The 56795-nt window shown below is 63.5% G+C and carries 54 protein-coding genes and 1 riboswitch; of the genes, 26 read left to right on the top strand and 28 right to left on the bottom strand.

Annotation, left to right across the window (positions count from 1 at the left end):
* The first annotated feature begins 160 nt into the window (after positions 1-160).
* Positions 161-1579 (top strand): FAD-binding oxidoreductase, encoded by a 1419-nt coding sequence (locus tag EOB36_RS02255; protein ID WP_128284194.1) that lies wholly within the window; start codon positions 161-163, stop codon positions 1577-1579.
* Positions 1576-5046 (top strand): indolepyruvate ferredoxin oxidoreductase family protein, encoded by a 3471-nt coding sequence (locus tag EOB36_RS02250; protein WP_128284193.1) that lies wholly within the window; start codon positions 1576-1578, stop codon positions 5044-5046. Before EOB36_RS02255 ends, EOB36_RS02250 begins: the two co-directional genes overlap by 4 nt.
* On the opposite strand, the gene EOB36_RS02245 is transcribed toward EOB36_RS02250, so the two are convergent.
* The 5 genes from EOB36_RS02245 to EOB36_RS35655 all read right to left on the bottom strand — a co-directional run bounded on the left by EOB36_RS02245 (position 5047) and on the right by EOB36_RS35655 (position 10413).
* Positions 5047-7173 (bottom strand): acetate--CoA ligase, encoded by a 2127-nt coding sequence (locus EOB36_RS02245; protein ID WP_128284192.1) that lies wholly within the window; start codon positions 7171-7173, stop codon positions 5047-5049.
* A 3-nt stretch (positions 7174-7176) separates the two neighbouring features.
* Positions 7177-7998 (bottom strand): enoyl-CoA hydratase/isomerase family protein, encoded by an 822-nt coding sequence (locus EOB36_RS02240; RefSeq protein WP_127203660.1) that lies wholly within the window; start codon positions 7996-7998, stop codon positions 7177-7179.
* Between the two features lie 70 nt (positions 7999-8068).
* Positions 8069-8998: a pseudouridine-5'-phosphate glycosidase gene (locus EOB36_RS02235; protein ID WP_128284191.1), complete on the bottom strand. Its 930-nt coding sequence runs from the start codon at positions 8996-8998 to the stop codon at positions 8069-8071.
* A 30-nt stretch (positions 8999-9028) separates the two neighbouring features.
* Positions 9029-10189: a carbohydrate kinase gene (locus EOB36_RS02230; RefSeq protein ID WP_245467567.1), complete on the bottom strand. Its 1161-nt coding sequence runs from the start codon at positions 10187-10189 to the stop codon at positions 9029-9031.
* Positions 10190-10278: 89 nt separating this feature from the next.
* Positions 10279-10413, bottom strand: coding sequence for a hypothetical protein (locus EOB36_RS35655; protein WP_281035466.1), 135 nt, complete (start codon positions 10411-10413; stop codon positions 10279-10281).
* Between EOB36_RS35655 and EOB36_RS02225 the strand changes: the two genes are divergently transcribed.
* The 5 genes from EOB36_RS02225 (at position 10412) to EOB36_RS02205 (ending at position 15353) form a co-directional block, all read left to right on the top strand.
* Positions 10412-11395 (top strand): 2OG-Fe(II) oxygenase family protein, encoded by a 984-nt coding sequence (locus tag EOB36_RS02225; protein ID WP_128284190.1) that lies wholly within the window; start codon positions 10412-10414, stop codon positions 11393-11395. The two genes, EOB36_RS35655 and EOB36_RS02225, sit on opposite strands and share 2 nt — an antisense overlap.
* Before the next feature lie 110 nt (positions 11396-11505).
* The gene (locus EOB36_RS02220; protein ID WP_128284189.1) at positions 11506-12543 is read left to right on the top strand and encodes an ABC transporter substrate-binding protein; all 1038 of its coding nucleotides are present in this window, start codon (positions 11506-11508) and stop codon (positions 12541-12543) included.
* A gap of 106 nt (positions 12544-12649) precedes the next feature.
* Entirely contained in the window at positions 12650-13711 is a 1062-nt protein-coding gene (locus tag EOB36_RS02215; protein ID WP_128284188.1) for an ABC transporter ATP-binding protein, read from the top strand.
* A complete protein-coding gene (locus EOB36_RS02210; protein WP_128284187.1) occupies positions 13708-14574 on the top strand; it encodes an ABC transporter permease in 867 nt (288 codons plus the stop codon). Before EOB36_RS02215 ends, EOB36_RS02210 begins: the two co-directional genes overlap by 4 nt.
* Entirely contained in the window at positions 14571-15353 is a 783-nt protein-coding gene (locus tag EOB36_RS02205; RefSeq protein ID WP_095484012.1) for an ABC transporter permease, read from the top strand. Before EOB36_RS02210 ends, EOB36_RS02205 begins: the two co-directional genes overlap by 4 nt.
* Before the next feature lie 39 nt (positions 15354-15392).
* Here the strand turns inward: EOB36_RS02205 and EOB36_RS02200 are convergent, their stop codons facing one another.
* Positions 15393-16250 carry a MurR/RpiR family transcriptional regulator gene (locus EOB36_RS02200; RefSeq protein WP_128284186.1) on the bottom strand — a complete coding sequence of 286 codons (858 nt, stop codon included), beginning with the start codon at positions 16248-16250 and terminating at the stop codon, positions 15393-15395.
* A 180-nt stretch (positions 16251-16430) separates the two neighbouring features.
* On the opposite strand from EOB36_RS02200, the gene murA reads away from it, so the two are divergent.
* The 9 genes from murA to EOB36_RS02150 all read left to right on the top strand — a co-directional run bounded on the left by murA (position 16431) and on the right by EOB36_RS02150 (position 27301).
* Positions 16431-17687: a UDP-N-acetylglucosamine 1-carboxyvinyltransferase gene (gene murA, locus EOB36_RS02195; RefSeq protein WP_126103421.1), complete on the top strand. Its 1257-nt coding sequence runs from the start codon at positions 16431-16433 to the stop codon at positions 17685-17687.
* The gene (locus tag EOB36_RS02190) at positions 17684-18574 is read left to right on the top strand and encodes an N-acetylglucosamine kinase (protein WP_128284185.1); all 891 of its coding nucleotides are present in this window, start codon (positions 17684-17686) and stop codon (positions 18572-18574) included. The genes murA and EOB36_RS02190 overlap by 4 nt, the downstream gene beginning before the upstream one ends.
* 191 nt (positions 18575-18765) lie before the next feature.
* A complete protein-coding gene (gene murQ / locus EOB36_RS02185; RefSeq protein ID WP_128284184.1) occupies positions 18766-19689 on the top strand; it encodes an N-acetylmuramic acid 6-phosphate etherase in 924 nt (307 codons plus the stop codon).
* Positions 19690-19815: 126 nt separating this feature from the next.
* On the top strand, positions 19816-21354 hold the full coding sequence (locus EOB36_RS02180) for an ABC transporter substrate-binding protein (protein WP_128284183.1): 1539 nt from the start codon (positions 19816-19818) through the stop codon (positions 21352-21354).
* Between the two features lie 43 nt (positions 21355-21397).
* The gene (locus EOB36_RS02175; protein ID WP_128284182.1) at positions 21398-22357 is read left to right on the top strand and encodes an ABC transporter permease; all 960 of its coding nucleotides are present in this window, start codon (positions 21398-21400) and stop codon (positions 22355-22357) included.
* Positions 22357-23196 carry an ABC transporter permease gene (locus tag EOB36_RS02170; RefSeq protein WP_127203650.1) on the top strand — a complete coding sequence of 280 codons (840 nt, stop codon included), beginning with the start codon at positions 22357-22359 and terminating at the stop codon, positions 23194-23196. Before EOB36_RS02175 ends, EOB36_RS02170 begins: the two co-directional genes overlap by 1 nt.
* Positions 23193-24941, top strand: coding sequence for an ABC transporter ATP-binding protein (locus EOB36_RS02165; protein WP_128284181.1), 1749 nt, complete (start codon positions 23193-23195; stop codon positions 24939-24941). The genes EOB36_RS02170 and EOB36_RS02165 overlap by 4 nt, the downstream gene beginning before the upstream one ends.
* A 232-nt stretch (positions 24942-25173) precedes the next feature.
* Positions 25174-26178: a serine hydrolase gene (locus EOB36_RS02155; protein WP_128284180.1), complete on the top strand. Its 1005-nt coding sequence runs from the start codon at positions 25174-25176 to the stop codon at positions 26176-26178.
* A gap of 7 nt (positions 26179-26185) precedes the next feature.
* Positions 26186-27301, top strand: a complete 1116-nt coding sequence (locus tag EOB36_RS02150) for an anhydro-N-acetylmuramic acid kinase (RefSeq protein ID WP_128284179.1) — start codon at positions 26186-26188, stop codon at positions 27299-27301.
* Between the two features lie 161 nt (positions 27302-27462).
* Here EOB36_RS02150 and EOB36_RS02145 read toward each other — a convergent pair whose 3' ends face one another.
* Positions 27463-27888, bottom strand: a complete 426-nt coding sequence (locus EOB36_RS02145; RefSeq protein ID WP_128284178.1) for a GNAT family N-acetyltransferase — start codon at positions 27886-27888, stop codon at positions 27463-27465.
* A gap of 162 nt (positions 27889-28050) precedes the next feature.
* Positions 28051-29223: an MFS transporter gene (locus EOB36_RS02140; protein ID WP_128284177.1), complete on the bottom strand. Its 1173-nt coding sequence runs from the start codon at positions 29221-29223 to the stop codon at positions 28051-28053.
* 48 nt (positions 29224-29271) lie between these two features.
* On the opposite strand from EOB36_RS02140, the gene EOB36_RS02135 reads away from it, so the two are divergent.
* Positions 29272-29811 (top strand): Lrp/AsnC family transcriptional regulator, encoded by a 540-nt coding sequence (locus EOB36_RS02135; RefSeq protein WP_095483808.1) that lies wholly within the window; start codon positions 29272-29274, stop codon positions 29809-29811.
* 64 nt (positions 29812-29875) lie between these two features.
* On the opposite strand, the gene EOB36_RS02130 is transcribed toward EOB36_RS02135, so the two are convergent.
* From EOB36_RS02130 to EOB36_RS02105, 6 genes are read right to left on the bottom strand one after another with little or no spacing between them, the layout of a single operon-like run.
* Positions 29876-31135, bottom strand: coding sequence for an ABC transporter substrate-binding protein (locus EOB36_RS02130; protein WP_128284176.1), 1260 nt, complete (start codon positions 31133-31135; stop codon positions 29876-29878).
* Positions 31136-31188: 53 nt separating this feature from the next.
* Positions 31189-31617 (bottom strand): DUF4440 domain-containing protein, encoded by a 429-nt coding sequence (locus tag EOB36_RS02125; RefSeq protein ID WP_128284175.1) that lies wholly within the window; start codon positions 31615-31617, stop codon positions 31189-31191.
* A gap of 8 nt (positions 31618-31625) precedes the next feature.
* Entirely contained in the window at positions 31626-32681 is a 1056-nt protein-coding gene (locus tag EOB36_RS02120; protein ID WP_095483806.1) for an aldo/keto reductase, read from the bottom strand.
* The gene (locus EOB36_RS02115) at positions 32678-33037 is read right to left on the bottom strand and encodes a TIGR04076 family protein (RefSeq protein ID WP_095483805.1); all 360 of its coding nucleotides are present in this window, start codon (positions 33035-33037) and stop codon (positions 32678-32680) included. The genes EOB36_RS02120 and EOB36_RS02115 overlap by 4 nt, the downstream gene beginning before the upstream one ends.
* Entirely contained in the window at positions 33038-33523 is a 486-nt protein-coding gene (locus EOB36_RS02110) for a DUF3830 family protein (protein WP_095483804.1), read from the bottom strand.
* Complete coding sequence (locus tag EOB36_RS02105) at positions 33520-34257, bottom strand: GntR family transcriptional regulator (protein ID WP_095483803.1); 738 nt, start codon at positions 34255-34257, stop codon at positions 33520-33522. The genes EOB36_RS02110 and EOB36_RS02105 overlap by 4 nt, the downstream gene beginning before the upstream one ends.
* A gap of 127 nt (positions 34258-34384) precedes the next feature.
* Here EOB36_RS02105 and EOB36_RS02100 point away from each other — a divergent pair, with 127 nt between their 5' ends.
* From EOB36_RS02100 to EOB36_RS02070, 7 genes are all read left to right on the top strand, one after another.
* On the top strand, positions 34385-35185 hold the full coding sequence (locus tag EOB36_RS02100; protein WP_095483802.1) for an ABC transporter ATP-binding protein: 801 nt from the start codon (positions 34385-34387) through the stop codon (positions 35183-35185).
* The gene (locus EOB36_RS02095) at positions 35182-35949 is read left to right on the top strand and encodes an ABC transporter ATP-binding protein (RefSeq protein WP_095483801.1); all 768 of its coding nucleotides are present in this window, start codon (positions 35182-35184) and stop codon (positions 35947-35949) included. The genes EOB36_RS02100 and EOB36_RS02095 overlap by 4 nt, the downstream gene beginning before the upstream one ends.
* The gene (locus EOB36_RS02090; protein WP_095483800.1) at positions 35946-36854 is read left to right on the top strand and encodes a branched-chain amino acid ABC transporter permease; all 909 of its coding nucleotides are present in this window, start codon (positions 35946-35948) and stop codon (positions 36852-36854) included. Before EOB36_RS02095 ends, EOB36_RS02090 begins: the two co-directional genes overlap by 4 nt.
* Positions 36851-37828, top strand: coding sequence for a branched-chain amino acid ABC transporter permease (locus EOB36_RS02085; protein WP_164759010.1), 978 nt, complete (start codon positions 36851-36853; stop codon positions 37826-37828). Before EOB36_RS02090 ends, EOB36_RS02085 begins: the two co-directional genes overlap by 4 nt.
* The gene (locus EOB36_RS02080) at positions 37825-39123 is read left to right on the top strand and encodes an FAD-binding oxidoreductase (RefSeq protein ID WP_128244321.1); all 1299 of its coding nucleotides are present in this window, start codon (positions 37825-37827) and stop codon (positions 39121-39123) included. Before EOB36_RS02085 ends, EOB36_RS02080 begins: the two co-directional genes overlap by 4 nt.
* 183 nt (positions 39124-39306) lie before the next feature.
* Positions 39307-39501 (top strand): hypothetical protein, encoded by a 195-nt coding sequence (locus EOB36_RS02075; RefSeq protein WP_127203636.1) that lies wholly within the window; start codon positions 39307-39309, stop codon positions 39499-39501.
* The gene (locus tag EOB36_RS02070; protein WP_127203635.1) at positions 39494-40153 is read left to right on the top strand and encodes a GDSL-type esterase/lipase family protein; all 660 of its coding nucleotides are present in this window, start codon (positions 39494-39496) and stop codon (positions 40151-40153) included. Before EOB36_RS02075 ends, EOB36_RS02070 begins: the two co-directional genes overlap by 8 nt.
* A gap of 154 nt (positions 40154-40307) precedes the next feature.
* On the opposite strand, the gene EOB36_RS02065 is transcribed toward EOB36_RS02070, so the two are convergent.
* The 6 genes from EOB36_RS02065 to EOB36_RS02035 form a co-directional block, all read right to left on the bottom strand.
* Positions 40308-41144, bottom strand: a complete 837-nt coding sequence (locus tag EOB36_RS02065) for a GNAT family N-acetyltransferase (protein WP_095484009.1) — start codon at positions 41142-41144, stop codon at positions 40308-40310.
* Positions 41145-41149: 5 nt separating this feature from the next.
* Positions 41150-41896, bottom strand: coding sequence for an aspartate/glutamate racemase family protein (locus EOB36_RS02060; protein WP_095484008.1), 747 nt, complete (start codon positions 41894-41896; stop codon positions 41150-41152).
* Positions 41897-41904: 8 nt separating this feature from the next.
* A complete protein-coding gene (locus tag EOB36_RS02055; protein WP_095483797.1) occupies positions 41905-42723 on the bottom strand; it encodes an ABC transporter permease in 819 nt (272 codons plus the stop codon).
* Positions 42724-42727: 4 nt separating this feature from the next.
* The gene (locus EOB36_RS02050; protein ID WP_095483796.1) at positions 42728-43642 is read right to left on the bottom strand and encodes an ABC transporter permease; all 915 of its coding nucleotides are present in this window, start codon (positions 43640-43642) and stop codon (positions 42728-42730) included.
* Between the two features lie 245 nt (positions 43643-43887).
* Positions 43888-45177, bottom strand: coding sequence for a PotD/PotF family extracellular solute-binding protein (locus tag EOB36_RS02040; RefSeq protein ID WP_128284174.1), 1290 nt, complete (start codon positions 45175-45177; stop codon positions 43888-43890).
* 33 nt (positions 45178-45210) lie between these two features.
* Entirely contained in the window at positions 45211-46299 is a 1089-nt protein-coding gene (locus EOB36_RS02035) for an ABC transporter ATP-binding protein (protein WP_128284173.1), read from the bottom strand.
* Positions 46300-46558: 259 nt separating this feature from the next.
* On the opposite strand from EOB36_RS02035, the gene EOB36_RS02030 reads away from it, so the two are divergent.
* Positions 46559-47272, top strand: a complete 714-nt coding sequence (locus EOB36_RS02030) for a GntR family transcriptional regulator (RefSeq protein WP_126103451.1) — start codon at positions 46559-46561, stop codon at positions 47270-47272.
* Positions 47273-47452: 180 nt separating this feature from the next.
* Here the strand turns inward: EOB36_RS02030 and EOB36_RS02025 are convergent, their stop codons facing one another.
* The 8 genes from EOB36_RS02025 to EOB36_RS01990 form a co-directional block, all read right to left on the bottom strand.
* Positions 47453-48037, bottom strand: coding sequence for a HupE/UreJ family protein (locus tag EOB36_RS02025; protein ID WP_128284224.1), 585 nt, complete (start codon positions 48035-48037; stop codon positions 47453-47455).
* 55 nt (positions 48038-48092) lie between these two features.
* Positions 48093-48632: a hypothetical protein gene (locus EOB36_RS02020; RefSeq protein ID WP_128284172.1), complete on the bottom strand. Its 540-nt coding sequence runs from the start codon at positions 48630-48632 to the stop codon at positions 48093-48095.
* Positions 48633-48634: 2 nt separating this feature from the next.
* Positions 48635-49843, bottom strand: coding sequence for an agmatinase family protein (locus EOB36_RS02015; RefSeq protein WP_128284171.1), 1209 nt, complete (start codon positions 49841-49843; stop codon positions 48635-48637).
* A gap of 12 nt (positions 49844-49855) precedes the next feature.
* On the bottom strand, positions 49856-50665 hold the full coding sequence (locus tag EOB36_RS02010) for an ATP-binding cassette domain-containing protein (protein ID WP_128284170.1): 810 nt from the start codon (positions 50663-50665) through the stop codon (positions 49856-49858).
* The gene (locus EOB36_RS02005; protein ID WP_245467564.1) at positions 50662-51474 is read right to left on the bottom strand and encodes an ABC transporter permease; all 813 of its coding nucleotides are present in this window, start codon (positions 51472-51474) and stop codon (positions 50662-50664) included. The genes EOB36_RS02010 and EOB36_RS02005 overlap by 4 nt, the downstream gene beginning before the upstream one ends.
* A 105-nt stretch (positions 51475-51579) precedes the next feature.
* The gene (locus EOB36_RS02000) at positions 51580-52644 is read right to left on the bottom strand and encodes a putative urea ABC transporter substrate-binding protein (protein WP_128284168.1); all 1065 of its coding nucleotides are present in this window, start codon (positions 52642-52644) and stop codon (positions 51580-51582) included.
* Positions 52645-52744: 100 nt separating this feature from the next.
* Positions 52745-52859, bottom strand: a riboswitch (guanidine-I (ykkC/yxkD leader).
* A 208-nt stretch (positions 52860-53067) separates the two neighbouring features.
* The gene (locus EOB36_RS01995; protein WP_128284167.1) at positions 53068-54822 is read right to left on the bottom strand and encodes an adenylate/guanylate cyclase domain-containing protein; all 1755 of its coding nucleotides are present in this window, start codon (positions 54820-54822) and stop codon (positions 53068-53070) included.
* A gap of 134 nt (positions 54823-54956) precedes the next feature.
* Positions 54957-55649, bottom strand: a complete 693-nt coding sequence (locus EOB36_RS01990; RefSeq protein ID WP_206637134.1) for a GntR family transcriptional regulator — start codon at positions 55647-55649, stop codon at positions 54957-54959.
* A 300-nt stretch (positions 55650-55949) separates the two neighbouring features.
* Between EOB36_RS01990 and EOB36_RS01985 the strand changes: the two genes are divergently transcribed.
* The coding region (locus tag EOB36_RS01985) for a BMP family ABC transporter substrate-binding protein (protein WP_164897428.1) at positions 55950-56795 on the top strand (846 nt) is incomplete at its 3' end.

Below are 56795 nucleotides of genomic sequence, written 5' to 3'. Positions count from 1 at the left end.
TACAGGAGCGACGCATGGCGAAAACAACCGGCTGTATTTTTGGCGGGTTTTCCGCTCGTTTGCCGGACGACAGAAATCGGCTGCCGTCGCTTTCGCGGCCTTCATCCACAACTCTCCCGGCCGCATCGAAGCGTCCGGGTCATTCGTTTCCTTGAGCCTCATGCCCCAGAGAATTGCCGAGCTTCTGTCGCGGCTGGAAAAGCGGCTGGACAGATCCGCGATTGTCTCGGCCGAAGAGGCCGGACCGCGCTATCAGGAAGACCCGGACGGCAAGGACGGCGCCCCGCCGGCGATCGTCCTGCGTCCGCGCACGGCCGGCGAAGTGTCCGACATTCTGCGCCTGTGCAATGAGGTCGGGCAGCGGCTTGTCGTCCAGGGCGGCCGGACCGGGCTTGCCGGTGCGGCGCGCATTCAGCCCGGCGAAGCGGTGCTGTCGCTGGAGCGCATGACGGCGATCGAGGCGCCCGACCGCGAAGCGGCGACGATCATCGCCGGGGCCGGCGCGCCGCTGCAAATGGTGCAGGAAGCGGCCGACGCGGCCGGCTTGCTGTTCGGCGTCGACATCGGCGCGCGCGGCACGGCCACGGTCGGCGGTAATGTCGCCACCAATGCCGGCGGCATCCGCGTACTGCGCTACGGCATGTACCGCGCGCAGGTGCTGGGCCTCGAGGCCGTGCTTGCCGACGGCAGCATCCTGACCTCGCTCAAGGGCTTGCCCAAGGACAATTCCGGCTATGATCTCAACCAGCTCTTCATCGGCAGCGAAGGCACACTCGGCGTCGTCACGCGCGCCTGCCTGCGGCTGCACCCAAAGCCGGCCACCGAGGTCAATGCCTTCTGCGCGCTCGCCTCGCTGGATGCGGCGATCGCGCTGCTCGGGCTGCTCAGGCAGAAGCTCGGACCGTTGCTCTCGGCCTATGAGGTCAATTTCGCGCCGCTCTACGGCGCCATGGTCGCCGGCATGGATGCGCCGGCGCCACTGCCGGTCGGCTCGCCCGTCTACGTGCTCGCCGAGATACAGGGCCACGAGCCCGACCGCGACGGCGAACGGTTTGCCGCGGTGCTGATGCAGGCGGTTGAAGACGGCGTGATCGACGACGTGGTCGTCTCGCAGTCGCCGCGCGAATTCCGCGCGCTCTGGGCGGTGCGAGAGGACGCCAATCGTTTTCTGTTTTCGATGAAAGGCCTGATCGGCGTCGACATCAGCATTCCGCTGGCGAGGATGGGCACTTTCCTGCAAGCGGCAGAAGCCGCGATCCGCGCAATCGACCCCAGCGCCGACATCTATGTCTTCGGCCATCTCGGTGATGGCAATCTGCACTATCAGGTTGGCACCGTGGATCCGGCCGCCGCATATGACATCGTTTATAGGGGCGTGGCCGCGGCCGGCGGCGGCGTCTCGGCCGAACATGGCATCGGCCTCGACAAGAAGCAATGGCTGCACCTGGCGCGCAGCGATGCCGAGATCGCGGCCATGCGGCGCTTGAAAGCGGCCTTCGACCCGAACAATATCCTCAATGCCGGGCGGGTCTTTGATCTCGCGCCGGCGGATGTTGCGCGTGAAGGAGTGCCCCGATGACGGCTGCCGCTCTCCCGAAAGCCGGACAGGCGAATGCGGTCCCAGTCAGCCTCGACGATCGCTATGCGCTCGAACGCGGCCGCATCCTGGTCTCGGGCACGCAGGCGCTGGTACGGCTGCCGCTTGTCCAGCGCCAGCGTGACCTTGCCGCCGGCCTCAACACGGCCGGCTATGTCTCGGGCTATCGCGGCTCGCCGCTGGCCGGTTTCGACCGCGAGATGCAGCGCGCCGGCAAATATCTCAGGGCAAACCACGTCGTCTTCCATCCCGGCCTCAACGAGGACATGGCCGCGACCGCCGTCTGGGGCACGCAGCAGACCGGCATGTTCGCGGGTTCGCGCTATGATGGCGTCTTTTCCATGTGGTACGGCAAGGGTCCCGGTGTCGACCGGACGATGGACGTCATCCGCCATGCCAATGCCGTCGGCACCAACCGACATGGCGGCGTGCTGCTGCTGGTCGGCGACGATCACGGCGCCGTCTCGTCAACGCTGCCGCACCAGAGCGAGCACAATCTGATCTCGGCCATGGTGCCGCTGCTGTCGCCGGGTGGCGTCGGCGAATATATCGACTACGGCCTGCTCGGCTGGGCGATGAGCCGTTATTCCGGCGCCTGGATCGGCTTCAAGTGCCAGACCGAGATCGTCGAATGCACGGCGACCGTCGACGTCGATCCGGCGCGGCTTGGTATCGTTACACCAGAATTGCCACTCCCCGCCGACGGCCTGTCGCTGCGCTGGCCGGATGGCCCGCATGCGATGGAGCGCCGCATCGAGCACAAGATGGCGGCGGTGCATGCCTTTGCCCGTGCCAACGGCATCGACCGCATCGTGCATGGCAGCGGCAAGGCGCGGCTCGGCATCGTCTCGACCGGCAAGTCATGGCTCGATCTGCTTGGCGCGCTGTCGGCGCTCGGGATCGACGAGCGGCGCGCGGCCGAGCTCGGCATCCGGCTGTACAAGGTCGGCATGGTCTGGCCGCTCGAGCCGGAGGGGCTAAAGGCCTTTTCGCAAGGGCTGGAGGAAATCCTCGTCGTCGAGGAGAAGCGGCCGGTGCTCGAGGACCAGATCAAGGCGCTGCTGTTCAACGCACCGGATCGCCCGCGCGTCTTCGGCAAAATGGACGAGCGCGGCGCGCCGCTGCTGCCTTCCATCGGCGAGATCAGCGCCGTTTCGGTCGCCCGCGCCATCGTCTCGCGGCTCGGCGCGCCGGACGCGGAGCTTGGCCTGCATCTGAAGACAATCGAGGCCGTCGCGGCGTCTGCCCCCGGCGAGGTGATCGCGCTGAAGCGCGACCCCTATTTCTGCTCCGGCTGCCCGCACTCGATCTCGACCGTGGTGCCCGACGGCAGCCGCGCCTCGACCGGCATCGGTTGCCACATGATGGTCATCGGCATGGAGCGTGAGACCTCCACCTTCACCCAGATGGGCGGCGAAGGCGGCGCGTGGATCGGCCTGTCGCCCTTCACCGACGAGAGGCACATTTTCGTCAATATGGGCGACGGCACCTATTTCCATTCCGGACTGCTGGCGATCCGAGCTGCCATCGCCGCCAAGGTCAGCGCCACCTACAAGATCCTCTACAACGATGCCGTCGCCATGACCGGCGGCCAGCGTCATGACGGCGAGGTTTCCGTGCCCTCCATCGTCGAGCAGACGCTGGCGGAGGGCGCGAAACGCGTGGTCGTGGTGTCCGAAAAGCCTGAGGCCTGGGCGGGCGTCCTGCCGCGGTCCGTGACCATCCACCATCGCGACGAGCTCGACGCCGTGCAGCGCGAGCTCAGGGAGATCGAAGGCGTGACGGTGCTGGTTTTCGACCAGGTCTGCGCCGCCGAAAAACGCCGCCGGCGCAAGCGCGGCGCCTATCCGGTCTCGCCAAAACGGGCCTTCATCAACGAGCTGGTCTGCGAAGGCTGCGGCGATTGCTCGGCCGTCTCCAACTGCATTTCGATCGAGCCTGAGGAGACCGAGTTCGGCCGCAAGCGGAGGATCAACCAGTCGAGCTGCAACACCGACCTGTCCTGCATCAAGGGCTTTTGCCCGAGCTTCGTGACCGTGGAAGGCGGCACGATCCGCAAGCCGAAAGCGCGCGCGGTGACGGCTGGTTCCGGTGAATTGCCGATGCCGGCGCTGGCGGCGCTCGACCGCCCCTACAACATGCTGCTGGCCGGCATTGGCGGCACCGGCGTCATCACGGTCAGCGCCATTCTGTCCCAGGCGGCGCATCTCGACGGGCTCGGCCTTCTGACCCTCGACCAGACCGGGCTGGCGCAAAAGAACGGCGCGGTGATCTCGCATATCAGGCTGGCGCGAGACCCCGACTTGCTCAACACGGTCAGGATAGGCCCAGGCGAGGCCGATCTGGTGCTTGGCTTCGACATCGTCGTCTCTGCGTCCGCGACATCGCTCTCGACCTTTGCGCATGGCCGCACAAGAGCCGTGCTCGACGATCATTTCGCGCCGACCGCCTCCTTCGTGCAGAACACCGCGATCGACTTCCGCCAGGAAGCGACGCTGAAGCAATTGCGCCGGGCAGCCGGCGAGGAGGCGGTCACGCTGGTTTCGGCGACGAAGCTTGGCCTCGCGCTGATGGGCGACGCCATCGCCGCGAACATGTTCCTGCTCGGCAATGCCTGGCAGCGCGGACTGGTGCCGATCAGCCTGACATCGATCGACAGAGCGATCGAGATGAACGGCGCGGGCGTCGCCATGAACCATGCTGCCTTCGGCTGGGGCCGCCGCGCGGCGATCGACCTTGCGGCGGTGCTGAATACGGCGCAGATAGGCAGCGCCGAGGCGACGAAGCCAGAGACGCTCGACGCCATGGTTGCGCGCCGGATGGCCTTCCTGACCGATTATCAGAATGCTGCCTACGCAAACCGCTACCGCAAGCTGGTGGAGACCGCCCGCGCGGCCGAAGCCGGGACCTCAGCCGGCTCCGAGGATTTTGCCAAAGCCGTGGCGGTCGGGGCCTTCAAGCTGATGGCCTACAAGGATGAATATGAGGTGGCGCGGCTACATCGCGATCAATCCTTCAGGAAAAAACTGGCCGAGCAGTTCGAGGGCGATTTCAGGATCAGGCATCATCTCGCGCCGCCGATGATTTCGCGCATCGACCCACGCACCGGCCATCCCGGCAAGATCGCTTTCGGCACCTGGATCAACCCGGTCTTCGCCATGCTGGCATGGCTGAAGGGTTTGCGCGGAACGCGCTTCGATCCGTTTGGACGCACGCAGGAGCGGCGGATGGAACGGCGCATGGTTGCCGACTATGAAGGGCTGATCTCAGGCCTTTCGGCGCGGCTGACGCCGAGCAATCATGCCGTGGCGACCGAGCTTGCCCGGCTGCCGGAAGAGGTGCGCGGCTTCGGCCACGTCAAGATGGCGGCGGTCGAACGTTTCGAGACAAAGAAGAAAGCGCTGCTGGCAAAATTGGGCAGGGAAAGCCGGTTGGAGACGGCGGCGTGACTATTCCGCTCTCGGAATCACCAGCGCATCGAGAACGCAGACGCCCTTCTCGAACACCACGACCGGATTGAGGTCGACAGCCTCGATCAGATGGCCGTAGCGGCCGGCGAAATCGGACAGCGCCAGGATCGTCTCGACCAGTGCTTCCCGGTCGGCCGGCGGCGCGCCGCGATAACCCTTCAGCAGAGCGCCCAATCGCGTCCGGTCGATCAGTGCCTCGGCCGACACGCGGTCGACCGGCAAGAGGTCGAAAGCGGCGTCCTTGACCAGTTCGACCAGAACGCCACCGACGCCGACGACAATCCCCAGACCGAACGGCTCGTGCCTGATGAGACCGACCAGCGCTTCAACGCCGCGGCCGGCCATTTCCTGCACCACCACGCCGAGCAGTTCCGCATCCGGTGCGTAGGCCCCGGCATTTTGCATGATCGCCGTGAAGGCTTCGGCAGCTTCTGCTGCATTGCCTATGCCGAGCTGCACGCCGCCGGCTTCGGTCTTGTGGAGAATGTCAGGCGATTCGATTTTCAGCACGACCGGAAAGCCGATCGCCTCTGCAGCCTCGCCTGCCTCTTGCGCCGTTGCCGCCTGACGCTCGCGCGTCACTCTCAGACCGTTCTCGGCCAGCAACTGCTTGGCCTCCCGCTCGGTCAGCTTCTTGCCGGCAGCAAGACGCTTTGCCCACGGATCGTTTTCGCCGGCCGGTTCGATCGCCGGGGCGTTCGGTATCGTGGCGCCGGTCGCGTCCAGCAGCCGCCGCACGGCACGCAGCGCAGCACGTGTGCCGTTGAGCACCGGCACGCCGGCAAGCCTGTCCCGGACCACGGGATGATATCCGGAGGAGAGATTGCTCATGAAGATGACGGGAACGGTCGCATCCTTTGCGTAAGCGGCAACGGCGTCGGCAATGCCGACATATTCGGCAGCGCCGCCGGCATCGAGGCCGACAGGCGCGTCTTGCGCGGCGACGATCAGGCCGACGGCGGGATCCTGCGCCAAGATGTCGAGCACGCGGCGATAGATCGCGCCATCGGCGAAAACCACGCCCGTGGTGTCGACCGGGTTCTGCGGCGTGGCGAAGGGCGGCAGCAAGGCCTTCAGCCGCGCGATGGTGTTTTGCGAAAATTCCGGGAGGTCGATGCCGACCTGGTCGGCGATGTCGGAGACATGGGCGACCCCGCCGCCGCTGACGCCAACGACCGCGACGCCCTTTCGGGCCGGCCTGGCTTTCAGCGTGAGGCAGAGCGCAGCGGTCTCGACGAACTCATCCATTTCGGCGACTTCGATCACGCCGGTCCGCCGGAAGAAGGCTTCATAGGCTTCGTTGGCGGCGGCGAGCGAGCCGGTATGCGCGGCGGCGGCTTCTGCGCCTTTGCTGGACTTGCCGGCGCGCAGGGCAATCACTTGCTTTCCGGCGGCATGCACCGCCTGCATCGCCGAGGTGAAGGCGGCGGGATCGCGGATCGCTTCCACGACAAGTCCGATGACGCGCGTCGCCTCATCGTCGGCGAGATAAGAAAGAAAGTTGGGAAGATCGGTCGCCGCGCTATTACCCGACGATATGATGTGGCTCAAGCCGAAGCGTCCGGTGTTGGCGAGCGCTATGGCGCTGGCACCGGAATGCGACAGGATGGCGAGCTGGCCTTTCCTGAGATTGGGCGACAGCGTCGAGGAGTAAAGGGCCGCACCGCTTTGCAGATTGAACAGGCCGAGGCAGTTCGGCCCGCAAATCGCCATGCCGTATTTTCGCGCGATCCCGACCAGCGCCTGCTGGCGCGCTTTGCCCTCGTCGTCGGTTTCGGCAAAGCCGCTGGCAAGCACGACAGCCGCCTTGACGCCGGCCTTGCCGGCTTCTTCAAGCGAACTCAGAACGTGAGCCGAGCCGATGCCAATCACCGCCACGTCCGCCGGCGCATCGAGCCGGTCGAGCGACGGAATGGCCGGAATGCCGAACACCTTTTCGGCCTTCGGATGCACGGGGATGATGGTGCCGGAGAATCCGAACGCCATCAAATTGCGCATGACGTAGCTCGACGACGCGTCAGCCCGTTCCGTAGCACCGATGACGGCGACCGAACGCGGCGCCATCAGCGCCCGCATCGCCTCATGCGAAGCGGCGAGGCCGGTCACGGCTCAGTCGAGGCCCTTGAACGGACCGTCACGGAAAGCGAGATATTCCTTGAGGCTCATCTTGGCGAGGTTGGCCATCCATTCACGGCCTTGCTTGGTGACATGCAGTGCTGCGATCGCCTCGATATTGTATTGGAAGGACGGCAGCAGCCCGGCCACCATCTGCTGGTTGTTGATCGACGCCTTGGTGAACTTCAGCGCCGGAACCGGCATGCGCGCCAGCTTGCGGGCGAGGTTTTCCGTCTTTTCCTTCAACTGATCGGCCGGCACGATCCGGTTGATCAGATGCATGCGCAGCGCCTCCTCGGCGTCGACAAGGTCGCCCGTATACATCAGCCAACGCACGTCGCGCGTGGCGAGCAGCCAAGGCATCATCAGCGCCGGCGGCCCGGAATTGTGGCGCACCTCAGGCTCGCCGAATTTCGCATTGTCGGCGGCGATCGCCAGGTCGCAGCACATCATCAGTTCCAGCGCACCGGCCAGCGCATAGCCGTTGACCGACGCGATGACCGGGATCGGCGCGCGCCAGATGTTGAGCAGCGCTTCAGCGTTCTCGCCCATGTCCTCGCGCCAGAAATCGATGTCGACATCGAAGTCGCCGCCCTGCAGATCGTAGCCGGAGGAGAAGGCACGGCCGGCGCCGGTGATCACCAGCGCGTTGATATCAGGATCGGCAACGGCGGCGGCGAGTGCCTTGTCGATCTCGCGGATCACCGTCTTGTTCATCGCATTGAGCTTGTCGGGACGATTGATGGTGATCGTCGCGAACTTGTCGGTCGCGTCCTTCTCGTAGAGGATCGTCTCGTAGGTGGCCTGCTCGCTCATGCGGTTCTCCTGGTATTTTCGGCAGTCGGAAATCGGAGGTCGGTGAAGCCGGGCTGAGAGTTGACCTTGTCTACGCGGCCATGCGCTTCAGCCGCGCATGCGCCACGGCGATGCGAGCGGCGAGCTCGGCGTTGTTGCGGACCAGCGCGATATTGGCCTTCAGGCTGCGGCCTTGCGAAAGCTCGTTGATGCGGGCGAGCAAGAACGGCGTCAATTCCTTGCGTCCGATGCCGCGTTGTTCGGCTTCCGCCACAGCCGCAGCGATCGTGCCGTCGATGAAGGCCGGATCGAGCGCATCCACTTCCGGAATTGGATTGGCAACGAGGATGCCGGTGCCCGAGCCGATCTGCTCGTGCAGCAGCATGGCCCCAGCAATCTCCTCCGGCGTGTCGAGGCGATGATCGGCTTTCAGTCCGCTGGAGCGCGTATAGAAGGCCGGAAAATCATCGCTCTGATAGGCGATCACCGGCACGCGCTGGGTCTCCAGATATTCCAGCGTTTTTGCCATATCGAGGATCGATTTCACGCCGGCGCAGACGACCGTGATGCCGGTCTGCCCGAGTTCGGTCAGGTCGGCCGAGATATCGAAAGTGGCCTCGGCGCCGCGATGCACGCCGCCGACGCCGCCCGTCGCGAAAATGCCGATGCCTGCCAATGCAGCGATCCGCATCGTCGCCGAGACCGTGGTGCCGGCCGATCCGCCGCCCACCATGATGGCGGCGAGGTCGCGCCCGGAGGCCTTGACCACGTCTTTTGCCGCTGCCAGCTGCTCCAGCTCTCGGTCGTCAAGCCCGACCTTGATCTTGCCGGCGACTACCGCGATCGTGGCGGGAACAGCGCCGTTCTCGCGCACCACGGTTTCAACACCGCGCGCGGTCTCCAGGTTGGCCGGATAGGGCATGCCGTGGGTGATGATCGTCGATTCCAGCGCCACCACTGCGCGGCCTTCCCGGAGTGCAGCCGCGACTTCGTCGTTCAGGTGAAGGAGGGAAGTTTTCATCGTCGTCTCGCTTTCAGGGTGGTCTCGCTTTCAAGCGGGAATGCGGTACATGCCGGCGGTGAGGAAGCGCGGCGACAGATCGGGATGAACGCTGGATTCACTCTCGGTGGTCAGCGTGGCGAGCAGCGCGCCGGTGCGCGCTGCGTGGGGCACGGGATCGCCCGAAAGCACCTTGTACATGGTGCCGGCAATCATCGCATCGCCGGCGCCGGTGATGTCGACGGCCCGCGCTGGCACGGAGCGCATCGTCGCCACGCCGCTCTCGGTCGCGACAGCAAATCCATGCGCGCCCATGGTCACGATCACTTCGCTGGCACCGGCCGCGCGCAAGGCAGCGGCAGCGTCTTTAGGCTTCAGCCGCTTGTCGGCATCGGTGATGCCAAGCATCGTATTGGCCTCGTCGTGATTGGTGAACAACAGGTCGATGCCGGTCAGGTCCTTCGGCAGACGTGCCGATTTCGGCGACGACACCGTATCGACGGCGAGCTTGAAACGCGCGCCCTGCTTGCGTGACATCAGCGCGGCGATCGTCGCGGCCGGCAGGTTGCAGTCGATGAACACCCATGTCGCCGAAGCCAGATGCGGCCAGAAGCGGTCGAGATAGGATGGTGAAAACAGATCGAAAATCTCCATGTCGGCGATGCCGAGCACGAGATCGTTGTTAAGATCGAGGATGGCCGCGTATTCGGCCGTCGGCCGCTCCGTTGTGGTGATCACCTGGCTGACGTCGGCGCCGAGATCGCGCAGATGCCGCACCAGCGAGCGGCCGGTTTCATCATCGCCGACAATCGAGACGAAGCTTACGTCGACTCCGAGGCGGACAAGGTTCTCGGTGACGTTGCGGGCGACCCCGCCGAAGCTGCGATAGCCGTCGACAGGGTTCGACGTCTCGAAAATCAGATCCTTCTTGGCGTGGTACTTGCGGTCCAGCACCGCGCCACCGATGCAAATCATGCGCTTGGAAGCCGGCAACACGTAGCCGCGGCCGAGAATATAGCCCTTGTTGACGAGCTGCACGATGTGGGCCGCGACGGTCGAACGGGCAATGCCGAGCGCGGTCGCTATGTCCTGTTGGCCGGCGAACGGGTTCGCCGCGATGAGATCCAGAACCGCTTGTTCCTGTGCTCCAAGGTCGTCCATCGTCTCACCCGGCCCGTCCAATTCGTCGCTGAACATTTTCGATATGGACAACAACAGATGATCTTGTCAACATTCGTTTGTAGCTATAACGTCCATCAAACCGGCGTTTCCCCGGCTTCTCTCGAAGCGGGGACAAGGCACTAGAGAAGGCACAGCGATGCGCATGCGAGATCATCCGCCCTGCCCGCTTTCACTGCTTCAACACCCTGAAGCGGCCATGCCTGGTTTTCGCCTTCTGCGTTTGACAATTCCAACAGGAAGGTGATCGCGATCATGCAGCCTGAGCCTCAAGTCGAAGCAACAGATCAGGCCGAAGCAACAGGTCAGGGAATTCCCGTCGTCGATGTCGGGTCCTTTATTCGCGGCGAGTCCGGCGCCGGCGCTGTCGTCAGGGCTATCGAGACCGCCTGCCGGACCACCGGCTTCTTTCTGGTCACCGGCCATGGCGTGTCGCCGGAAAGGACGATGCGGCTCTATAATCTGGCGCGCGCCTTCTTCGATCTTCCAGAGGACTACAAGCGCAACCACGGGCGCGGAACCGGCCTGAACGGCGGCGTCGCCTTCTCTCCGATCGCCGACGAAGCGCTGGCCGCCACCAAGGGCATCAAGACACCCGGCGATTACAAGGAAAGCCTGAATTTCGGTCTGCGCCTCAACGGCGACACCTGGCCGGACCAGCCCGAAGGTATCGAGAGCGCCTTTCGCGATTATTTCTCCGAGATGGAGACGCTGGCCGGGCACCTGCGCCGGATCTTCTGCCAAGCGATCGGCCTCGAGCCCGACTATTTCGAACCGGCCTTCGAGAACCATCTGTCGGCATTGCGGGTCATCAATTATCCCGAGCAGGAATTGGACCCCCTGCCCGGCCAGCTTCGCGCCGGCGTCCACACCGACTACGGCTTCATGACCATCCTGCGTTCGGAAGCATCGTCCGGCGGCTTGCAGGTGCAAACACGCGACGGGCGCTGGCTCGATGCGCCGTCGATCGACGGCGCCTATGTCGTCAACATCGCCGATGCCTTCATGCGCTGGAGCAACGACGAATGGGTCTCGACGCCGCACCGCGTCGCCAATCCGCCGCGCAACAGGAAAGGCAGCTCGCGCCGCCAGTCGATCCCGTTCTTCGTCAACCCCAGCAAGGAAACGATGATCTCCTGCCTGGAGCCGTTCTGCGCGGACGGCAAGCAGGCCAAGTATGAGCCGATCACCTATGGAGACTATATCGAGCTGAAGACGAAACAGGCATTCGGCCGCTGACCGAAGCCGGGGCTCGGGCGCAATCGCCCTCGCCAAGCTCAGCCGGACGGCTCCAAAAACGACCGTCCCAAAGAACGAATTGATTCAAGAAATCAACAAGGGGAATTGTGATGACGAAATTCACCAGAAGACAGACGGTTGCCGGCATGGGCGCGCTCGGCGCCGCCGGGCTCATTGGGATGCCTGCCATCGCCCAGGAGAAGACGCTGATCGTGCCGACGCTCGGCGGCGTCTGGGAGCAGTTCTGGCGCTCGACCATCGCACCGGCCTTCGAGAAGGCCTCGGGCGCCAAGGTGACGCTCGATGTCGGCAATGGCCGCGTCTTCGGCGCCAATTTGCGTGCCGCCGGCGTCGACAAGCCGCCCTACTCCATCATCATGACCAACGAGGTCTTCGCCTCCGGCCTGCGCAAGGAGGGCTTCTTCGAAAAGCTCGATCTGGCCAAGTTGCCAAACTACAACGACCTTTATCCGCTGGCCAAGATCGCCGACGGTTTCGGCGCGACCGGCGCCATCTCGCCGATCGGCATCGGCTACCGCACCGATCTGGTGCAGACGCCGCCCAAGGCGTGGAAGGACCTCTGGAGCAACGAGGAATTCAAGGGCCGGATCGGCCTCTATAATTTCGCCAACAGCGCCGGCAAGATGGAGCTGCTGCTGGCCTCGAAGATCTTCGGCAAGGACCAGTACGACGTCGATGCCGGTTTCGACGCTCTCGCCAAGCTCGGCCAGGTGATCCAGGTCGACTTCAACCTCTCCACGGCTTTGTCCTCAGGCGAAATCGTCGTCGCGCCGTTCGATTTCGGCGAGATCGCGCGGCTGCGCAAGCAGGGCCTGCCGGTCGAATGCGTCGTTCCCGAGGAAGGCATGTTCATGTTCGACCAGACGGTCTCGATCCTGGCCAATGGACCGGAAAAGGAGCTGGCCTATCAATATGCTGACTTCCTGCTGTCGCCGGAAATCCAGATGCTGATGGCGAAGGAATTCTTCGTGTCGCCGACCAACTCCAAGGTGGTCATTCCGGACGACCTCAAGGCCGACGTGCCGGTCTCGGGCGAGGCAATGACCAAGATACTCACCTGGGACTGGGATTTCGTCAACGAGAAGCAGGGCGAGCTGGCCGAGCGCTGGGCCAAGACGATCCTTTAAGGGCTGACATTGAACTTGGGATGGCGCGTCTCGCTTTCGGGGCGCGCTTCCCGCCAGCCGCGCCGCACCTGCGGTGGCGGTCGATCGCCTGTGAAGTGGAGCATTCATGACCGAGGTTAGCATCGAGCGGCTGACCAAGACCTTCGGCAGCGCACGCGCGGTCGACGGCATCTCGATCCGCATCGCCGATGGCGAGTTCATTTCGCTGCTCGGTCCCTCAGGCTGCGGCAAGACGACGACGCTGAAGATGATCGCCGGCTTCGAGGAAGCGAGCGAAGGCGCCATCCGCTTCGACGGCAAGGACGTCATCAACGTGCCGGCCGAAAAACGCGACATCGGCATGGTGTTCCAGAACTATGCGCTGTTTCCGCATATGACGGTGGACCAGAACCTCGCTTTCGGGCTGGAGATGCGCAAGATCGCCAAGCCCGAAATGCGCAGCCGCATCGCCAAGGTGCTCGATATGGTGCAGCTCGGCGGATATTCCGAGCGCTATCCAAACCAGCTTTCCGGCGGCCAGCAGCAGCGCGTGGCGCTGGCGCGGGCACTGGTCATCGAGCCGAAGATCCTGCTGCTCGACGAGCCGCTCGCCAATCTCGACGCCAAGCTGCGCGAGGAAATGCGCGTCTTCATCCGCGACCTGCAGCGCCGCGTCGGCATCACCACTGTCTACGTCACGCATGACCAGGCCGAGGCGATGACGATGTCCGACCGGGTCGTGGTCATGTTCGGCGGCCGCATCGCCCAGATCGGGGCGCCGTCCGACATCTATGAACGCCCCGAAAATCTCGAGGTCGCGCAATTCGTCGGCCAGGTGAACCTGATCAAGGGCACGGTCAGTGGGAAGGCGGAAGTCGGCAAAAGCCGCGTCACGTCCGTCTTTGGCGAAGTCGCCGTCGACAGCCGCGAAGACTATGCGTCGGGCACCGCCGTCACATTGTCGCTGCGCCCGGAGGCGATCGAACTCAGGCCCGCAGGTCAGGGCGGCGCACCGGGAAAGGTTACCGCGCGCTACTATTCCGGCAGCATCATCGATTACCGCGTCGCCCTCGATTCCGGAGAGACGCTGCACGTCCAGACCTTTCCGAACATTCGAATTGCCGAAGGCGACCGCGTCAGCGTGCACGCGCCGGCGGATGGGTTCTGGCTGCTCGGGGCAGCAAAATGAGGGCGGCGCGCCGCAAGGGCCTTGGACCGCTGGTCCTGATCGCGCCGGCGGCGGCGCTGCTGGGCATCTTTCTCATCCTGCCCTACCTCAACATCGTGGTGATGAGCTTTCGCATGCCGGGGCAAGGCACGCCTTACGGTCCGGGCTTCACGACAGGCAACTACACGAAGTTCTTCGCCGACAGTTTCTACCTGCTTCAGGTCGCCAACACGCTGTGGATCGGCCTCATCACCACCGCGATCTGCCTCGTCGTCGGTTTTCCCGTCGCCTGGCAATTGGCGCGCGGCACCATGCGTTTTCGTGCGCTGGCCTATGGGCTGGTGCTGTCGCCGTTGCTGGTCGGCATCGTCATCCGCTCCTATGGCTGGACGATTCTTTTGGGCAATGCCGGCCTCATCAACCGCACGCTGACTGGCATGGGCCTCATCGATCGCCCCTTGCCGCTGATGTACAATGCGCTCGGCATCGTCATCGCGCTGGTCCATGTCTTCCTGCCCTTCATGATCCTGCCGATCATGGCGGGGATCCAGGGCGTCGATCCGTCGCTGGAATCGGCGGCGCGTTCGCTCGGTGCGTCGCGCTTCACTGCCTTCCGCCGCATCGTCCTGCCGCTGTGCACGCCAGGCATCCAGGCCGGCTGTATCCTCGTCTTCGTTTTGTCGCTCAGCGCCTATGTGACGCCGTCGCTGATCGGCGGCCTCAGGGTCAAGACCATGGCCGTCACCGTCGTCGATGCGCTGATTGATACGTTCCAGTGGCCATGGGGCTCGGCGCTGGCGCTGATGCTGTCCGTCACCGGCGCGCTCTGCGTCGTCATCTTCGCGCGGCTGACGCGCATGAAATGGAAAGTGGCGCGACCATGAAGCGGCCGGTGCTCACGCTCTACTGCCTACTGGTCTATGCCTTCCTGCTGGCGCCGATCCTGGTGGTCGTCGGCGCCTCCTTCAATGCCGGTAATTTCCTGACGTTCCCGCCGCAGGGCCTGTCGCTGCGCTGGTATGTGACGTTCTTCCACAATGACGTATTCATGCGCGCGATCCGCACCTCGCTGTGGGTGGCGGCGGTCGCCACCGTCATCTCCGGAACCATCGGCACCATGGCCGCGCTCTACTACGTCCAGCATGCCGGCCGCTGGAAGGAGACGGTGCGCGTCGCCATGCTGGCGCCGCTGCTGCTGCCGGAAGTGCTGACGGCGATCGCACTGCTGTTCTTCGTCTATGCGATCGGCATCGGCACCACGACCATGATCGGCATGGTCGCCGGCCATGTGCTGATCACGCTGCCCTTCGTCTTCATCAACGTCTCGGCCTCGCTGGAAAGCTTCGACCCGTCCTGGGACATGGCGGCGCGCTCGCTGGGCGCCGACCGCCTGACAAGGTTTCGCCGCATCATGCTGCCGCTGATCAAGCCCGGCGTCATCGGCGGCGCGCTGTTTGCCTTCATCATATCCTTCGACACTTTCACCATCTCGTTCATGCTGAAGGGAATCGGGACGTCGACGCTGCCGATCCAGCTGTTCGACTATCTGCGCACCAACTTCACGCCGGAAGCCGCAGCCGTCTCGACCGTATCGATCGTGCTGACGCTGGTGGTGGTGATCGTCTCGGAGAAAGTGCTGGGCCTGCGCATCCATCGCTTCTGAGATGATGCTGCGCTTGTCATCTGCAACACACCGGCAGCGCTATGATCGATCCGCCTTCAGCACCGAGACGGCCACTTCGCTGTTGTGGACATATTCATTGGCGTCCGGCTGCTTTTGCACGAGCAGGATGAACAGCAAGTCCGTCAGTGTCAGCTGCGCATCGCGTGCGGTGATGGACGAGGAGCGTGCACGCTCTTCGTCGGCGATGGTGTAGAGGCGGATGTCGGCGACGCGGCTCAACGGATTGTCATGCAGACCGGTGACGGCGATCACCGTCGTGCCGCGCTTGCGGGCAAGTTCGGCCATCCGCAAGGTTTCGATGCTGGCACCGGAATAGGAGAGCGCGAACAATACGTCGCCGGGTCCGAGCGTCGAGACATTGGCCATCTGCACATGGCTGTCGCTGTCGTGCAGCACATTACGGCCGAGCTTCATCAGCTTGTAGGAGAAATCGCGCGCCACCAGCGAGGAGGCGCCGACGCCGACCAGATGAATGCGACGCGCGCGGTCCAGCATGTCCAGCGCCCTGGAGATGATCCGTTCGCTGTTGGCGGCGACGGTCTGCTGCATCGACAGAAGCTTGCTGCCGATCAGCTTCTTCAGGATGATCTGGTAGCTGTCGCCAACCTCGATCGAGCCGTGGATCACTCCGGCCGGCACTTGCCATTCCTGCAACTTCGCCTCGCTGACCGCGAGCTTAAGCTCCTGGTAGCTGGCATAGCCCAGCTTCTGGCTGAATTTGACGACGCTCGACTGACTGCGGCCGATCTCGATGGCGAGAGCCGCCGTCGACAGGCGCAGCATCTGGTCGGGGTGGTCGATGATGAATTGCCCGATCTGGCGATCACCGGGCGCCATGGTTTCGAGCTTGGCCTCGATCTTCTTCAGGACGGACATGCGTTCCCTTGTCGCCAGTTGCAGGCAATGCCAAACAAAGGAATAAATTATTCCGGCCACGATTGACAGCCAGGAATGATCCATCGACTCTCGAGCCGATGCGACCGGCCCAGATTCGGGCATGAAAGATCGCCTGCGAGCGCGTAAGCTCGTACACATATCAGGTCAGGTTCCAGAGCCATGGACAAATTGCGGATCGCCGGCGGACACAGGCTGCAAGGCGCGGTGACCATCTCCGGCGCCAAGAACGCAGCTTTGCCGCAGATAGCGGCCGCCCTGCTCAGCCCCTATCCGCTGGAGCTGACGAACCTGCCTGATGTGACCGATGTGGAAAATATGCTTGGCGTGGTGAGACTGCACGGCGCCGAGATCACCAGATCAGCCCATGCCGCCACCATCGATACAAGTGCTGCCCTCTCGAAGGAGACATCCTACGACACGGTGAGGCGCATGCGCGCGACGGTGCTTGTTCTCGGCCCGCTGCTTGCCCGCTTCGGCCATGCCAGGGTTTCGCTGCCCGGCGGATGCGCGATCGGCGCACGGCCGGTCGACATGCATGTCGCGGCGCTCGCCGCCCTTGGCGCCGACATTGCCATCGAGAACGGGCTGATCGTTGCGTCGGCGTCGGGCGGATTGAGAGGCGCGCGTATCGTGCTGAGCTCGCCGTCGGTCGGAGCGACGGAGACCGCGATGATGGCCGCGACCGCGGCGAAGGGCGAGACCGAAATCCTCAATGCGGCGCGCGAACCGGAGGTGGCGGACCTCGCCGCCTGCCTGAACGCCATGGGCGCCCGGATCGAAGGTGCGGGCACGCACCGCATCCTGATCGAGGGCAGCAGCAACTGGCGTGCTGCCACGCACGACATCATCCCGGACCGGATCGAGGCCGGCACCTACGCGATTGCCGCGGCCATCACCGGCGGCCAGCTCGAGCTGACCCATGCGCGGCTCGAGCATATGGCATCGGTGGTGCAGCTGCTCGAGGCCACGGGTGTGAAGGTCTGGCCCGGCGACCGTGGACTGATCGTATCGAGGGACGGCCCCCTCAGAGCGGTCGACGTTACGACGGAACCCTATCCTGGCTTTCCGACCGATCTCCAGGCCCAGTTCATGGCGTTGATGTGCTGTGCCGACGGCGCGGCGCTGTTGCGCGAGACGATCTTCGAGAACCGCTTCATGCATGTTCCCGAGCTGATGCGGCTCGGCGCCAATATCAAGCTGCAAGGGACCATGGCGCTGGTGCGCGGAGGCGAGAAGCTGAGGGGCGCGCAGGTGATGGCCACCGATCTGCGCGCCTCCGTCTCGCTGGTGCTGGCGGCGCTGATCTGCGAAGGCGAGACAGTCATCAACCGGGTCTATCACCTCGACCGCGGCTATGAGCAGCTGGACCGCAAGCTCCGCCTGTGCGGCGCCCAGATCGAGCGGATAAGTGGATGAGTGTCGCCGCGGCGTCTGCGCATTATTTCCTGGGCGTCGACGGCGGCGGAACCGGCTGCCGCGCCCGCATCGAAGACGAAGCGGGAACGGTGCTGGGGCAAGGCTTGTCGGGCCCGGCAACGACGCGGCTCGGCATCGGCGCGGCCTGGGCCTCCGTTGCCAAAGCGTTTGACGCGGCGATCGAGGAGGCGGGTTTCGGGCCGGCGGAGATCGCCCGGATCCGGGCAGGAATTGGCCTCGCCGGCATCGGGCGCAAGGGTGCGCTGGAGGCGTTTCGGGCGATTGCACATCCCTTTGCCAGCATCGACTTCGTCAGCGACGGCGTCGGCGCCTGCCTTGGTGCGCATTCGGGCCAGGACGGCGCCATTGTCATTGCCGGCACCGGCTCCATCGGCATCGGTTTTGTCGACGGGCGCGACCTGCGCGTCGGTGGCTACGGCTTTCCGATCTCCGACGAGGGAAGCGGCGCCGACCTTGGGCTGAAGGCCGTGCAGCTCGCCTTGCGCGCCCACGATGGCCGGCACGAGCGCACGGCGCTGCTGACGGAGGTCATGCAGCGTTTCAAGGACGACCCGATCGAGGCGGTCGCCTGGATGGACCGCGCCACAGCGACCGACTATGCGGCTTTCGCACCCATGGTGATCCGCCACGCCGACCAGGGAGATCCGGTCGGACGACGCATCGTGCAAGGTGCGGCCGAGCAAGTTGATACTTTCGTGCGGGTGCTTTTCGAAAAAGGCGCGCCACGGGTGACGTTGCTGGGAGGGTTGTCCAGCCCGCTCGAGCCGTGGCTTTCTCCCGACGTCCGCCGGCGTCTGAAACCCGCCGATGGCGACGCGGTTTCAGGGGCCATCATCCTGGCCAAAAAGTCTCTTGGCGGCCGATAGCGTCCCAACACAAGGAATGGAATATTATATTCCACTGTCCGTTGACACTGCGAATAATCAATTCTAGAAAGTTAACAAAGCAGAAACCGGGACAGCCGACACGAAGCCAATGCCAACCACTGGCACTGGTCGACGCTTGGCGCGGCATCACATTAGTACTTGCTGGCGGCAAGAACTTTGAAAGCAAGTGGATGAGCGAACAAGGGTTGATGTCGGAGCTGGAGCGGTTGGTTTCCGAGGATCGGAACCCGAAGACGATGGATATCGACCTGCTGCCGACCATCGATATCCTGCGCAAGATCAATGACGAGGACAGAGGCGTTCCAGCTGCCATCGAGAAGGTCATTCCGGAAATCGCCGCCGCCGTAGACCGGATTGTGGCTGCTTTCCAGAAAGGTGCGCGGCTTGTCTATATGGGTGCCGGCACGAGCGGCCGGCTGGGGGTCCTCGATGCCTCGGAGTGTCCGCCGACCTTCGGCGTGCCCGAGAGCATGGTGGTGGGCCTGATCGCAGGCGGTCCCGATGCGCTGGTGCGGTCCGCCGAGGGCGCGGAGGATGATCCAAAACAGGGCATGAAGGCTCTGCAGGAGATCAATCTCACCGCCGACGATGTGGTGGTCGGCATCGCGGTCAGCGGGCGCACGCCCTATGTCATCGGCGGCTTGACCTATGCACGGCAGGTGGGAGCGACGACCGTGGCGCTCTCCTGCAACGCCAAATCGATCATCGCCGGCCTTGCCGACATCGCCATCTCTCCGCTTGTCGGCCCCGAGGTTCTCACCGGCTCGACCCGGCTGAAGTCGGGAACGGCGCAAAAGCTCGTCCTCAACATGCTGACGACCGCCAGCATGATCCGCATCGGCAAGAGCTATCAGAACCTGATGGTGGACCTTAACCCCAGCAACAAGAAGCTCGTCGCCAGGGCCGTCCGGATCGTCATGCAGACGACCGGTTGCGCGGCGCAACAGGCACGACAAGCACTCGACCAGACCGGCAATGACGTCAAGCTGGCGATACTGGTTAGGATCACCGGCATGGGCGTCGAAGAGGCGCGCGAGGCGCTTGGCAATGCCGGGGGGTTCCTGCGAAAGGCGATAGGCGAAAAGACGGTGTGAAGCCGCATGGATACTGGGCCGACAGACTGGGCCGATAGACTGGGCCGACATTCTGGGGACGCGTGTCCCTTTGAAGCGGTCCGCGGAACTGCAAGGCATCGAGTTCGATCATAATGGGAGACGACGATGGTACAGCACCTTACCAAGAAACTGCTTTCCGGCATGACGCTACCTGGCATTGCCTTGGCGGCGATGCTCGGCATTGCGGCAGTCCCGGCGCAGGCGGATGCGGCGACGTTGCGTATGGCCTGGTCACAGGACGCCACCGGGCTTGATCCGCACAAGCAGACCGCCTTTTCATCACTGCGGCTGCTGGAACTGATCTACGAACCGCTGGTGCGGCTCGACGCCAGCCTGCAAATCACTCCGGCCATCGCCGATTCCTGGCAGTTCTCGGCGGACGGCAAGGAGCTGACCTTCAAGCTCAATCCGAAAGCAAAATTCCAGAACGGCGCGGCGGTGACGTCGGCCGATGTAAAGGCATCGTTCGAGCGGATACTCGACGAGAAGACAAGTGCAGCCGCCCGCGCCAACTTCCTTTCGATCGCCAGCATCGATACGCCAGATCCAACCACCGTCGTGTTTCACCTGTCGCAGCCGGATGTTCCGATCCTGACGGCGATGAGCGACATCAACGCAGCCATTGTCCCTGCCAGCGAAATCGCCGCCGGCTCGATCGGCACGACGACGATCGGCTCGGGTCCGTTCAAGCTCGAGAAATGGGATCCGAATTCCAAGGAAGTTCTTGTCGCCAACAAGGACTGGGCCGGTGGTGCGACCGGCGTCGACGGCATCGACATCTCAGTGCTTCCGGACGAAACGGCGCTCCTAGCGGCGCTGCGCACCAAGCAGATTGATTTCGCGCTGCTCAACGACCCGCTTGTCGCCACGCTGGTTCCAAAGGAAGCTAGCCTGCAATTGAACCGCGTGCCGGTGCTTGCCTATCACGTGCTGCAGCTCAATCCGTCACGCAAGCCGATGACCGAGCTCAAGGTGCGTCAAGCCATCTCTTGCGCCATCGACCGGCAGGAGGTGCTGGACACCGCCTCGCTTGGCGAAGGCAAGATCACCGGTCCGCTGACGATCCCTGCTCTGGCGACCGATCCGAACCAATTGTTCTGCTACACGCGCGACGTCGAGAAGGCCAAGAAGCTGATGGCCGAGGCCGGCTATGCCGACGGCTTTTCGGCGAGCGTGATCGGCGCCACCGGCGAGCCGCCGACGGCGGCAGCCGAAGCCCAGGTCATCCAGTCGCAGCTCGCCGAAATCGGCGTCAAGCTCGACATCAAGATGATGGAGCTCAATGTCTATGTCGATGCCTGGCTGAAGGGCGATTTCGACATGGCCATCGCCTTGAACGGCGGCAGGGCCGATCCCTACACGATGTACAATCGCTACTGGACCAAGGCCGGAAACCTGCAGAAGGTGGCGAACTATATCGACGACACGCTCGACGGACTGATGCAGAAAGGCCGCACCGAGACCGACCCGGCGGCACGCAAGGTGATCTTTGGCGATTTCGAGAAACATATCACCGAGATGTCGCCCTGGATCTGGCTCTACAACTCGTACAGCTATACGGCCCAGCAGAAGAATGTCGGAGGGTTCGTGCCGGTGCCGACCGGATCGCTGTTCAGCCTCGCCAAGGTAACGCTCCAGCAGTAACCAACTCCGGCTTCGGACCTATCGCCCGAGAGGTATTCTTCGCGTGAACTATCTGATGCGACGGCTGGCGACGTTTCCTCTCGTCCTGATTGGCGTGTCCGTTCTCGTTTTCGTGGCGATCCGGATGGTTCCGGGCGACTCGATCACGGCGATGCTGGGGACCGAAGCCGGCCTGCTGACGCCAGCACAGCGTGATGCGCTTGCAGCCTATTTCGGCATCGACCAGCCCTGGTTCATCCAGTACTGGCGCTGGCTGCTCGGTCTCTTGCACGGCAATCTGGGCATCTCGGTCACCTATGGCAAGCCGGTCCTCGACGTTATCCTTGAGCGCTTCCCGCTCACGCTCGAGCTCGCGCTGCTGGCGATGATCATCGCGCTTGCGGTCGGCATGCCGGCGGGGGTTTTCGCCGCCACACACAATGAGAAGCTGTCGGATCTCGGCGTGCGCGTGGTCGCGATGATCGGTCAGTCGACGCCGAATTTCGTTCTTGCCCTGCTGATCATCTACACGCTGTCCGCCGGTTTTGGCGTGCTGCCGACGATGGGCGCGTTTTCGCCACTGTGGCAGGATCCGCTGCGCAATCTGAGCCAGCTGCTGCTGCCCGCGGTCACGCTTGGATTTGCCTTCGCGGCCTCGGTAACCCGTATATCGCGGTCGGCCATGCTCGACGTGCTGAGCGACGACTATGTCAGAACGGCCCGCAGCAAGGGCGCCTCCAACCGCAGCGTCATCTGGCGCCACGCCCTGCCGAATGCGCTGATCCCAGTCGTCACGCTGAGCGGCATCGAGTTCGGCTACCTCCTGGGCGGCGCCGTCATCGTCGAGCAGATCTACGCGCTGCCGGGTCTCGGACGCATGGTCCTGGATGCGATCCTGCAGCGCGACTATGCGCTGGTGCAGGGAAGCGTCCTGTTCATCGCCTTCAACTTCATGATCGTCAACCTCCTGGTCGACCTCGCCTATGTCGCGCTCGATCCGCGCATCCGGCTGGGGGAGCGCTGATGCGTATTCTGCGCGCCATCTTCGCGCATACCAGCGGCCGGATCGGCGGCGCGATCGTCGCGCTCTATCTGCTGCTTGCGATCCTCGGAATGCTGGGACTGACGCCGCACAATCCGCTGATGCAGTATCGCGTCGACCGGCTGCATGCGCCCGACAGCGCCTACTGGATGGGCACGGACCTGTTCGGCCGCGATGTGGCAAGCCGGCTAATGACCGGGATCGGCCAATCCTTCACGGTGGCGTTCTTCTCGGTCGCTTTCGCAACGCTCGCCGGCACCGTTCTCGGGCTCGCGGCAGCGTGGTTCGGACGCCGCTGGGACGGCCTGCTGATGCGCATCATGGACGTGCTGCTGGCGTTCCCGGCGATCCTTCTGGCGCTGCTGATCGTCACGGTTGCAGGGCCGGGAACATGGACCAGCATCGTTGCCATCGCCATCGTCTACACGCCGATTTTCACGCGCGTCGTGCGCGGCCCTGCGCTGTCGCTCAAGGCGCGTGAATTCGTCGACGCCGCGCGCACTTTCGGCTCCAGTTCAAGCTACATCCTGACCCGGCATCTGCTGCTCAACCTGGTGGCGCCGTTGACCGTCCAGGTTACTCTGGCGCTGGCCTGGGCATTGTTGACGGAGGCCGGCTTGAGCTTCCTCGGCCTTGGCACACAGCCGCCCGCCGCGTCGCTCGGACTGATGCTGAGCGACAGCCGCAACCTCATGGAAACAGCCCCCTGGCTGATGATCTTCCCGGGGCTCGCCATCATGGTCAGCATCCTGGGCTTCAACCTGCTTGGCGATGCCTTGCGCGATATCCTCGATCCGAAGATGCGGAGGTCGATCGCGTGATCCCGCTTCTGTCCGTCACCGACCTGCGCGTCGGCTTCGGCCGCAAGCCGCAAGCCAATGAGGTCGTTCGCGGCGTCAGTTTCGACCTCGCCGACGGCGAGACACTGGCAATTGTCGGCGAAAGCGGCTCGGGCAAGTCGGTCACCGCTCTGTCGATCAACCGTCTCGTCGACTATGGCGGCGGCCGCATCACCGGCGGCTCGATCAAGCTGAGACGGGCCGACAACAGCGTCTTCGACCTGTTGACGGCGACCGAGCCGCAACTGACAAAGATCCGCGGCGCCGAGATCGGCATGATTTTCCAGGAGCCGATGACCTCGCTCAATCCGGTGCTGACCATCGGCAGGCAGATCGAGGAATCGTTTCGCCTGCATCGCGGCCTGACCGGCCGGCAGGCTACGGCTGCAGCGAAGGATGCGCTCGATCGCGTGCGCATTCCGGATGCGGCGCGGCGGCTGGAATACACGCCGAACCAGCTGTCGGGCGGGATGCTGCAGCGCGTGATGATCGCCATGGCGCTCGCCTGCAATCCGCGCCTGCTCATCGCCGACGAGCCGACGACGGCGCTTGACGTGACGGTGCAGGCGCAGATCATGGCGCTGCTCGCCGAGCTCAAGCGGGAAACCGGCATGTCGATGATCTTCATCACGCACGACATCGGCCTGGTCGCCGGCATCGCCGATAAGATCATGGTGATGCAGGGCGGCGAGGCCGTCGAGCAGGGCGAGTTGAACCAGATACTCGACCATCCGCAGCACCCCTACACGCAGCATCTGCTGCACGCCGTGCCGCATTTCGCCAGCGGTCGCGTGACGCGCTCGGACGGGCGACGCAAACAGGACAAAGGCACCGAACCCGCGCTGAAGGTCGACGGCCTGGTGGTGCGGTTTCCGGTCAAATCAGGTTTCTTCGGCCGCGCCAGCGGCGCCGTGCATGCGGTCGACGGCGTCGATTTCGACCTGATGCCCGGCGAGACACTGGCCATCGTCGGCGAGAGCGGCTCCGGCAAATCCACCACCGCGCGCGCGATCCTGGGGCTTGTGCGGTCGACGCGCGGCACATTCTCGGCCGGCGCGCGGAAGGCTGCCGCCGAGCAGAGCGCCCTGCCAGTGCAGATGGTGTTCCAGAACCCCTACGCTTCGCTCAATCCCAGGCTCAGCATCGCCAGCATTCTGGCGGAACCGGTGATCGCCACCGGCGGCCGTGTGAACGCGCAGACGCGGACGAAAATGGCCGCGCTGCTGAAACGCGTCGGCCTGCCGGAAAGTAGTCTTGAACGATACCCGCACGAATTCTCGGGCGGCCAGCGGCAAAGACTGTGCATCGCCCGCGCGCTGATGCTCAACCCTTCCGTCGTCGTCCTGGACGAAGCGGTCTCCGCGCTCGATGTCTCGGTGCAGGCCAGGGTTCTGGAGCTGTTGGTCGACCTGCAGCGCGAGTTCGGGCTGGCCTATCTGTTCATTTCGCATGACATGGCTGTCGTCGAGCGGATCGCCCACCGCATCGCGGTCATCTATGCCGGCCAGATCGTCGAGATCGGCGACGCCACATCGGTGTTGTCGGAGCCGAAGCATTCCTACACGAAGAAGCTCATTGCGGCGGTTCCCACCATCGACCGGCGGCGCGAGCATTTCGAACTGGACACGCGCCAGGTCCCCTCGCTTGTGCGGCCGCTGGGATTTGAACCGGAGCCGGCGAGGTGGGATGAGTTCGGGCCGGATCACAGAGCGAGGGTGGAAGCGTGATGCATGTCGCCCAAAATTATCCAGACGCAGCGGGACAGCACCCCCCTCTGTCCTGCCGGACATCTCCCCCTCAAGGGGGGAGATTGGATATCGCCTTAGGTTTCGCCAATTTTCAACGCGGAAAGAAATGGACGGCGGCGCCAAAACTGCCAATCTCCCCCCTTGAGGGGGAGGTGTCCGGCAGGACGGAGGGGGGTGTCGTAAAGCGCCAAGTTTCGAGCGGAGGCTGGCATTGACCGACCTCGCCCACTTCTTCGACCGCGCCTTCGCCCCTCTCGAAGCGGCGGTGGGTGCCTCACGCATTCCCGGCGGCGTGCTCGGCATGGTCGATCGGCATGGCGACCGCTTCGTCCGGGCAATCGGCTCGGCTCAAATCGTGCCGAAGGTGCGGCCGATGCATGTCGAAACCTGGTTCGATCTCGCCTCGCTGACCAAAGTCATCTTCACGACGCCGCGCATCCTGGCGCTGGCGGAAGAAGGCGTCATCGATCTCGACGCACCGCTGATCTCGGTCCTATCAGATCTTCGCCAGTATGATGAAAAGGCCTGGGAGCGGAAGGTGACGTTTCGCCAGTGCCTCGGCCATCAGACGCCGTTTCCCGCCGTTGCGCCAATCTACACCTACGGGCGCGACCCCGAGCTGTTGCGCGCCTTCGTCCTGCAGCGCGAATGGCAGGCCGGGGAACCGGTCTATTCCGACATCAATTTTATCCTGCTCGGCTTTGCCCTGGAGCGCGTGTCGGGAAAGGCCATCCGCGAGATGGACCCCGGCCCGGGCTTTGCGTTCTCCGCTGAGCCGGATCAAACGGCGGCGACGGAAGACTGCACCTGGCGTCATCGTGTGCTCTGCGGCGAGGTCCACGACGACAATTGCTCGGCGCTGCAAGGTGCGGGTCACGCCGGGCTGTTCGGAACGGCGGCGTCTATCCTCGACTTTGCACAAGGGTTGCTGGACGGGACCGGCGCATCCGCGCGTACGATCACGCTGATGCGCGCGCCCTTATCCGCGACCCGCACCCATGGCTGGGAGCAGCCCTATGAAGGCTGGTCCGGCGGCCGGCTGTGCAGCCCCGGGACGATCGGGCATACCGGCTTTACCGGTACCGGCCTGTGGATCGACTTCGACAAAGGCAAGGCATGGACCTTGCTCACCAACCGGATCCATCCGACACGTCATTTCAACAGCGGGATCGCAGCGCTTCGCCAATCGGTCGGCGATCTCGTCAACGGAGCCTAGGATAGTTATGGAACCAATCTGGGCCGTCGGCCTGATGACCGGCACCGTGCTGGACGGTAATATCGATGTTGCGCTGATCAAGACCGACGGCGAGCGGATCGCGGATTTCGGCACCTACACGCTGGCACCCTACCCCAGATCGATCCGGACCCTGCTGGAGGAGACGCTGGATCAAGCCAGGGCGTGGAATTTCACCGGACCAGAGCCGGCGATCTTTCGCGAGGCCGAAGAGGCGCTGACGCGCGCCCAGTCCGCGGCGGTCAAGGACCTGGTCGAAAGCTACGGTCTGACGATAGCCGATATTGGGGTCGTCGGCTTCCATGGCCAGACGGTGCTGCATCGCGCGCCGCAAGTCGGCCGGCTCGGCCAGACCCGCCAGCTCGGCAATGGCGCGTTGATGCATGCCATTCTGGGTACCAAGGTGGCCTATGATTTCCGCTCGGCCGACATGCGCGCCGGCGGGCAAGGCGCGCCGCTGTCGGCCGCCTATCATGCCGCGCTGCTGCGCGATGCCGACGCCAGCGGCGACACGGCTGTGCTCAATCTCGGCGGCGTCGCCAACATCACCTGGTGGGACGGCAAGGACAATGTCGTTGCCTTCGACACCGGGCCGGCAAACGCGCCGCTGAACGATTTCATCAAGGCGAAAGGGCTTGGCGAAATGGATCGCGATGGCGCATTGGCCCGCGCCGGCACGGTCGACGAAGTCCGGCTGGCCAAGCTCTTGCAGCATCCCTATCTGGCCAAGCCCTATCCAAAATCGCTGGACCGGTTCGATTTCGGCGCGGCCATGGCGGATGGAATGAACGCTGAGGATGGCGCAGCACTGCTGACGGCCTTCACGGTCGCCGCCGTCGGCAAAGCGCTCGACCTTCTGCCGCATCGGCCGAAGCGGCTGGTGGTCAGCGGCGGCGGCCGCCACAATCCGACGATCATGGCCATGCTTGCCAGCCGCGCCGGCGTCGAAGCGGTGCCAGCGGAGGCGCTCGGCTGGAAGGGTGACGCGGTCGAGGCGGAGTGCTTTGCCTTCCTTGCAGTTCGCGTGCTCAGGGGCCTGCCGATCAGCTTCCCGACCACCACTGGTGTGCCACAGCCGATGCGCGGCGGACGCCTTGCCGGCTAACTAGAGTAAGATGAGATCAGGTTGGTCGTTTTGCCGGGCTGGTTTGGGCCAAATCCTTCGGGCTTCGGCTCGACCGTACTCCCGGTACGGCCTTCGCCAAAACCCTCGACCTTGTCCCAAGCCATCACCGGCAAAACGACCAACCTGATCTCATCTTTGCTCTAAGCCAACAATTTCTTCTGCAGGAAGACGCGGCTGCGGCCGACGGGAAAATCGGGAAGCACGCCGAAAGGCCGGTATCCCTGACGCTCATAGGCCTTGGCCGCTTTCGGATTGAACGTGTCGATCAAGGCGCCGTGACAGCCACGCGCGACGGCTTCCTGTTCGGCTGCGTCCAGCATCCTGCCGGCCATGTGCTGGCCGCGCAGTCGCTCATCGACCCAGAGCCATTGCACATAGAGCCAGCCCCAGGCCGTATATCCCGAAATGCCGGCGACAACCGCACCGTGCTCGTCGCGCACGAACACGGCGAGCGCCTTCCTGTTGGCCGGACCGACATCGCTGTCGTTGAACGCGCTGAGCCGCTCCCCGAGAAAAGCGAGCTCTTTCGGCGAAGGGTCTGCGGTGGTTTCAAGCGTCGTGTTCATCCCATGTCCAGACGGGCTCGCAGCCGGATATCCGTATACAGCGCCGCGCGTCCTTCCGGACTGTGGCACTTTCATTTGCATTTATCGAAGGACAGGAGGGAGGCGCAAGCTCTGCCGCTTGCCGCCGCGTGGCTCAAACCGGCGACTTGCGATGGTCCGCGACTACCGCGGCGAATGCCACGCGGCCGCCGAAGCGGCAACCAGCATGAGCAACGCTGCGACCACGGCCGATGCCGCAAAGCCAAAGCTGGAATAAAGCGGTCCGAAGGCCGTGGTGCCGACAAACACCGCGAGATAGGTCACTGCGCTGTTCAAACCCATGATGGTGCCGCGCCGCGCCGGGTCGAGCGCCGAAAGGCGCATCACCAGGACGTTCAGCCCGAAATGATTGGCAAGGCCCCAGACCGCCACCATCGCGATGGTCAGATGAAAACTACTGCTTGACGCGGCAAGCGCGACATAGACGATCGCGACCAGAAGATAGGCGAACGGCATGACGCGTCGCGCGCCAAGGCGATCGATCACGCCGTCAAGAAGTGCTGCCATGCCGAAGCCCACGCCATAGGCAAGCGCAGCAAAACCGTTAGCGCTGACCGGCTGTCCCAAGCCGTTGTGAAGGTGATCGCCGAGATAGCCATAGACACCGTAGAAGGCGGTCATGAAGGCGCCGCAGGCGACCAGAAGCGGCACTATGCCGGGAACGGCCAAAGCGCCGAGCGGTGTCGGCGCCGGACCGCTTTTCCTGACATCGCTCAGCGACGTCAGCGTAAGACTAATCAACGCGAGCGCCGCAAGGACTGCGACCGCCGCGAAGACGGCGCGCCAATGCACCAGGTCGGCGAGCACCGCCGATAGCGAAACGCCGGCCACCATGCTCAGCGTCCATCCGGTCAACACGACGCCGATCGTCCCGCTTTCGCGGCCAAGTGGCGCGATCGCTGCGGCGCTGGCATAGATTGCCGGCATGGCGATACCGGCGGCGATGCCGGCGAGAAGCTGGGCCGCAACCAGCGCCGTCACCGTCGGCGCGGCGGCGCTGGCGAGAAGCGCTATCGCCAGCAGCAGCAAGGCCCCTTGCAGCATGCGGCGAGCGCCAAGCCGATCGATATAGCGCGCCAGGAACAAGGCGCTTGCGGATGTTCCGAGGCCGAACGCAGCGGACGCGATCATGACGGCCGGCACGCTTGTCGCAAACGACGCGGCCACCGCCGGTGCTATCGGACCGAGAACCAGCGAGTTGGAGCCGATCACGGCGATGCATCCAGTGAGCAGATAGGCGAGCGCCGGGATAGGCGGCCTAGCCGTCAATGTTGCGACTTGATCACTGTTCGACATATGGCAATAATGGCCGTATTAAATTCTGTATCAATAAGGAATTTCATTATGGACGAAGAAACAGATGGCATTCCGCAGAACAGGCCTGCCGCCCGCGACATCGACGCCACCGACCGAAAAATATTAGGCGTTCTGGTCGATGACGCCACGATCAGCTATGCCGAGCTCGGCGAACGCGTCGGCCTGTCGCCGCCGGCAGCCCATGAACGGGTGAAGCGGCTTCGGCGCAGCGGCGCCATCCGCAACACCGCGGCGATCATCGATCCCAAGGCGGTGCGCAAGCCGCTACTCGCTTTCGTGCACATCGACACTAAGGGCTGGGGAAAGACCCCCGAACTGATGGCGATTTCCGAGCATCCCGAAGTCGAGGAGATTCACTCGGTGGCCGGAGACACCTGCATGCTGATCAAGGTCCGCACCGAGGACACGCGGGCGCTCGAAGGCCTGCTGTCGCGTCTTTACGAAACGCCCGGCGTCACCTCGACGCGAAGCTACGTGGTTCTATCGACCTATCTGGAGCGGCCGGTGCAGCCCGGGATCACGACCGAATGGCCGACGCCCCGGCATATGGCCAAGCCGCTCTACTAGCCGAAGCGCGCAAATACGATGTCCGGCATCAACATCGATGAAATGATGCCGGACAAGAGGTGCCTTACTGAAGCTTCGCCTGCAGGGCGTTGACGTCATCCGTCGTCATTTCGCCATCGGTCGTCACCTTGCCGTCGACGATCTTCCAGAGGCGGAACGGGCCGGTGATGTCGCCGTATTTGTCGAAGGCGACCGGGCCGATGACGCCTTCGTAGCGGATCGGCTTGCCATCCTTTATCAGGCCGAGCGCCTTGGCGAACTCGTCCTTGCCGGCATAGATCGGCGTGCCGGCCGGATCGACCGCCTTGTATATCGCGTCCTTGATCTTGGCCGGATCCTCGGACCCGGCAATGGCGATTGCCAATCCGACGATGGCGCCGGCATCATAGGACCGGTCGGCCGCCGGGTTCGACGGTTCGATGCCCGAAAATTCCTTGTAGTTCTTGGTGAAATACTCGGTCGATGCGGTCGGGCTGGTGCCCGAGGAAGTGCCATAAGCGTCCTTCAAATAATCGGCGCCGACGGATTCGATGAAGTCCGGGCTGTTCATGCCGTCATTGAGCAGGAATTTCTGGACACCGCCCTGCGAGATCCAGGTACGGGCGATGGTCGCGCCATCGACAGGCGTGCTGACGAGATAAAGCCCGTCGGGCTCGCCGGCCATTGCCGCCGTGACTTCGGACGCATAGCTCGACTGCTTTTCATTGTAAGGCGTGTCGGAGACGATGGTGCCGCCGAGCGCCTTATAGGCGCGCGAGAACTCCGCCACCATGTTGACGCCGAAGTCGTTGTTGACGTGGATGACCGACAGCTTCTTGAAGCCCTTGTCGATGGCATATTTGGCCGCGGCGACGCCCTGCAGCGCATCCGAGGTGATGGTGCGGAAGAAGATGCCGTTGGTCTTGCCGTCGCGCCCGAGCGCCGTCAGCGTCGGTGACGAGGAAGCCGGCGAGACCTGGACGATCTTGGCCGGAGCGGTGACAGAGGTCAGGATCGGAATCGACACCGAGGAGATGATGCCGCCGATGATCACCGGCACCTTCTTGACCTGCACGAGCTGGGTCGCGGCGTCGACCGCGATGTTGCCCTGGCTCTGGCTGTCGCGCGTGTCGGTGGCGAGGTCGCAACCGCGCACGCCGCCGGCGTCATTGATATCGCGGAAGGCCATTTCGACCGACTTGGCGCCGGCCTGGCCGTATTCGCCGGCCGGGCCGGTCAGTTCCATGACGAGGCCGACCGTGATCTTGCAATCGGCGGCTTGCGCTGCTCCGGCGGCTGTCAGCAGAGCCAGCGCGGTGGTGATCTGAAGTAGCGTCTTTGTCATTGTTGTTCCCCTTTCGTTACACGACACTGATTCAATTCATGTCTTGAGCCTGTTCAGTCTTCCGGAATCTGCATCCAGGTTTCATGCAGATGTCGCCATTCAACGCCATTGGGCGCCGATGAACTGGTGGTGAAAACGGCACTCGAGCGACGGCGGCTGTGCTTGCCGGCGCGCTGCTGCGTTTCGACGTAGCAGAGGACGATCGCGTCGTCGGCCTGCCAGCTGGCCCTGATGTCTTCGATCGAAATGGTGAAGTCGCCATCACAGGTAGCGCGGCTTACCCTGACGTGGTCGACCACTGCGTCACGATCGAGGATCTGGCCGTCCGGCGCAACCATGCAGAAACTTTCGTTCATGACGCGTTCGAAGCGGCTGAAATCCGCCCTGTCCGCGCTTCCTGCAACGAACCAGTCGACGAAAAAGCGGTGAAGATCGACGACCTCGGCGCTCGCGCGGGAAAGCAGAGAGGACTTCTCGTCCATGGCGGCGCTCATATCCGGCCTGCGTTCAAATTGTAGTGCATGATCGAGCCGTGGCGGCCGTGGCGGTCCCGTTCCAGCGTGTAGACGTCACCTAATGGCCCACGGCTTTGCGCGATCACGGCGGCGATCCGCGCCCGGTCGTCGGCGTCGAGCACCACGTCCATAATCCTAGCATTGGCAAGGGCGTGCGCCTGGTTGCGGGCGCCGACGATGACGGCCGCCACTTGCGGCTGCTCCAGCACCCAGGCACTGGCGATGGTGGCGATGTCGACGCCATGGCGGTCGGCGACGGCCTTCAATGTGCGAAGCAACTCCTGGAAAAGCTCCCAGCCACCGAAGTCGTCGATGATCAGCTTGTATTTGACCAGCGACCGGTTTTCGAGGGGCGTCTGCGGCTCGGCAGCATCAAGCCATTTTTCGCTCAGGAAGCCGCCTGCCACCGAACCATAGCAGAGGAAACTGACGCCGTTTTGCTTGGCGAGTGCCGCGAGGCTGTTGGCCGGCCGCTGGTCGAGCACGGAGTATTGCAGTTGCTGACTGACCAGCGGCACCCCGGCGGCCAGGATCTCGGCCAAATGCGGCGTATCGAAATTGGTGGTGCCGACATTGCGCACCTTGCCTTCCAGGCGAAGGTCATTGAGCCAGCCCATCGCGTCGACATAGCCGGGCAGCGCATAATCCCACCAGTGGAACTGCACGAGATCGAGCCGCTCCGTCTTCAGCCGCCGCAGCGACTGGTCGACGATGCCCCTGATATAGTCGCGGCTGATGTTTGCAAGCCTTTCCAGGTCAGGCACCAGCTTGGTGTGAACCTTCATTTTGGCGGCGGCGTCGAGGCCGCGCTCATTGGCAAGCCGCAGCCGCGCCGCGCCGATCAGCTCCTCGACGCCGGTATAGATATCGGCGCAATCATAGGTCCTGATGCCGGCGTCGAAAGTGGCGATCAGGTCGGTCACCGCCTGTTGGCGATCGATCGCGCCATGCCCGCCGGCAAGCTGCCAGCCGCCGCGGATGACGCGTGAGATCGTATAGCCGGGGCTGAGCTCGAAGGACTTTTCGGTCATCTCTGGTCATTCTCCTTCGGCAGCGGCACCGCCGTGGTTTCGGCGTGGCTGAACCGCCGCTTGCCCGTCCTGACGATCCTCAGCCGGCTGGCGCAATTGGGATCGGGGCAGGCGATCTCGGCGTCTGATGTCATCCAGTCGTTCTTGTGGGTCGGGCGCTGTTTTGCCGCGAGCAGCGGCAGCACGGCTGATATGGAATAGATCGAAAAACCCTGCCCCGCCGGCATCGACAGCATCTCACCCTTGAGCTCGAAATAGTCACCCGCCTTGGCGCCGCAATAGATCGGCTTGCCCTCGGGGATAACCGCCTCGACACGAAGATCGAAGAGTTCGAAACTGTCGTCGTCCTCAGCCATTCATATCTCCACACGAGTGAAGGTGATGTCGCAAGCGCCGTTGCGGCGGATCACGCCGCAGGCGGCGGCGAACCGGTCGCGCTCCTCGGGACGCACCTGCGCGACCACGCTTCCGGCAAGCCAGCCGATCGGGAACAGCAGGCGCGCGCCCTGTCCGTAAAACAACCCGATGTCGAAAATCGCATTCGGACTGCCGCCCCACATGCGGGGCGGCACGTAGGATAGCACGATGTCGCCCGGCTGCGGCGTCAGCGTTGCATTCTCCGCCGGCAGGGGCCTGGCATAGGTTTGGCCCTCAATATCCGCTGACGGAACCGGGCAGGAGATCTCCGGCCCCGTCCACATCGCATGGATGCCGGCAACGACGCGCGGCTGCTCGAGATAGGCCAGCAGGAAGGCAGCGTTGTCAGGCGCCTTTTCAGGCAACAGCAACGCCGTCACGGAAAGCTTTGAACGTTCCTCAGTGATCCTGATGGCAGGCGTCATGCCCTCAATCCTTCTTTGCTTGCGGATTGGAGCTTGTCGCGCAGGAAGGCGAAAGGTCGGCTGATGTCGGCCACCAGCGCCTCGCGCGCCGCTTGCGCATCCTGCCTCGCAAGCGCTGCGACGATGCTGCGATGGTAGTGGGCGGTGTCGACCTCGCCGGCGTCGGAAAAGGCATAGATAGCAACGCGGATGCAGGGTCCTGATTGCAGCCAAAGGCTCTCGATCATCGGGATCAGCACGGCGGAACCGCAGCAGCGGTAGATCTCGAAATGGAAGCTCTGGTTGAGCGTCGCCTCGCGGTCGATATCCTTCTTGTGTTTCAGCGCCCGCATCTCGTCCCACTCGCCGAGCATGGCCTCGACCGAAGCAATCTGGCGCGGGTTCATGCGCGTGGCGGCCAGCGCGATGGCTTCGCCCTCGATCAGGGAACGGGCGCGCAAGAGATCGTCGATCCGCTCCAGCGTGATCGGCGGCACGCGCACGGAGCGGTTGGGAAGCGCTTCCAGCGCCTTCTCCGTGATCAGTCGTCCGAGCGCCTCGCGCACCGGCATGGTGCTGGTGACCAGCGCGTCGGCGAGGCCGCGGATGGTCAGCACCTGGCTCGGCTCGAAGAGGCCGCCGATCAAGGCGCGACGCAGCTCCGAATAGACGCGATCCTGCACCGTCTCGCGGCCGACCGGCGTAAGCTGGGCTGCGATCGTTTCATTGTTCCGTTCGATGGCGGCCTTCTGCATGGGAAGTCCCGGTCTTGGCCCGTTTTCGGCTTGCGGAAGAAATTAAAGCCGAATAGCGTGATCAAAGCAAGTGTGATCACAAATCAAACCAGAAGGCGGCGGTGATCGCTTTCGGCCAGAGGGTTCCATGAGTGACACAACCGCACAACAGCGGGCGGAGACCCGCACGCCGGTTCTGACGGCCAGGAACGTCGTCAGGCGCTTCGGCGGGCTCGTCGCGGTCAACAATGTCTCGTTTGACGTCCGGCCGGGTGAGATACTCGGCCTCATCGGCCCGAACGGCGCCGGCAAGACGACGATGTTCGACCTGCTGGCCGGCAGCATCCTGCCGACCAGCGGCGAAATCCTTCTCAACGGCGTGCTCGTATCAGGGGAAGCTGCCCATCGCCGCATCGGCCGCGGCCTTGGCCGCACCTTCCAGATCCCCCGGCCCTTGCCCAACCTGACGCTGATCGAAAACGTCATGCTGGCGGCGCAGGGGCAGGCCGGAGAGCGGCTGCTCGCCAATTTCCTGACACCTCGGCGGGTCGCCGCCGAAGAGCGGGCTGCCGAGACGAGAGCCATCGAATTGCTCGAGCTCGTCACGCTCGCCCGCCTGGCGCACGAACCGGCGCGCGTGCTTTCCGGCGGCCAGCGCAAGCTGCTCGAGCTCGCCCGCGTCATGATGGCCAACCCGGCGATCATCCTGCTCGATGAGCCGGCGGCCGGCGTCAACGCGACGCTGCTCGAAGTCATCATCGACCGCATTCGCGACATCAACAGAAGCGGCATCACCTTCCTGCTGATCGAGCACAATATCGACATGGTGACGCGGCTCTGCCACCGTGTGCTGGTCATGGCGAGCGGCCAGCTTCTGTGCGAAGGCAGCCCGGACGAGGTGGCACGCGACCCGCGCGTCATCGAGGCCTATCTCGGAGGCGCGGCATGAGCCAAAGGGTTCTCGATGTCCGCAATCTCGAAGCCGGCTATGAGCCAGGTGTGCCGATCGTGCGCGGCGCCTCGATCACCGTCGGCAAGGGCGAGATCGTCGTCGTTCTCGGCCCCAACGGCGCCGGCAAATCGACCTTGATCAAGGCGATCGCCGGCCTTGTCCCGATCACCGGCGGCACGGTGCTGCTGGACGGCAGCGACATCACCGCCGCACCCGCCCACACCATGGTCCGCCTCGGCCTCGCCTTCGTGCCGCAGACCGAAAACATCTTCCCGCTAATGTCGGTCGAGGACAATCTGAAGGTCGCCTGCGGCATCCTGAAGCCGCGCGAGATCCCTGCCCGCATCGGGGAAATGTATGCGGCCTTCCCCGATCTCGCCCGTCAGCGCAAGACCGTCGCCGGCAACCTTTCGGGCGGACAGCGGCAGATGCTGGCCGTCGCCCGGGCATTGATCGTCCATCCCAAGGTGCTGGTGCTCGACGAGCCGTCGGCCGGCCTGTCGCCGAAATTCGTGGCGATGGTGTTCGAGATGCTGGCCGGTATACGCATATCCGGCGTCACTATTCTGCTGGTCGAACAGAACGCCAAGGCAGCGCTTGCCATCGGCGACCGCGCCTATGTTCTGGTCGAAGGCAAGGACCGGCACGAGGGCGTCGCCTCCGAGCTCTGGAACGATCCGGTCGTCGCCGAGCTCTATCTCGGCCAGCGCCGCCTCGATCCTGAAAGAGACCGGCACTCCGGCAAAGGAAGCGCGGCATGAACCTGCAATTTGTCGTCGACGGACTGCTGGCAGGTTCGATGATCGGCCTCGGCGCCATCGGCGTGACGCTCACCTATTCGATCTTGCGCTTCTCGAACTTCGCGCACGGCGACTTCATGGCCTGGGGCGCCTATGCGACGCTCGCCGCCGTCGGCGCCATCGGCGCGATGTTCGGCAAGATCGCGCCGATCGCTCCGCTCTCCTTCGGCTGGCCGTTGATCGCCGCGGTGGTGATCGGCATGGCGATCACCGGCTTGCTGGCGTTGCTGCTCGACCTGATGCTTTTCGCGCGGCTGCGGGCCAAGGGCCAGGCGATCATCGTGGTGATGGCGAGCTTCGGCGCCTCGATGGCGCTGAGAAGCCTGCTCGAATTTATCTTCACCTCGCGTCCGACCTATTTCAGCCGGGCCATCCAGATCGCCATGCCGGTCGGCTTCGGCATTCGCATCACCCCCGACCAGATCGCGCTGCTGCTTCTGACCGCCGTTCTGGTGCTCGGCGTGCATCTCCTGATGACCCGCACCCAGACCGGCCGCTCGATGCAGGCACTGAGCCAGAACGCGGCATTGGCCCGCATTGTCGGCATCGACGTCGCCAAGGTCGTGCGCGTCACCTGGATCGTCGGCGGGGCGCTAGCCTGCGTCGCCGGCGTCATGATCGGCATTCTCATCCAGATCCGCCCATTCATGGGTTTCGACATGCTGCTGCCGATGTTCGCGGCCGCCATCCTCGGCGGCATCGGCAGCGTGCCTGGCGCCGTTCTCGGCGGCTTGATCATTGGTCTCGCCGAAGCCGGCGCAGTGCAGTTGATCGGCGCCGAATGGCGGGCGGCCGTCTCCTTCATCATCCTGATGACCGTGCTGTTCGTGCGGCCCATCGGCCTTTTCGGAGTGAGAGAACGCTGATGGATCTGCTCGGCTACGGCGCTTTCTTCCTGACCACCGCGCTGATCTTTTCGCTCGTCACGCTCGGGCTCAACCTGCAATGGGGGCTGACCGGGCTTTTCAATGTCGGGCTCGCCGGCTTTGTCGCCATCGGCGCCTACACCTCGGCGCTGCTGACCACGCCCGACGATGCCGCACGCCTCGGCGGCTTCGGCCTGCCGATCCTTGTCGGCTGGCTGGGCGCGATGGTCGTTGGCGGGGTCGCCGCCGCGATCACCGGCATCGCCACGCTGCGCCTGAGATCGGACTATCTGGCGATCACCACCTTCGGCGTTGCCGTCGTCGTGCAGCTGGTGGCGCTCAACGCCCAAAAACTGACCGGCGGCCCCTTCGGCATCGGCTTCATTCCGCGTCCCTTCGGCGGCCTCGCGGAGACGCCGTTGCTGTTCAACCTGTCGAACCTAGCCGTCGTCTCGGTGGTGACACTGATCGTCTATCTCGCGCTGGAGCATCTGTCGCGCAGCCCGTGGGGGCGCGTGTTGAAGGCGCTTCGCGAGGATGAGCGGGCCGCGATATCCCTGGGGAAAAGCGCGCGTTTCTACCGCGTCCAGGCCTTTGCCGTCGGCGGCGCCATCATGGCACTGGCCGGCGCGTTGCAGGCGCATTTCACAGGCTTCATCGCGCCGGACAATTATTTGCCGGCGCTGACTTTCCAGGTCTGGGTGATGCTGATCGTCGGCGGCTCGGGCAGCAACATCGGCGCCGTCATCGGCAGCATCCTGGTCTGGGCGATTTGGGCCGGATCGGGAGCCTTGACGAGCGTCTTGTTCTCGCCGGAACAACAGGCGCGCGCCGCCTCGCTGCAGATCGTCGCCATCGGCGTGATGCTGTGCGTCATCCTTCTGGTCAGGCCGAACGGCCTGTTTGGCGACAGGCCGCGGCGTCCAAGGTTCGGCAAGCGTGCACGCGTGGCCCCGAGCGAGAGCGGCTCATGAGCGCTGAGATCCGGCCGCACGGCATTTCCCTTTGGCATGCCGTCAGCCGCAATCGCCGTGATCGGCCCGCGCTCGAAGGCGCACTCGATGTCGATCTGGCAATTGTCGGCGGCGGGTTTTCAGGCCTTTCCACCGCGCTGCACAGCGCCGAGAAAGGCATCTCGGTCGCCGTCCTCGAAGCGGAAATCATCGCCTGGGGAGCAACCGGCAGGAATGCCGGCTTCGTCGTGCCGAATTTCGCGAAAAGAGACCCCGACGATATCATTGCCCAGCTCGGGCCAGAACGTGGCGAACGCCTCATCGATTTCGCGGCCGGCAGCGCCGACCTCGTCTTCGACCTGATCAGGCGGCACGGCATCGAGTGCGATGCCGTCCAGAGCGGATGGATACAGCCAGCCCATTCGCAGGCTGCTCTCGAAAAAACCAGATCGCGCGCCGAACAATGGGCGAGGCGCGGAAGACCGACTGTTGCGCTGGACAGGCGGGCGGTCGAAGAGCTGACCGGCGTTCGCGGTTATGTCGGTGGCTGGATGGACCGTTCGGGCGGCGTCCTCAATCCGGTCGAATATGCGCGCGGATTGGCCGACGCTGCGGAAAAAGCCGGCGCGCGCATCTTCGAGCATACGCTCGTTACATCGATCGATCGCATTGGGGATGGCTGGGTCTTGAAGACGGCGTCGGGCTCGGTACGCGCCGGAAAGGTGCTGATTGCCACCAATGCCTATGGCGGGCCGCTAAACCGCACGCTTGAGCGAACCTATTTCCCGCTGAAAATCTTCCAGATCGCGACGGCTCCGCTGCCACGCGAATACCGCACTCGCCTGCTTCCAGGCGGGCAAGGCGTCGGCGACACAAGACGCAATCTTTTCACCTTCCGCTTCGACAGCGAAAACAGGCTGATTACCGGCGGCATGCATAGTTTTGGTCCGGGCGCCGAAGCGCGGGTGCCGCAGGCGATCTGGCGGCGGCTGGCAAAACACCTCGACCTCCCGGAGATCCCACCGCTCGAATATAGCTGGTCGGGGATGGCCGCCGTCGAGCCCGACTTCCTGCCGCACCTCGTCGATCTCGGGCCCGGCCTGATCGCGGGCTTTGCCTGCAACGGACGCGGCATCGCCATGACCACGAGCATGGGCAAGGTGCTTGCGGATTGGGCTGATGGCGCGAAGCCGCAGGACTTGCCGCTGCCGTTTGCGCCGCCGTCGCCGATCCCGTTCCACAGCCTGATGCGGCATGCGCCAAACATGCTGCTTCCCCTAAGCATGCTGCGCGACCGGCTGGATGAGGCGGGCTAGTGTATGTCGCCCAAAAGTGCGCAGCGGTTTTGGGACAACGACATGCACTATGCAACGCGCAAGATTGGATAGCTCTGCCGCACTCGGCCCTTTCTTCTACCTAGACCCGCCATACTTCGGCAGCGAGGGCGACTACGACAAAGAGCTATTCGTGCAAAAGAAGGCGTCTGGAGTAGGTTCCTCGTGTCGGAGGAGACCGGAAAACTGGTCTTCGACAAAACCATTCTTGCTAATCTAGAGCAACGCTTGAAGGAGATCGATGAGCAGTTGCCGAACGCCTCGCCGAGAATGAGAGCAAAACTTGGCAATGACGGGTTGGCCATGGCGCTCGATTCCTTAAAGTATCTGCTCCGTGTATGCGAGCCGCGAGATGCCTAAGTGCTTCATCCATCCATCGGCAGCGCTGATCTTTGGCGCAATGCTGTCGATTCTGTTGGCGACGGCCCTTGCTACGCGGTCCGAAAACGCCGCGTGGCAAGCCAAAGTCGACGAGTTCCGTCAATTCAAAGGACATGCCGACATCGTCATGTTTGGCGATTCTCTCACTGCGAGTGGCCATTGGCAGGAGATGTTTCCCAGACTATCGATTATCAATCGAGGCATATCTGGCGAACGCGTCGGCAGCGCGCTCCTGAGGCTCGACCAGATTACGGCAGCGCAGCCCCGACTGGTTTTCATCATGCTCGGGATCAACGATATTCGCAGGTCAACCAGCCCCGACGACGTGGCTGCATCCTACGACAAGATCATCGATCGGTTGGCGGATGTGGAGAGCATCGTCGTCCAGTCGACGTTGCTCACGAACAGCGAGGTCCACAACGCCGCGATAAAGCGATTGAACAGTGCGCTCATCGCCCTGTGCTCAAAGGCTGCAAACTGCCGATTCGTGGATCTTAACGTGCCTCTCTCCCGAGATGGCAGCCTACGACCGGACCTCACGACTGACGGGATCCACCTCAACGGCGCCGGCTATCGGGTTTGGGAGAACCAGCTCCGGCCGATGATGGCTGCGGTTTCAGCGGAACGATAAACAATAGTCACGGATCTCCCCAACAGGAGTGTTTGACCTGTGACGTTGGGCTTTAAGGCACCGTTAACGGCCGTAGAAAGCGCGCGAGTTAGTGCCAAGTGAAGTTGCGCGGAGGTGCCAACCGACTTTGCGCGTTACAAATAGACGCTCCGCCTCAACCAAGCTCCAAGGTCGTCATCGCAAAGACCCCGGGCTGCGTGAGCTGCGGCGCTTTTCCCTTGTACATTCGAGCGGTTTCGAAGCCCGGTTGAAGACCGGCGGCCGTCAGCCGGGCTGCAAAGTCCCCGCTGGTCTCGGGAACGTCGAGATGGATATTTCCGGGTCCGGAAGCATTGGCGAGTGCGGCGAAGAGACGGCTTGCCGCGCCCAGGCTGTCGGCAAAGAGCGGGCCGATCTTGTGACCGTCCCGGCATCGGCGCGCGACGCCGTATCCCTCGATTGCGCCGTCCCTGACGATCGCAAGCGCGATGTGCGGCGGGCGCAGCCAGTGTTCCAGGAACGACCGTCTCGGAGCGGGAAAGAACCGGCTGTCGTAGCCCAAGAGATCCGCTATGAGGTCAGGGCCTATGGCACGGATGTCACTGTCGGTGCCTGCCGAAACATTCGGCGCTCCGACGAACCGGATCGTCCGGTAGACCGGCGCAAAGCCCATGCTGCGGTAGTTGGCCTGCTGTTCAACGACACCATCGAGGCCGATCGTGCGGCTGCCGAGCCGCGCCGTGCCGGCATCCCAGACCGCCTTGCCATGGCCCTCTCCGCGCCTGTCCGGCCGACAGATGTACAGGCCGATGAAGCCAAAATCGTCGCCATAGGCCACGGCCGAAATACCGGCCACCATCTCGCCATCGACAAAGGCGCCAATGAAGCCGTCGGGATCCGCCGCGTGGAACGCTGCGGCATCGCCGAGGCCGGGATTCCAGCCCTCCGCTGCCGCCCAGTCGACAAGCGTTTCCACTTCTTCAAGTGCGAGCGTTCTGATCGTTCGGGACATTGCGATCACTCGGCGGCAACTATACCGGGGGCGAAGGATTTCAAGGCGCCACGATAAGGCTTTGCCAGTGGGTTTGCATAGGCACCACGCTTGGATGTCGACAGGCCAAGCGCGATCAACGCCTCGGCCTGTTTCACGGCGGCGCCGACACCGTCGATGACCGGAACGCCGAACTCCCGCTGCAGCGCAGCCGCAAGATCGGCCATGCCGGCACAGCCGAGCACGATGGCCTCGGCGCGATCCTCCTCGAGTGCGCGCGCGATCTCGCCGCGCAGCTTCAGGATCGCGTCCGATGCCGGGTCTTCGAGGGCAAGAACCGGAATGTCGGCGGCGCGCACGCGTGCCCGCCCCGCCATGCCATAGCGCTGCACCAGCCCTTCGACCGGCACGCGCGAGCGCTCGGTCGTGGTGACGACGGTGAAGCGCTGGGCGATGAACGAGGCCGTGCTGAGCGCTGCCTCGCAGATACCGATGACCGGGATGTTGGCCATGGCGCGCGCGGCATCGAGGCCGGTGTCGTCGAAACAGGCGACGATCGCAGCCTGCGCGCCCGAGCGCTCGCCAGCGGCGATCTCGACCAGCAGGCCCGGCACGGCAAGCGCCTCGTCATAATAGCCTTCGATCGAAACCGGACCCATCGACGAGGTGACGGCGACGATTTCCGTGCCGGCGCCGGCCACGAGCCGCGCCGCCGCTGCAATGGTTTCGGTCATGCTGGCGGTGGTGTTCGGATTGACAACGAGGATCTGCACTGCGGTTCTCAAATACGTGCCCGGCGACGGCCGACATAGACGATTGCGCCGAGCGTCAGCAGGATCACCAGGAAAGAAAACACTGATGTCACCGTGCCCAGCGCATAGAGCACCGGCGTCGTCACATTTGTCGTCATGCCATAGATCTCGAGCGGCAGCGTGTTGAACGTGCCCGAGGTCATCAGCGTGCGGGCGAACTCGTCATAGGACAGCGTGAAGCCGAACAGGCCGACACCGATCAGGCTGGGCGAGATCATCGGCAGGACGACATGCGCGAAGGTCTGCCAGGACGATGCTCCGAGGTCGCGCGCGGCTTCCTCATAGGCCGGCGAGAACCGGTTGAAGACGGCGAACATGATGAGCACGCCGAAGGGCAAGGTCCAGGTCAGATGCGCCCCGAAGGCGGACGTGTACCAGGCGGGGCGAAAGCCGATCTGCTGGAAGACGACGCCAATGCCGAGCGAAATGATGATCGACGGCACGACGAGGCTGGCGACGGCCAGATAGAACAATGCGGTGGCGCCACGAAACTTTTGGCGGAAGGCAAGACCGGCAAGCAGCGACACGATAACGGTCACGATCATCACCATAAGGCCAAGGATGAAGGAGCGTTTGAAACTGCCGCCGAAATCGCCGACCGCCTGGCGCTCGAACAGATTGGCGAACCAGTGCAGCGAAACGCCGTTCAGCGGAAAGGTCAGCCCGCCATTCTCGCCCTGAAACGAAAGAATGAGAATCGCCGAAAGCGGGCCGTAGAGAAACAGCACGAAAATAGCGAAGAAGGCTGCCAGCACGTAGAATTCGAGGGAGCGCTTGTCCTGGCTCATCGCTTCACAGCTCCTTGCGGATGTCGACGATGCGCAGGATGCCGGCGACCATCAGCAACACCAGCACCAGGAGCACGACCGCGTTGGCGGCAGCCGCCGGATATTGCAGCAGCGACATCTGGTTCTTCATCATCAGCGCGACGGAGGCGCTCTGCCCGCCGGACATCACCTGCACGGTCGAAAAGTCGGCCATCACCAGCGTGACGACGAAGATGGTGCCGATCGCCATGCCGGGCTTGGCAAGCGGGATGATGACGTTCCACAACACCTGCCAGCCGGACGCGCCGGCGTCACGCGCGGCCTCGATCAGCGACTTGTCGATGCGCATCAGCGTGTTGAAAATCGGTGTCACCATGAACAGGGTGTAGAGATGCACCATGGCGAGCACCACGGCGAATTCGGAATAAAGCAGCCATTCGATCGGCTTCGGGATCAGCCCCATCTGCACCAGCGTCGAGTTGACCAGGCCATTGCGGCCAAGAACCGGAATCCAGGAGATCATGCGGATGATGTTGGAAGTCAGGAACGGCACCGTGCAGACAAGGAACAGCACCATCTGCATAGCAGTGGTCCTGATATGGAAGGCGAGGAAATAGGCGACCCAGAAGCCGATCAACAGCGTCAGCGCCCAGACGATGGCGGCGTATTTCAGCGTATTCAGATAGGTTTTCCAGGTGACCCAGGAGCCGAGCGTGTCGGCGTAGTTGGTGGTCAGGAAATCCGGGTACATCGCCGCGAAATCATAGTCCCAGAAGGAGACCACGGCGATCATCAGGATCGGCAGCAGAAGGAACGTGCCGAGGATCAGCGCCAGCGGCGTCGCCTGGAGGTAGGGGGCGAGGGTGCCGATCGAGAGCCGGCGGCGTCTGGCGGGGTTTGCGGCGGTGGTGGCTACAGGCTGGTTGAGGACCACGGTCATCTGGAACAGCCCGGGCGTGTCGCGGAGGGCCGACAATCTGGCAAGCTGTGATCCTTCGCGCCCCCCTCTGTCCTGCCGGACATCTCCCCCACTTGGGGGGAGATTGGCAGCTTCGCTGTTGGCGCCTCTTCTTGCGAAGTTGGAGATTGGCGAAAGCAGCGGCGACGGCCGATCTCCCCCCAAGTGGGGGAGATGTCCGGCAGGACAGAGGGGGGCGCGAAGGAATGCAACATCTCAGCCTTGCATCAAGCCGCGATGAATTCGTTCCAGCGCTTCACCATGTAGCGGTCCTCGTCCATGACCGAGTTCCAGCAGGCGACCTTGCCCATGCGCTCGACGAAGGAGCCGCCGTCGCGCACGGCGCCCGCCTTTTCCATGACCTTGCCGTCCGGCGCCATGATATCGCCCTTGGCGGCCTTGCCGTCGACCCAGTAGCCCCATTCGTCCTCGGACATGAACTGCTTGGCCGTGTCCATGGCGGCCGAGTAGTAGCCTTGGCGGTTGAGATAGGCGCCGACCCAGCCGGACAGGTACCAGTTGATATACTCGTAGGCGGCGTCGAGTTGGGCGCCCTCGAGATGCGCTGCCAGGCCAAGGCCGCCGCCCCAGGAGCGGTAGCCTTCCTTGAGCGGCTGGTATTTGCAGGCGATGCCCTTGGAGCGGACCGCAGCGACCGCAGGCGACCACATCGACTGGATGACCACTTCGCCTGAAGCCATAAGGTTGACGCTCTCGTCGAACGATTTCCAGAACGCGCGGAACTGGCCGTCCTGCTTGGCCTTGATCAGGAAGTCGATCGTCTGATCGATCTCCTCCTTGGTCATGTTGCCCTTGTCGGCATATTTGATGTTGCCCATGGCTTCCATGATCATCGCCGCATCCATGATGCCGATCGACGGGATGTTGAGGATGGCGGCCTTGCCCTTGAAGGCCGGATCCATGATGTCGGCCCAGGTGGTGATGTCGCGACCGACAAGGTCGGGGCGGATGCCGAGCGTGTCGGCATTGTAGATGGTCGGAACCATCGTCATCCACTGGGTCGGTTCCTTGGCGAAGGTCTTGGCGTCCTGTGCCTCGACGAAGCCGACGGTGTGCGGCGCGGTGCCCTGCGCGATGACGCTGTCGGGCGTCAGCTTGCCGGTGATGAAAAGCGGCACGATCTTGTCGTAATATTTCAGCTTCTTGACATCCATCGGCTGCATCACGCCGGAGGGATACACCTTCTTGGCAATCCAGTATTCGATGTCGGCGATGTCGTAGCTGTCCGGCTGGGTCACCGCGCGCTGGGCGGCCGCGTCGGAATCGGTCGCCGTCATCTCCAGCGTGATGCCGAGGTCGGCCTTGCACTTGTCGGCGATGGCGTTGAGGTTGGACACGCCGGTGCCAAACTGGCGCAGCGTGATCGGGTTCTGCGCCCAGATCGTCGGGAAGCCGGTGATGACGCCGGAGCCGGCGGCAAGACCGACGGCGGCGGCACCGGTCTTGAGCAACGAGCGGCGGGAAATTCCTGTCTTCTTGTCAGTGGTGTTGGTCATGTCAGTTCCCCTTTTTTGATTGGTTGTTCTGGTTCAGGAATCGAGACGGCCAAGGACGATCGCGTCCTCGGCGTCCCAGGCGATCGGCACGGCGTCGCCGACGGCAACCGGCTTGGCGAAGAAGCTGGTGTCGTCGACGATCACCGTGAAATCCTCGATACCGGCGCCGTTGACCGAGAGCTTCACGGTCGAGCCGCGGTATTCGACGTTGGAGACGATGCCGGTGAAACCGAGCCCCGCGGCCGGCGGATCGCCGATCCGCACATGGTCGGTGCGAATGGCGATATCGATCGGCCCGCCAACCGCCCTGCCCTGGCCGCTGGCCGCAAGCGAGGCGCCACCCGGCACATCGAAGACAATCATGCCATCGCGGCTACCGCTGACGCGGCCGGAGACGACGTTGTGATCGCCCATGAAACGGGCGACGAACGCGGTGGCCGGCCGCTCGAAGACGATGCGCGGATGCGCCGCCTGCTCGATGCGGCCGTCGTTCATCACCACGATCAGATCGGCGAGCGCCATCGCCTCTTCCTGGCTATGGGTGACGTGAACGAAGGTGATGCCGAGCGACGTTTGCAGCTTTTTCAGCTCGGCCCGCATCCGTATCTTCAGGAACGGATCGAGTGCCGAGAGCGGCTCGTCGAGCAGCAGCGCCTCGGGGTCGGTGATGAGCGCGCGGGCCAGAGCGACGCGCTGCTGCTGTCCGCCCGAAAGCTGCGCCGGGCGGCGGCCGGCATAGGCTTCCATCTGCATCAGCTTCAGCATGACGAGCGCCTTGGCACGGCGCTCCTCCTTGCCGACACCTTTCATCTTGAGGCTGAACGCAACATTGTCGATCAGGTCGAGATGCGGAAACAGCGCGTAGGACTGGAACATCATGGCGGTGCCGCGCCGGGCCGGCGGCAGATCGGTGACCACAATATTGCCGAGCCGCACGTCGCCGCTCGATATGCTCTCGTGGCCGGCAATCATGCGCAGCGTCGAGGTCTTGCCGCAGCCGGACGGGCCGAGCAGGCAGCAATAGGTTCCCGCGGGAATTTTCAAGCTGATGTCTTCGACGGCAGTCGTTGCGCCATAGATTTTCGAAACGGACACGATGTTGATTTCGGCGGCTTTGGACATCCGGCTTCCTCTCTGCTCAACTTAAGCAAAGCATCATGCATGCCAATTGCCCCACTTCGACCTCAAGCGATTGAAAGCTTAGGAAAATCAGGATTGCATCCGGCTGGCTGCCGAAACGGCACGCTTGTGCAATGCACAAATTATAGGCGATAGCGAGCGATTCTCGCAAAAATCGTATGCAATCTTTTCTCGCATCGTATTCACTTTGGCCCTCGTTTACGCGACCCTATTCAAGTAGAAAGGTGCAGGGACTACCATCATGAATATAGCCGACCAGACTTTCCCTGCTGTCGACAATGCCAACGAGGATCGCGCCCAGGCGATCCGCGACCAGTTGCGCGATGCGATCGTCGATCGTCGGCTGGCGCCCGGAACCAAGCTGTCCGAAGGCGAGGTCGGCACTCTGTTCGACGTCAGCCGCACCGTGGCGCGCGCGGCGCTGCAAATGCTCTCCTTCGAAGGGTTGGTGCGGACCGAGCGCAATCGCGGCGCCTTCGTCGCCAATCCGTCGCCGGAGGAAGCGCGCCAGGTTTTTGCTTCGCGTCGGCTGATCGAGCCCGGCATCGCGATCGCCGCGGTTGGGCGCATGACGCCGGCGCATGTCGTTGCGTTCAAGGCCCAACTCGATGAAGAGGGCCGCTTCATTGCCGAACGCGGACCAAGCGCAAGACGGTCGGAGATCAAGGCTTCTGGCGATTTTCACCTGCTGCTGGCGTCGGTCGCGGGAAACGTCATCCTCCAGCGTTTCATGGAGGAGCTGGTGGCGCGTTCATCGCTGGTGATCGCGCTTTATGGCCGCTCGGGCGTCTCGAGCTGTGGCCATAGCGAGCACATGAACATCCTCGAGGCGCTGGAAAATGGCAATTCCGAACGCGCCAGCGCACTGATGCTGCACCACATCGACCATATCGAGGCCGACCTCGATCTCCGCGTCAGGAGCGGTCCGGCACTCAGGCAGGCGCTCGAGTTCTGACGGTCATTCCGGAGGGACGCGAAAGACGCGCCCCTCAAAGCCGTTCGGCACGGGTTTTCAGGATCTGGTGCAGCATGTCCCGAATGCGCCGCAGCCTCGTCAACCATCTCTGGCTCATTTGCTTTCCAGTTCTGTTTGCCCACCGCGCGCCGGTTGCTTCACTCGGAAGAGGTCCCTTACTCAGAAGGCTTGGACCGCCATGGCCATTCCAACCAGCGAGGTGGCGACACCCGCGGTGCGGACCGTCGTCGGCCAACGGGCGAGCTTGAGGACGGACAAGACCCCGATCGCATGCAGCATCGATGTGCCGAGCACGAAGCCGGCGGCGTAAGCGACGCCGCTGGCGCTCTCGGGAATTTCGAGGCCGTGGGCATTGCCGTGGAAGAGGCCGAACAAGGCCGTCAGCGCTGCCGCGGCGGCCAGCGGCTGCGGCCTGGCTAGGCCGAGCATGGCGCCGAAGACGACAAGCGACAGCGCGATGCCGGTTTCAAGCGACGGCAGGCCGATGCCGGCCATGCCGAGCAAGGCTCCGGCGACCATCGCCGAGACAAAGAACAGCGGCACAAGGACAATGCTGCGGCCGCCGGCGCGGGCGCCAATCATGCCGACCGCGACCATGGCGAGCAGATGATCCATGCCGAGGAGCGGGTGTTCAAGGCCGGCGAAAAGGCCGTGGGCGTGAGGGCCGCCGCTATGGGCAAACGCCAGCGACGGTGTGAGGGCGGCGAGAGCTGAAAGGGTGCCCAGTCTTGCTAATGTTTTCATGCTTGCGAATGTTTTCATGGTTGTACCTGTTCGATGAGAGTGACGGGTTCTGGTTTCAGTGCCCGGGAACGGTGAATTGCGAAGCGGCGGAACGGTCCGCGAGGGCGCGCGCCGCGGCGAAGCCGAGAGGCTTTTGCTCACTGCCATCGTGATAGATGAAAGCGAGGCGGCGGCGGTGCGATGTCAGGCGCGCCGGCAACGGGTGATAGGCGACGCCGGTGCCGCCGACGAGCGGCATGACCGCGCCGACATCGACCAGATCCTCGGTCTCGACGCGGAGCAGATGAAGCCGCACGCCGTCCGCCGTCTCGCCGACAAACGGTATGCCGGCAAGCCGCAGAAAGCTGGACGGGTCCGGCGCCCGCGCAAAGCCTTCGAGGAAGGCGGTTTCAACAAGATCGAGGTCGAGCGTCGCTGGATCAACCGGCGGCTCGTGAGCCTGGTCGGGCGGCAGATGCGGCGTCTGCCATTGCAGCGGCTTGCCCGCGGGCCCGTTGTGGCCGAGGGCGTGCGGATGGTCGTGATGACCGTTCGGCCCGTGATGATGGTGGCCGTCGCCATGGTCATGACTGTGGTGGTGGTGATCGTCGTGCATGGTCAAAAACTCACCGGTTTGTCGATGATCGATTTATGCTTGCCGAGATTGCCGTGAGCGACCATCGAGCCGAGCGCCTCGACGACGACCCGCACGCCGAACAGCGCCGTGATGTCCGACGTGTCGTAGGGCGGCGAAACCTCGACCACTTCCAGTCCGCAAATGCCCGGCGCCGTCACCAGCCCAAGCAGCTTGAGCGCCTCGCGCGGCAGGAAGCCGCCCGGTTCCGGCCAGCCCGTGCCAGGCACGAAGCCGCAGTCGAGGCTGTCGACGTCGAAGGAGATGTAGACGGCGTCGGTGTCTTTCCACGCGAGCTCGAGCGCGATTTCCGCCGCCTTCTCAAGACCCATCTGCTCGATGTCGGCAATGGTCAGCACGTTGGTGCCGCGCTTCCTCGCCTCGGCGACGCCGTAGCGGGGAACCTGCCAGCCGCCGATGCCGAGCTGCACGAGATTGGTCGCCGAGACATTTGGCAGGTTGGTCGCCCAATACCAGGGCGTGGTGTGCATGCGCTCGTCGAGATCCTTTTCCTGGATGTCGATATGGCGGTCGAAATGGATGATGCCGATGCGCTTCGAGGTCACGTCGGCGATGCCGCGCACGCAGGGAAAGCCGATCGAATGGTCGCCGCCCAGCATGATCGGCAGCGCGCCGGACGAGGCGACATGGCTGACGCCCTTGGTGATCTGGTCGAAGCTCTTTTCGAGATTGGCGGGAATGGTGAAGACGTCGCCGGCGTCGCACAGCGTCATCTGCTCGCGCAGGTCGACACCGAGCTCATAGTTGTATGGCGTGTAGAGCGCCGAGATGCGACGAATGCCTTGCGGGCCGAAGCGGGTCCCCGGCCGGTAGGTGGTGCCGCTGTCGAAGGGAATGCCGATGACGGCGGCATCATATTTGCCGACGTCGCGGACGTTCTCGACATAGGGCGCCTTGAGAAAGGTGTTGATGCCGGCGAAATGCGGCAGCTCGCCGCGCGCGAATGTCGGGATCGACTTGTCGACGATCGACTCCGATCCCGGCAGGCCCATGTCGAGCGCCCATTGCTGCTCCTTGCGCCAGCCGCTTTCCGGCAGCTTTCCCTCGGCCTCGATGGACTTCCAGCCCTGCGTGCCGCGGGCATCGAAATCCGGGTGGTGGAAGCGTTCCCTGGCCTCCCGGGCGATGAGCCCTGCACGGCGGTGGCTGCGTTCGGGGATATTTCTGGACATTCACGGTCTCCGTTACGACGCCGTCGTCGCCATTGCTGTATCCGGCCGGGTCGTCCCGACCATCGCGGCCACCTTGGCCAAGTGATGAGAAGAAGCCCGGGTCTTGCGATCGAGCCTCAAGTCGTAGGTGATCGTCGCGCCGTAGGCCGACGGAAACTGCGGATCGTGGCGCACCTTGTCGAAGACCAGCACGCGGGTGCCGAGCTTGAAGGCCTCGCCGATATCGTGGGTGACCATCACCACCGTCATGCCGTGCTCGGTCCAGAGCTCGGTGAGCAGCTCGTGCATCTCGACGCGGATGCCCGGATCGAGCGCACCGAACGGTTCGTCGAGAAGCAGTATCTGCGGCCGGCCGAGCAAGGTCTGCGCAATCGCAAGCCGCTGCTGCATGCCGCCGGAGAGCGATGCCGGATACAGGTCGCGCGCATGGGCAAGCCCGACCCGTTCCAGCATGGTCTCGGCCTCTTGCCTGGCGTTTGCGCGCCTGGCGCCGAAGACGCGGCCAAACAGCCCGCCCGAGCGAAAGTCTTCGACAAGCAGCAGGTTCTGGATAGCGGTCAGATGGGGAAACACCGAATAGCGCTGAAAGACGATGCCACGCTGCGGCGTCGGCTCTGGGACGATCGGGCCATCGCCGACGATGACGACGCCACTGCTCTGCTGCTCCTGGCCGAGCAGGATGCGCAGGAACGTCGATTTTCCGCAGCCGCTGGCGCCGACCAGCGACAGGAATTCGCCGGCTTCGGCAGTGACGTTGACCCGCTCGAGCACGCGGGCATCGCCGTAGCTCTTTTCCAGCCCATGGACGACGATGCGGCTCATCTGGCCTCCACGGGATGCGCCCAAGGGGAGACCGCCCGCGACAGCCGCACCAGCAGCCAATCGGTGATGACGGCAAGCAGCGTGATCCAGGCGACATAGGGCAGGATGACGTCCATCGAGAGATAGCGGCGGACGAGGAAGATGCGGTAACCCAGCCCTTCGGTCGAGGCGATGGCTTCGGCGGCGATCAGGAACAGCCAGGCCGGCCCGAGCGCCAGCCGCACGCAGGTGATGAGGCGCGGCATGACTTGCGGCAGCACCAGCCGCAAGACCATGGTCCAGCTGTTGCCACCAAGCGTCTGTGCCTTGGCCACCAGTTCGGACGGCAACTCCATCACCCGGTTGGCGATGTCGCGCACCATCACCGGCGCGACGCCAAGGGCGATCAGCGTGATCTTGGCCGTTTCGCCGAGGCCGAGCGCGATGAACAGGATCGGCAGCAGCGCCAGCGGAGGGATGACGCAGACCACGGTGACGAACGGCAGCAGGAAGGCCCGCACCCGTGGAATGAAGCCGATGGCGACGCCGAGCGAAAGCGCCGCGAAGGTGGCAACACCCACGCCGGCGAACAGCCTGAGGAGACTGGCATAGGTGTCGACCCACAGGATGAGATCGCCCGAGCGTTTGTCCGGAACCGTGGCAAGGTCAAGAAAGGCCGACCACATCTGTGCCGGCGAAGGCAGCAGCTTATCGCTGGGATTGACCGCCAGTCGTTGCGCCGAGGCGATCAGATAGGCGATCGCCACGAACAAGAACGGCAAGCCGCCGAGGAACAAGGCGCTGCCGCGCGAGACCTTCGCATTGATCATGCGAAGGCGCACCTTCGGCCTTGGCCGGGAAGGACGCGTGGTGCCCTCCCCACCCGCTTCGGAGACTGTATTCATGTCGCTCGGTCCCCTGGCCAACATGTCGTGTCAGGGTGTTGCGGTTGCGGCCTCGGCCATGAAGGCTGGATCGAAACGCAGCTTGACGTTGTTGGCGTCGCCCAGCGTGGATCCGTCGGGAAAGCTCATGCCGATCACGTCGACACTCGCCGCGTTGGTGCCGAGGATGCCGTGGCTGAACAGGAAGTTGCGGACCAGATCCATCGTCTTCGGCAATTCGGCGCCGTTGGTGAACTCGACCGCCTTGGCGGGGTCGAAGAACATCGCCGTCGAGGCGAGCTGCGCGTCGAAGCCGGCGAGGTCCGTGCCGGACGCCTTGGCCATCTCCTCCTTGGCTGCCTTGCCTTCCGGCGTGTCGGAGGTCATCAGGTCCATCGCTTCGTACCATGCGCCGACAAGCGCCTTGCCCAGCGCTGGATTGTCCTTCAGCGTCTCGGTGTTGACGACCATCATGTCGATGATCTCGCCGGGAATCTGCGAGGAATCGAACACTTTGCGAGCACCCGGCATGGCGGCGATCTCGGAAACCAGTGGGTTCCAGGTGACGACGGAGGTGACGTCGCTGGTGCCATAGGCGGCGACCATGTCGGCGTCGGATGTGTTGACGACGGTGATGTCCTTCTCGGCGAGCTTTACCGTGTCCAGCGCCCGCGCCAGCAGGTAATGCGAGACGGAGAGCTCGACGAGATTGACCTTCTGGCCGGCAATGTCGGCGAGCGCGGACTTGTCCTTGAGGATCACCGCATCATTGCCGTTGGAGAAGTCGCCGATGATCACGGCGGTCGTGTCGACGCCGCCGCCAGCGGGGATCGACAGCGCGTCCATGTTGGTCATCGAACAGCCGTCGAAGCCGCCGGCGGTGTACTGGTTGATGCTTTCGACATAGTCGTTGATGCGGGTGATCTCGACATTGATGCCGTATTTGTCGGCCCATTTCTTCATGATGCCGCTGTCTGAGAGATAGCCCCACGGCATCCAGCCGACATAGATCGACCAGCATATCTTGAAGTCTTTCTTGGGCGCCGCGTCGGCGGCGGAAATCATGGGAAGGCTGAGTGATGCGGCTAGGATGATTGCGGCCAGCTTGCGAAGCATTGCGTACCCCTGTTCGCGATCCGGATTGCGTCCGGACTTTATGTTGGGGTTTACGGAGCGCGCATCCGGGAGAGGTTCGCGCCAGCAAACCCGTGCAGGGTTCTCCCGGGATTTTGGCCCGCCGTGTTCCGCCGGATGCCTCAGTGCACCCCTGGCGGTCGCATCTCTTGGACCAGCACCGCTTTGTCGCGGCCGGAACCCTAGACGCTCTGCACATCACCAACGATGCAAGGAGCATGCCAATGCCGAATTATGCCAAAAGGCCGGCATCTGTGGGCCTGTGCGGCTTCGAGCATTCGCACGAGTGACGCGAAAATCATCGCATCGCCGACGGATTGGGCAGTTTGCCTGATTGCTAGTGGTCCCGCTTGACATAAGAGTCCGACGGGAGATTCTCTTTGACGCGTGCGACTCGATGCCTACTCACTGGGGGAGGCCAGCGAGACGGAGGCTCTCAGCGAGGTATTGGACGTGCGGACCACGCTGGGCGGTTATCTCTAGCCAGGACCTCACAGTAAAGCTTGGGCTTTCCGCCAGTATGCCTGCCACCACCCGTCGCGCTTCTTCAACTAGCCCGAGGCGAGCGTACGAGGCGGCGAGCACCCGCCGCACGAATGGAGGAGGTTCTGGATGTTCTCGCATGGCGCGGAGAGACCATTCCAATGCCATCTCGTGCCTTCTTGCCGCAAGGTGGCACTCAGCAATCGAGGCATGAAAAAGGTACAACAGCGGGTCGAACGGGCTCAATCGCATTGCCCTTTCCAACGAAGGGATCCCATCAAGTCCGATCCAGGAAGTCACCCAACCTTTTGCTGCCCAGGCCTGTGCGGAATTATGGTCGATTGCCAACGAGCGCTCGATCAGCTCGAGAGCGTGTTCATGTTCGTGTACGACACTTGCGAGCGCCGTAGCGGATGCCCACAGTACGGCTGGATCTTCCATATCGAGCTTGAGCGCTTCCCTGGCAAACCGAACACACAACTCCTGCTGGTCGGGCCGCCAAGAACGCCAACCCGAATTCTTGCTGAACATCAAAGACCAGGCCGCCATCGCGTAGGCATACGCATAAGAAGGATCGATAGCGGTTGCTTTTAGAAGGAGATCGTGGGCGATTGCACTCCTTTCGGGCGACCCTGACCAGGCATGCGGCAGGGCACGCAGAACAAAGTCGTAAGCAGTCAAATCTTCGGTTCGCTTTCGCGACGTGCGATCGATTTCCGCTCGCTGAAGCTTCGGAGCGATCGCACCGACCACGCTCTGGGTCACCCCATCTTGCAGTTCGAATACGTCTTCGAGACTGCCATCGAAGCGATCAGCCCAGACATGATTCCCGCTTTCCGCCTCGATGAGCTGTCCCGTGATCCTGACCCGATTGCCCGCCTTGCGGACACTCCCTTCCAGCACGTAACGCACGCCGAGTTCGAGCCCGACCTGCTTCACATTGACCGCTTTGCCTTTGTAGGCGAAACTCGAATTCCGCGCGATCACGAAGAAGCTGCGCACCCGAGACAGCGCCGCTATGATGTCCTCCACCATGCCGTCGCTGAAATACTCCTGCTCCGGATCGCCGCTCATGTTAGTGAACGGCAGAACGGCAATCGACGGCTTGTCGGGAAGCGCCAAGGCAGGCCGCGCCATCGCCGCTTCGCGGTCCGGCCGCAGTCGGTAGATCCGCACCCGCTCGGCGATGTTCTTGAGTTGCTGCTCGCCGAGATCATCGAATCCGAGCTTCACCTTGCCCCGGACGTGGTTGAAGACAGTGCGAGAGACGACGATGCTCCCAGCATCGGCCAAGGCCTCGAGCCGAGCCGCGATGTTGACTCCATCACCATAGAGATCGCTGCCTTCGACCATCACGTCGCCCAGGTTGATTCCGACGCGCAGCACAATCCGGGAATCTTCGGGCACGTCGGCGTTGGCAGCCGCCATCGCGTTCTGGAGCTCGACCGCGCATTGGACAGCATTCACGGCGCTGGCAAATTCCACCAGCACCCCGTCACCCATCAGCTTGACGATGCGGCCATTATGCTTGGCGAGCAGTGGCTGTAGGATGTCTTTGCGACGGGACTTGATGGCAACAAGGGTCCCAGCCTCGTCCCGCTCCATGAGGCGGCTGTAGCCGACCACATCGGCTGCCAATATCGCAGCAAGGCGGCGTTGGACGCGTTCTTCTGCCATGTCATGCATCAGCCTTCGGAGGCCCACGGGACCGGGATTGTATTGGGGGCCACGCTGCGAGTCCATTGGGCGAGAGTCTGCGATGGGGTGGGTCGGAAAACGTCTTCCACATCGGGTACCAAGCGTCAGATTTTTCACTTGTAGGAAGACACTCCGATCGAAACCGTCGCCGGTTTCATCGGGTCAACCGCGGCAAAGACGGCGCTCGCCTCGCTGACGATGGAAACATGATCCTTGGCTGCCTGTCCTGCGGCGGCGCCATCGCCGCGCATGATCGCGGTAACGATGACGTCGTGTTCCTGCCAGGATTTGGCCAGCCGGCCCGGCAGCATGAATTGCGCGCGCCGGAACGGCGCGAGGCGGCTTCGGGTCATGACGGTCAGTTCATAGATGTGCTTGCTGTGCGCGCCGCGATAGAGCCGGGTGTGGAACTCGGTGTTGAAATACTCGTAGTCCTCCTCCGCAGCCAACTGCACAAGGCGCGCTGAAGCCTGATGCTCGACCTCGAGCGCGCGGCGCTCGCCGGCGGTCATGCGCTCGGCCGAGAACCGCGCGCAGATCGCTTCAAGCTCGGCCATGCTCTCGAACATCGAGGCGAGATGCTCCTGCGTCACCACGGCGACGGTGGCGCCACGGTTGGGCCGCCTTTCGACCAGCCCCATGGCGCTCAGCCGGCCAAGCGCCTCCCTGACGGGGGTGCGCGACACGTCGAAGCGGGCAGCGAGTGAGGCCTCGTCGAGCTTTTCGCCGGGGCGCAGGAAGCCGGTGACGATCCGGTCACCGATCGCCCTCACCATCTGATCGACGGTCGTGCCCGACCTGATCAAGCTGCGCTTCCCCGACAATTCTCCTCCGTCCAGTCTGTTCGCGGCTATGCGGCAAGCGGCTCGCCGGCCAGTTTCGACTCGGGCGCGCCTCTCTATGCCTCTATTTTAATCTACATGTCAAACTGGCTATTTGAAAGGCAAAAAGTGTATGCAATTGCCTTTCGCTTGAGCAGGGCGGCTCGGCACATCCGCTGATTTCATTGAATAAATTTTATCTTTTGAACTGGCACACCGATTGCATGCACTTTCGTGAGAAGGGAATTAATCGACCCGGAAAAGGGTCCAACAGGGAGCATTCACATGACCGAGAGATTCATGCTTAGCCGCCGCGATCTGCTCAAGACCTCCGCCGCCGGAGCGGCGCTCGGTCTGGCCTCGGCGTCATTTCCGATCAGCAGGGCGTTCGCCGCGGCCGCCACTGTCGGCTTCATCTATGTCGGGCCGAAGGACGACTACGGCTATAACCAGGCGCATGCCGAAGGTGCCGCGACATTGAAGGCTATCGAGGGCATCTCCGTTGTCGAGGAGGAGAACGTCCCCGAGACGGTCGATGTCCAGAAGACGATGGAATCGATGATCAACCTCGACGGCGCCTCGCTGATCTTTCCAACCTCGTTCGGCTATTTCGATCCGCACATGCTGGCAATGTGCGCGAAATTCCCCGACGTTCAGTTTCGCCATTGCGGCGGCATGTGGAACAAAGACAAGCATCCGATGAATGCCGGTTCCTATTTCGGCTATATCGGCATGGGCCAGTATCTCAACGGCGTCGCCGCCGGTCATGCCACCAAGACCAAGAAGATCGGCTTCGTCGCGGCAAAACCCATTCCGCAGGTCCTGCTCAACATCAATTCCTTCCTGCTTGGCGCACGCTCGGTCGATCCGGCCATCACCTGCCAGGTGATCTTCACCGGCGAATGGTCGCTGGCCGTCAAGGAGGCGGAAGCCACCAACGCATTGGTCGATCAGGGTGCCGACGTCATCACCTGCCATGTCGACAGCCCGAAAGTGGTGGTCGAAACGGCGGCGGGGCGTGATGCCTTCGTCTGCGGTTACCATGCCAACCAGAGCCCGCTGGCGCCCGAAAAATATCTGACCGGCGCGGAATGGAACTGGGCAAAGGTCTACAAGATGTTCGTCGACGAC

Origin of the sequence: Mesorhizobium sp. M6A.T.Cr.TU.017.01.1.1 (assembly GCF_004023115.1) — a bacterium.
GTDB lineage: Bacteria > Pseudomonadota > Alphaproteobacteria > Rhizobiales > Rhizobiaceae > Mesorhizobium > Mesorhizobium mediterraneum.
Note: the sequence above shows the minus strand (reverse complement) of the source record. Positions and strands in the feature narration are given on the sequence as shown.

Bases quoted from the DNA above. Each gene is read 5' to 3' on its own strand.
- EOB36_RS02205 (WP_095484012.1), top strand. From the start codon at position 14,571: ATGAAGCGGCCGGTGCTCACGCTCTACTGCCTACTGGTCTATGCCTTC.
- EOB36_RS02220 (WP_128284189.1), top strand. From the start codon at position 11,506: ATGACGAAATTCACCAGAAGACAGACGGTTGCCGGCATGGGCGCGCTC.
- EOB36_RS02190 (WP_128284185.1), top strand. From the start codon at position 17,684: ATGAGTGTCGCCGCGGCGTCTGCGCATTATTTCCTGGGCGTCGACGGC.
- EOB36_RS02070 (WP_127203635.1), top strand. From the start codon at position 39,494: ATGCCTAAGTGCTTCATCCATCCATCGGCAGCGCTGATCTTTGGCGCA.
- EOB36_RS02015 (WP_128284171.1), bottom strand. From the start codon at position 49,843: ATGTCCAGAAATATCCCCGAACGCAGCCACCGCCGTGCAGGGCTCATC.
- EOB36_RS02055 (WP_095483797.1), bottom strand. From the start codon at position 42,723: ATGAGCCAGGACAAGCGCTCCCTCGAATTCTACGTGCTGGCAGCCTTC.
- EOB36_RS02225 (WP_128284190.1), top strand. From the start codon at position 10,412: ATGCAGCCTGAGCCTCAAGTCGAAGCAACAGATCAGGCCGAAGCAACA.
- EOB36_RS02145 (WP_128284178.1), bottom strand. From the start codon at position 27,888: ATGAACACGACGCTTGAAACCACCGCAGACCCTTCGCCGAAAGAGCTC.
- EOB36_RS02150 (WP_128284179.1), top strand. From the start codon at position 26,186: ATGGAACCAATCTGGGCCGTCGGCCTGATGACCGGCACCGTGCTGGAC.
- EOB36_RS02140 (WP_128284177.1), bottom strand. From the start codon at position 29,223: ATGTCGAACAGTGATCAAGTCGCAACATTGACGGCTAGGCCGCCTATC.
- EOB36_RS02130 (WP_128284176.1), bottom strand. From the start codon at position 31,135: ATGACAAAGACGCTACTTCAGATCACCACCGCGCTGGCTCTGCTGACA.
- EOB36_RS02090 (WP_095483800.1), top strand. From the start codon at position 35,946: ATGAACCTGCAATTTGTCGTCGACGGACTGCTGGCAGGTTCGATGATC.
- EOB36_RS02120 (WP_095483806.1), bottom strand. From the start codon at position 32,681: ATGACCGAAAAGTCCTTCGAGCTCAGCCCCGGCTATACGATCTCACGC.
- EOB36_RS02250 (WP_128284193.1), top strand. From the start codon at position 1,576: ATGACGGCTGCCGCTCTCCCGAAAGCCGGACAGGCGAATGCGGTCCCA.
- EOB36_RS02100 (WP_095483802.1), top strand. From the start codon at position 34,385: ATGAGTGACACAACCGCACAACAGCGGGCGGAGACCCGCACGCCGGTT.
- EOB36_RS02115 (WP_095483805.1), bottom strand. From the start codon at position 33,037: ATGGCTGAGGACGACGACAGTTTCGAACTCTTCGATCTTCGTGTCGAG.
- EOB36_RS02125 (WP_128284175.1), bottom strand. From the start codon at position 31,617: ATGGACGAGAAGTCCTCTCTGCTTTCCCGCGCGAGCGCCGAGGTCGTC.
- EOB36_RS02180 (WP_128284183.1), top strand. From the start codon at position 19,816: ATGGTACAGCACCTTACCAAGAAACTGCTTTCCGGCATGACGCTACCT.
- EOB36_RS02135 (WP_095483808.1), top strand. From the start codon at position 29,272: ATGGACGAAGAAACAGATGGCATTCCGCAGAACAGGCCTGCCGCCCGC.
- EOB36_RS02065 (WP_095484009.1), bottom strand. From the start codon at position 41,144: ATGTCCCGAACGATCAGAACGCTCGCACTTGAAGAAGTGGAAACGCTT.
- EOB36_RS02005 (WP_245467564.1), bottom strand. From the start codon at position 51,474: ATGATCAATGCGAAGGTCTCGCGCGGCAGCGCCTTGTTCCTCGGCGGC.
- EOB36_RS02170 (WP_127203650.1), top strand. From the start codon at position 22,357: ATGCGTATTCTGCGCGCCATCTTCGCGCATACCAGCGGCCGGATCGGC.
- EOB36_RS02240 (WP_127203660.1), bottom strand. From the start codon at position 7,998: ATGAGCGAGCAGGCCACCTACGAGACGATCCTCTACGAGAAGGACGCG.
- EOB36_RS02200 (WP_128284186.1), bottom strand. From the start codon at position 16,250: ATGTCCGTCCTGAAGAAGATCGAGGCCAAGCTCGAAACCATGGCGCCC.
- EOB36_RS02095 (WP_095483801.1), top strand. From the start codon at position 35,182: ATGAGCCAAAGGGTTCTCGATGTCCGCAATCTCGAAGCCGGCTATGAG.
- EOB36_RS35655 (WP_281035466.1), bottom strand. From the start codon at position 10,413: ATGATCGCGATCACCTTCCTGTTGGAATTGTCAAACGCAGAAGGCGAA.
- EOB36_RS02025 (WP_128284224.1), bottom strand. From the start codon at position 48,037: ATGAAAACATTAGCAAGACTGGGCACCCTTTCAGCTCTCGCCGCCCTC.
- EOB36_RS02080 (WP_128244321.1), top strand. From the start codon at position 37,825: ATGAGCGCTGAGATCCGGCCGCACGGCATTTCCCTTTGGCATGCCGTC.
- murQ (WP_128284184.1), top strand. From the start codon at position 18,766: ATGAGCGAACAAGGGTTGATGTCGGAGCTGGAGCGGTTGGTTTCCGAG.
- EOB36_RS01995 (WP_128284167.1), bottom strand. From the start codon at position 54,822: ATGGCAGAAGAACGCGTCCAACGCCGCCTTGCTGCGATATTGGCAGCC.
- EOB36_RS02255 (WP_128284194.1), top strand. From the start codon at position 161: ATGCCCCAGAGAATTGCCGAGCTTCTGTCGCGGCTGGAAAAGCGGCTG.
- EOB36_RS02035 (WP_128284173.1), bottom strand. From the start codon at position 46,299: ATGTCCAAAGCCGCCGAAATCAACATCGTGTCCGTTTCGAAAATCTAT.
- EOB36_RS02030 (WP_126103451.1), top strand. From the start codon at position 46,559: ATGAATATAGCCGACCAGACTTTCCCTGCTGTCGACAATGCCAACGAG.
- EOB36_RS02040 (WP_128284174.1), bottom strand. From the start codon at position 45,177: ATGACCAACACCACTGACAAGAAGACAGGAATTTCCCGCCGCTCGTTG.
- EOB36_RS02010 (WP_128284170.1), bottom strand. From the start codon at position 50,665: ATGAGCCGCATCGTCGTCCATGGGCTGGAAAAGAGCTACGGCGATGCC.
- EOB36_RS02215 (WP_128284188.1), top strand. From the start codon at position 12,650: ATGACCGAGGTTAGCATCGAGCGGCTGACCAAGACCTTCGGCAGCGCA.
- EOB36_RS02000 (WP_128284168.1), bottom strand. From the start codon at position 52,644: ATGCTTCGCAAGCTGGCCGCAATCATCCTAGCCGCATCACTCAGCCTT.
- EOB36_RS02050 (WP_095483796.1), bottom strand. From the start codon at position 43,642: ATGACCGTGGTCCTCAACCAGCCTGTAGCCACCACCGCCGCAAACCCC.
- EOB36_RS02210 (WP_128284187.1), top strand. From the start codon at position 13,708: ATGAGGGCGGCGCGCCGCAAGGGCCTTGGACCGCTGGTCCTGATCGCG.
- EOB36_RS02105 (WP_095483803.1), bottom strand. From the start codon at position 34,257: ATGCAGAAGGCCGCCATCGAACGGAACAATGAAACGATCGCAGCCCAG.
- EOB36_RS02110 (WP_095483804.1), bottom strand. From the start codon at position 33,523: ATGACGCCTGCCATCAGGATCACTGAGGAACGTTCAAAGCTTTCCGTG.
- EOB36_RS02020 (WP_128284172.1), bottom strand. From the start codon at position 48,632: ATGCACGACGATCACCACCACCACAGTCATGACCATGGCGACGGCCAC.
- EOB36_RS02235 (WP_128284191.1), bottom strand. From the start codon at position 8,998: ATGAAAACTTCCCTCCTTCACCTGAACGACGAAGTCGCGGCTGCACTC.
- murA (WP_126103421.1), top strand. From the start codon at position 16,431: ATGGACAAATTGCGGATCGCCGGCGGACACAGGCTGCAAGGCGCGGTG.